Source organism: Aliiroseovarius sediminis (genome assembly GCF_022678485.1).
GTDB lineage: Bacteria > Pseudomonadota > Alphaproteobacteria > Rhodobacterales > Rhodobacteraceae > Aliiroseovarius > Aliiroseovarius sediminis.
This window is the reverse complement of record NZ_JALBYP010000021.1, coordinates 1-56414: the sequence shown is the minus strand read 5'-3', so window position 1 is coordinate 56414 and position 56414 is coordinate 1. Positions and strand designations below refer to the sequence as shown.

At 59.6% G+C, this 56414-nt stretch carries 55 protein-coding genes, 5 tRNA genes and 1 pseudogene; 31 read left to right on the top strand and 30 right to left on the bottom strand.

From position 1 onward, the window contains the following. Positions 1-77: 77 nt before the first annotated feature. The 5 genes from MN186_RS02670 to MN186_RS02650 form a co-directional block, all read right to left on the bottom strand. Entirely contained in the window at positions 78-497 is a 420-nt protein-coding gene (locus tag MN186_RS02670; protein WP_242111337.1) for a hypothetical protein, read from the bottom strand. A gap of 235 nt (positions 498-732) precedes the next feature. After that, on the bottom strand, positions 733-1290 hold the full coding sequence (locus tag MN186_RS02665; protein ID WP_242111335.1) for a sarcosine oxidase subunit gamma: 558 nt from the start codon (positions 1288-1290) through the stop codon (positions 733-735). Next, complete coding sequence (locus MN186_RS02660) at positions 1283-4300, bottom strand: sarcosine oxidase subunit alpha family protein (protein WP_242111334.1); 3018 nt, start codon at positions 4298-4300, stop codon at positions 1283-1285. The genes MN186_RS02665 and MN186_RS02660 overlap by 8 nt, the downstream gene beginning before the upstream one ends. Then, a complete protein-coding gene (locus MN186_RS02655) occupies positions 4297-4620 on the bottom strand; it encodes a sarcosine oxidase subunit delta (RefSeq protein ID WP_242111330.1) in 324 nt (107 codons plus the stop codon). Before MN186_RS02655 ends, MN186_RS02660 begins: the two co-directional genes overlap by 4 nt. 217 nt (positions 4621-4837) lie before the next feature. Next, entirely contained in the window at positions 4838-6085 is a 1248-nt protein-coding gene (locus MN186_RS02650) for a sarcosine oxidase subunit beta family protein (protein ID WP_242111328.1), read from the bottom strand. 213 nt (positions 6086-6298) lie between these two features. Between MN186_RS02650 and ccmI the strand changes: the two genes are divergently transcribed. The 3 genes from ccmI to MN186_RS02635 are packed head-to-tail and all read left to right on the top strand — an operon-like array spanning position 6299 to position 8264. Then, positions 6299-7564 (top strand): c-type cytochrome biogenesis protein CcmI, encoded by a 1266-nt coding sequence (gene ccmI, locus MN186_RS02645; protein WP_242111327.1) that lies wholly within the window; start codon positions 6299-6301, stop codon positions 7562-7564. After that, the gene (gene ruvX, locus MN186_RS02640) at positions 7561-8025 is read left to right on the top strand and encodes a Holliday junction resolvase RuvX (protein ID WP_242111325.1); all 465 of its coding nucleotides are present in this window, start codon (positions 7561-7563) and stop codon (positions 8023-8025) included. The genes ccmI and ruvX overlap by 4 nt, the downstream gene beginning before the upstream one ends. Then, positions 8025-8264 (top strand): DUF1289 domain-containing protein, encoded by a 240-nt coding sequence (locus tag MN186_RS02635; RefSeq protein ID WP_242111323.1) that lies wholly within the window; start codon positions 8025-8027, stop codon positions 8262-8264. Before ruvX ends, MN186_RS02635 begins: the two co-directional genes overlap by 1 nt. A 247-nt stretch (positions 8265-8511) precedes the next feature. On the opposite strand, the gene ispG is transcribed toward MN186_RS02635, so the two are convergent. From ispG to hemA, 4 genes and pseudogenes are all read right to left on the bottom strand, one after another. Then, entirely contained in the window at positions 8512-9636 is a 1125-nt protein-coding gene (gene ispG, locus MN186_RS02630) for a flavodoxin-dependent (E)-4-hydroxy-3-methylbut-2-enyl-diphosphate synthase (RefSeq protein WP_242111322.1), read from the bottom strand. Between the two features lie 106 nt (positions 9637-9742). After that, entirely contained in the window at positions 9743-10774 is a 1032-nt protein-coding gene (locus MN186_RS02625; RefSeq protein WP_420838898.1) for a DUF4115 domain-containing protein, read from the bottom strand. Next, positions 10775-10939: pseudogene (locus MN186_RS16605) on the bottom strand (helix-turn-helix domain-containing protein); the annotation flags it as partial. A gap of 201 nt (positions 10940-11140) precedes the next feature. Beyond that, on the bottom strand, positions 11141-12364 hold the full coding sequence (hemA, locus tag MN186_RS02620; protein WP_242111319.1) for a 5-aminolevulinate synthase: 1224 nt from the start codon (positions 12362-12364) through the stop codon (positions 11141-11143). Between the two features lie 272 nt (positions 12365-12636). On the opposite strand from hemA, the gene MN186_RS02615 reads away from it, so the two are divergent. Further along, a complete protein-coding gene (locus tag MN186_RS02615) occupies positions 12637-14013 on the top strand; it encodes a M20/M25/M40 family metallo-hydrolase (RefSeq protein ID WP_242111318.1) in 1377 nt (458 codons plus the stop codon). Between the two features lie 30 nt (positions 14014-14043). Here MN186_RS02615 and MN186_RS02610 read toward each other — a convergent pair whose 3' ends face one another. The 5 genes from MN186_RS02610 to MN186_RS02590 all read right to left on the bottom strand — a co-directional run bounded on the left by MN186_RS02610 (position 14044) and on the right by MN186_RS02590 (position 15482). Continuing rightward, positions 14044-14277, bottom strand: a complete 234-nt coding sequence (locus tag MN186_RS02610) for an RND transporter (protein ID WP_242111317.1) — start codon at positions 14275-14277, stop codon at positions 14044-14046. 86 nt (positions 14278-14363) lie between these two features. Further along, positions 14364-14440 (bottom strand) — tRNA-Asp (locus MN186_RS02605). 150 nt (positions 14441-14590) lie between these two features. Then, positions 14591-14667, bottom strand: a tRNA-Asp gene (locus MN186_RS02600). Positions 14668-14749: 82 nt separating this feature from the next. Next, entirely contained in the window at positions 14750-15346 is a 597-nt protein-coding gene (locus tag MN186_RS02595) for a histidine phosphatase family protein (protein WP_242111316.1), read from the bottom strand. 60 nt (positions 15347-15406) lie between these two features. Then, positions 15407-15482, bottom strand: a tRNA-Val gene (locus MN186_RS02590). Positions 15483-15660: 178 nt separating this feature from the next. Between MN186_RS02590 and MN186_RS02585 the strand changes: the two genes are divergently transcribed. Continuing rightward, on the top strand, positions 15661-16662 hold the full coding sequence (locus tag MN186_RS02585; RefSeq protein ID WP_242111314.1) for a GlxA family transcriptional regulator: 1002 nt from the start codon (positions 15661-15663) through the stop codon (positions 16660-16662). 60 nt (positions 16663-16722) lie between these two features. On the opposite strand, the gene MN186_RS02580 is transcribed toward MN186_RS02585, so the two are convergent. The 5 genes from MN186_RS02580 to MN186_RS02560 form a co-directional block, all read right to left on the bottom strand. After that, positions 16723-16797: transfer RNA gene (locus MN186_RS02580), tRNA-Val, on the bottom strand. Between the two features lie 82 nt (positions 16798-16879). After that, on the bottom strand, positions 16880-17110 hold the full coding sequence (locus tag MN186_RS02575) for a hypothetical protein (protein ID WP_242111313.1): 231 nt from the start codon (positions 17108-17110) through the stop codon (positions 16880-16882). Positions 17111-17370: 260 nt separating this feature from the next. After that, positions 17371-19776 carry an endopeptidase La gene (gene lon / locus MN186_RS02570; RefSeq protein WP_242111312.1) on the bottom strand — a complete coding sequence of 802 codons (2406 nt, stop codon included), beginning with the start codon at positions 19774-19776 and terminating at the stop codon, positions 17371-17373. Between the two features lie 191 nt (positions 19777-19967). Then, on the bottom strand, positions 19968-21110 hold the full coding sequence (gene tgt / locus MN186_RS02565) for a tRNA guanosine(34) transglycosylase Tgt (protein ID WP_242111310.1): 1143 nt from the start codon (positions 21108-21110) through the stop codon (positions 19968-19970). An 81-nt stretch (positions 21111-21191) separates the two neighbouring features. Further along, positions 21192-21416 carry a hypothetical protein gene (locus MN186_RS02560; RefSeq protein ID WP_242111309.1) on the bottom strand — a complete coding sequence of 75 codons (225 nt, stop codon included), beginning with the start codon at positions 21414-21416 and terminating at the stop codon, positions 21192-21194. A 320-nt stretch (positions 21417-21736) separates the two neighbouring features. On the opposite strand from MN186_RS02560, the gene MN186_RS02555 reads away from it, so the two are divergent. The 6 genes from MN186_RS02555 to MN186_RS02530 all read left to right on the top strand — a co-directional run bounded on the left by MN186_RS02555 (position 21737) and on the right by MN186_RS02530 (position 27528). Next, positions 21737-22102, top strand: a complete 366-nt coding sequence (locus MN186_RS02555; RefSeq protein ID WP_242111308.1) for an SUF system Fe-S cluster assembly protein — start codon at positions 21737-21739, stop codon at positions 22100-22102. A gap of 68 nt (positions 22103-22170) precedes the next feature. Continuing rightward, complete coding sequence (locus tag MN186_RS02550; protein WP_242111307.1) at positions 22171-22539, top strand: HesB/IscA family protein; 369 nt, start codon at positions 22171-22173, stop codon at positions 22537-22539. Positions 22540-22812: 273 nt separating this feature from the next. Beyond that, positions 22813-23562: a triose-phosphate isomerase gene (gene tpiA, locus MN186_RS02545; protein ID WP_242111306.1), complete on the top strand. Its 750-nt coding sequence runs from the start codon at positions 22813-22815 to the stop codon at positions 23560-23562. Between the two features lie 24 nt (positions 23563-23586). After that, positions 23587-24984 carry a pyridoxal phosphate-dependent decarboxylase family protein gene (locus tag MN186_RS02540; protein WP_242111305.1) on the top strand — a complete coding sequence of 466 codons (1398 nt, stop codon included), beginning with the start codon at positions 23587-23589 and terminating at the stop codon, positions 24982-24984. A gap of 144 nt (positions 24985-25128) precedes the next feature. After that, positions 25129-25770 (top strand): PAQR family membrane homeostasis protein TrhA, encoded by a 642-nt coding sequence (gene trhA / locus MN186_RS02535; protein ID WP_242111304.1) that lies wholly within the window; start codon positions 25129-25131, stop codon positions 25768-25770. A gap of 219 nt (positions 25771-25989) precedes the next feature. Beyond that, on the top strand, positions 25990-27528 hold the full coding sequence (locus MN186_RS02530; RefSeq protein ID WP_242111301.1) for a trimethylamine methyltransferase family protein: 1539 nt from the start codon (positions 25990-25992) through the stop codon (positions 27526-27528). A 15-nt stretch (positions 27529-27543) separates the two neighbouring features. On the opposite strand, the gene MN186_RS02525 is transcribed toward MN186_RS02530, so the two are convergent. The 3 genes from MN186_RS02525 to MN186_RS02515 form a co-directional block, all read right to left on the bottom strand. After that, complete coding sequence (locus tag MN186_RS02525; RefSeq protein ID WP_242111299.1) at positions 27544-29370, bottom strand: ABC-F family ATP-binding cassette domain-containing protein; 1827 nt, start codon at positions 29368-29370, stop codon at positions 27544-27546. Between the two features lie 42 nt (positions 29371-29412). Further along, positions 29413-30147, bottom strand: coding sequence for a GNAT family N-acetyltransferase (locus MN186_RS02520; protein WP_242112670.1), 735 nt, complete (start codon positions 30145-30147; stop codon positions 29413-29415). A gap of 128 nt (positions 30148-30275) precedes the next feature. Beyond that, complete coding sequence (locus MN186_RS02515; protein ID WP_242111298.1) at positions 30276-30749, bottom strand: outer membrane protein assembly factor BamE; 474 nt, start codon at positions 30747-30749, stop codon at positions 30276-30278. A 111-nt stretch (positions 30750-30860) separates the two neighbouring features. Here MN186_RS02515 and MN186_RS02510 point away from each other — a divergent pair, with 111 nt between their 5' ends. The 9 genes from MN186_RS02510 to MN186_RS02470 all read left to right on the top strand — a co-directional run bounded on the left by MN186_RS02510 (position 30861) and on the right by MN186_RS02470 (position 37855). Next, entirely contained in the window at positions 30861-31439 is a 579-nt protein-coding gene (locus MN186_RS02510) for a YceD family protein (protein WP_242111297.1), read from the top strand. A gap of 232 nt (positions 31440-31671) precedes the next feature. Beyond that, the gene (rpmF, locus tag MN186_RS02505) at positions 31672-31881 is read left to right on the top strand and encodes a 50S ribosomal protein L32 (RefSeq protein WP_242112668.1); all 210 of its coding nucleotides are present in this window, start codon (positions 31672-31674) and stop codon (positions 31879-31881) included. A gap of 56 nt (positions 31882-31937) precedes the next feature. Continuing rightward, positions 31938-33026, top strand: a complete 1089-nt coding sequence (plsX, locus tag MN186_RS02500; RefSeq protein WP_242111296.1) for a phosphate acyltransferase PlsX — start codon at positions 31938-31940, stop codon at positions 33024-33026. Further along, a complete protein-coding gene (locus MN186_RS02495) occupies positions 33023-33997 on the top strand; it encodes a beta-ketoacyl-ACP synthase III (RefSeq protein ID WP_242111295.1) in 975 nt (324 codons plus the stop codon). Before plsX ends, MN186_RS02495 begins: the two co-directional genes overlap by 4 nt. Positions 33998-34106: 109 nt before the next feature. Beyond that, entirely contained in the window at positions 34107-34409 is a 303-nt protein-coding gene (ihfA, locus tag MN186_RS02490) for an integration host factor subunit alpha (protein ID WP_242111294.1), read from the top strand. 76 nt (positions 34410-34485) lie between these two features. After that, positions 34486-35478, top strand: a complete 993-nt coding sequence (locus MN186_RS02485; RefSeq protein ID WP_242111293.1) for a MerR family transcriptional regulator — start codon at positions 34486-34488, stop codon at positions 35476-35478. A gap of 102 nt (positions 35479-35580) precedes the next feature. Continuing rightward, positions 35581-35657, top strand: a tRNA-Pro gene (locus tag MN186_RS02480). An 88-nt stretch (positions 35658-35745) separates the two neighbouring features. Further along, on the top strand, positions 35746-36819 hold the full coding sequence (locus MN186_RS02475) for a 2'-deoxycytidine 5'-triphosphate deaminase (RefSeq protein WP_242111291.1): 1074 nt from the start codon (positions 35746-35748) through the stop codon (positions 36817-36819). A gap of 124 nt (positions 36820-36943) precedes the next feature. Then, positions 36944-37855 carry a glutaminase gene (locus MN186_RS02470; RefSeq protein WP_420838885.1) on the top strand — a complete coding sequence of 304 codons (912 nt, stop codon included), beginning with the start codon at positions 36944-36946 and terminating at the stop codon, positions 37853-37855. A gap of 80 nt (positions 37856-37935) precedes the next feature. On the opposite strand, the gene MN186_RS02465 is transcribed toward MN186_RS02470, so the two are convergent. From MN186_RS02465 to MN186_RS02435, 7 genes are all read right to left on the bottom strand, one after another. Beyond that, positions 37936-38157 carry a hypothetical protein gene (locus tag MN186_RS02465; RefSeq protein ID WP_242111289.1) on the bottom strand — a complete coding sequence of 74 codons (222 nt, stop codon included), beginning with the start codon at positions 38155-38157 and terminating at the stop codon, positions 37936-37938. An 89-nt stretch (positions 38158-38246) separates the two neighbouring features. After that, a complete protein-coding gene (gene scpB, locus MN186_RS02460; protein ID WP_242111288.1) occupies positions 38247-38927 on the bottom strand; it encodes an SMC-Scp complex subunit ScpB in 681 nt (226 codons plus the stop codon). After that, positions 38917-39711, bottom strand: a complete 795-nt coding sequence (locus MN186_RS02455) for a segregation and condensation protein A (protein ID WP_242111287.1) — start codon at positions 39709-39711, stop codon at positions 38917-38919. The genes scpB and MN186_RS02455 overlap by 11 nt, the downstream gene beginning before the upstream one ends. Beyond that, positions 39698-40729: a glycoside hydrolase family 3 N-terminal domain-containing protein gene (locus tag MN186_RS02450; protein ID WP_242111286.1), complete on the bottom strand. Its 1032-nt coding sequence runs from the start codon at positions 40727-40729 to the stop codon at positions 39698-39700. Before MN186_RS02450 ends, MN186_RS02455 begins: the two co-directional genes overlap by 14 nt. Continuing rightward, a complete protein-coding gene (locus tag MN186_RS02445) occupies positions 40730-41866 on the bottom strand; it encodes an SPOR domain-containing protein (protein WP_242111285.1) in 1137 nt (378 codons plus the stop codon). A 104-nt stretch (positions 41867-41970) separates the two neighbouring features. Then, a complete protein-coding gene (gene argS / locus MN186_RS02440; RefSeq protein WP_242111283.1) occupies positions 41971-43692 on the bottom strand; it encodes an arginine--tRNA ligase in 1722 nt (573 codons plus the stop codon). A gap of 140 nt (positions 43693-43832) precedes the next feature. Beyond that, on the bottom strand, positions 43833-44975 hold the full coding sequence (locus tag MN186_RS02435; RefSeq protein ID WP_242111281.1) for a deoxyguanosinetriphosphate triphosphohydrolase: 1143 nt from the start codon (positions 44973-44975) through the stop codon (positions 43833-43835). A gap of 129 nt (positions 44976-45104) precedes the next feature. Here MN186_RS02435 and MN186_RS02430 point away from each other — a divergent pair, with 129 nt between their 5' ends. The 8 genes from MN186_RS02430 to MN186_RS02395 all read left to right on the top strand — a co-directional run bounded on the left by MN186_RS02430 (position 45105) and on the right by MN186_RS02395 (position 52432). Then, complete coding sequence (locus tag MN186_RS02430) at positions 45105-45434, top strand: HesB/IscA family protein (RefSeq protein WP_242111280.1); 330 nt, start codon at positions 45105-45107, stop codon at positions 45432-45434. A 41-nt stretch (positions 45435-45475) separates the two neighbouring features. Beyond that, positions 45476-46669, top strand: coding sequence for a BaiN/RdsA family NAD(P)/FAD-dependent oxidoreductase (locus tag MN186_RS02425; RefSeq protein ID WP_242111279.1), 1194 nt, complete (start codon positions 45476-45478; stop codon positions 46667-46669). Between the two features lie 63 nt (positions 46670-46732). After that, positions 46733-47512, top strand: coding sequence for an exodeoxyribonuclease III (gene xth, locus MN186_RS02420; protein WP_242111276.1), 780 nt, complete (start codon positions 46733-46735; stop codon positions 47510-47512). Positions 47513-47521: 9 nt separating this feature from the next. Next, the gene (locus MN186_RS02415; protein WP_242111275.1) at positions 47522-48460 is read left to right on the top strand and encodes a nucleoside hydrolase; all 939 of its coding nucleotides are present in this window, start codon (positions 47522-47524) and stop codon (positions 48458-48460) included. Next, positions 48457-48903 carry a GNAT family N-acetyltransferase gene (locus tag MN186_RS02410; protein WP_242111273.1) on the top strand — a complete coding sequence of 149 codons (447 nt, stop codon included), beginning with the start codon at positions 48457-48459 and terminating at the stop codon, positions 48901-48903. Before MN186_RS02415 ends, MN186_RS02410 begins: the two co-directional genes overlap by 4 nt. Before the next feature lie 30 nt (positions 48904-48933). Next, on the top strand, positions 48934-50343 hold the full coding sequence (locus MN186_RS02405; RefSeq protein ID WP_242111272.1) for a protein adenylyltransferase SelO: 1410 nt from the start codon (positions 48934-48936) through the stop codon (positions 50341-50343). Between the two features lie 39 nt (positions 50344-50382). Continuing rightward, positions 50383-51090 (top strand): endonuclease/exonuclease/phosphatase family protein, encoded by a 708-nt coding sequence (locus MN186_RS02400; RefSeq protein ID WP_242111269.1) that lies wholly within the window; start codon positions 50383-50385, stop codon positions 51088-51090. 85 nt (positions 51091-51175) lie between these two features. Then, a complete protein-coding gene (locus tag MN186_RS02395; protein ID WP_242111265.1) occupies positions 51176-52432 on the top strand; it encodes a cation:proton antiporter in 1257 nt (418 codons plus the stop codon). A gap of 10 nt (positions 52433-52442) precedes the next feature. On the opposite strand, the gene MN186_RS02390 is transcribed toward MN186_RS02395, so the two are convergent. Beyond that, entirely contained in the window at positions 52443-53096 is a 654-nt protein-coding gene (locus MN186_RS02390; protein WP_242111264.1) for a TetR/AcrR family transcriptional regulator, read from the bottom strand. A 254-nt stretch (positions 53097-53350) separates the two neighbouring features. On the opposite strand from MN186_RS02390, the gene MN186_RS02385 reads away from it, so the two are divergent. From MN186_RS02385 to eno, 3 genes are all read left to right on the top strand, one after another. Then, the gene (locus tag MN186_RS02385; RefSeq protein WP_242111262.1) at positions 53351-53773 is read left to right on the top strand and encodes a Fur family transcriptional regulator; all 423 of its coding nucleotides are present in this window, start codon (positions 53351-53353) and stop codon (positions 53771-53773) included. 104 nt (positions 53774-53877) lie between these two features. Beyond that, positions 53878-54759, top strand: coding sequence for a DMT family transporter (locus MN186_RS02380; RefSeq protein WP_242111261.1), 882 nt, complete (start codon positions 53878-53880; stop codon positions 54757-54759). 81 nt (positions 54760-54840) lie between these two features. Next, a complete protein-coding gene (gene eno / locus MN186_RS02375; protein ID WP_242111259.1) occupies positions 54841-56115 on the top strand; it encodes a phosphopyruvate hydratase in 1275 nt (424 codons plus the stop codon). Positions 56116-56414 lie beyond the last annotated feature (299 nt).

Genomic DNA, 56414 nt, shown 5'->3' with positions numbered 1-56414 from the left:
TCAGTTCCCTTCTAGATGGGGTAGCAAACGGGGGAAGGTCAAGGGGCAAGGCGGAAATCCACCCAGCCCCGGAACAGTTATTTCACCTTGCATTTGCCTTTTGCGCGGAACGTATTGGCAAAGCCCACAGGCTTCATCGAGATATTGGCCGACTTCTTTTGCTTCAAATAGGTCAGGCGATAGCTAAATCGCGCGTTCCGGCTGGCCGACGACTGCACGGTATCCACCGGAACGTCCTTTACGGTCCAAGTGAAGCTGATCCGTTTGTCGTTGTTCGTTTCGATCTTGGCCGGGATAGGTTTGCCAACGATATCCTGAATCAGACCGTCAATCACCGAAACGTCGTCGCCTTTTTTCACCACCACAATACGCTGGGGAATGGCCCAGCTTTCGCTTGCCCCACCTTTGGTGACGGTGCAATCGTAGGTTTGCGCAAGAGCGGGTGACGCGACACCAACGACGGCTGCGCAGGCGACGGCTGATACAAGTTTAATCATAATTTCTTTACCTTTACACGAGAGTCCTGCCCGGTCGTATATGTGTGGTTCGGCGCCCAAACAACTCCCTAAGGTTGTGTCTGCCGCAACGTCAATCACGAGTTTTAACTGCGCGTCACCAACACCGTCTAGATATCGGGAAAGGCGCGAAACGAAAAAGATGGCAGTAATATCCTGCCATCCCCTTCTGGAACCAACCATGGCTGCATTCTGATTATCACGGGCGATGATCGACCTAGACGCCCACCTCGCCCCCGTCCCTGGCAGCATCGGCTAACAGATCGAACGCATATTGCGCGACCGAACGGAAGCAGACCAGCACCGCGGTCTGATCATCTTCCAGATAAAATGCGGCGGGGATTTGGGCGACCCGCGTGCGGCGCAGCATTCCGGGCTGCATGACAGCGGTGTCGGCGGGCGACAGCTTGGCGATCACCTCGCGACACGCTGCACCTTTCACACGAAACACCGCGCGCGCATCCGAGACATTGACGATCAGCGAATGCTCATCCGCCAGCGATTTCGATGCCGCTTCGACAACTTTTGGCGCCGCGGCGTGATCGACGATCAACAGAAGCTCGTCAGGTGACATCCAGCCCGCGCGTCCCTTGGCACCTTCCGTTATCTTGCCCTGCCCCGGCATTTCGGCCCCCGTCGCGGCCTTCACCGCCTTGGCAATCGCGTCAGACGACAGATCCCCACGCAGGGTGATCATGCCGACCAGCCCGGCTTCTTCTACGGTGCAATAGCCCTTGTACAACGCGCCTTGCAGTGCGGAAACGGCATTAGACATTCTGCTTCTCCCCGTCCTTATCAAAGAAAACCGGATCACAGATCCGCGCCTTGATCTCGGTGTTAGAGCCATCCACGGTCGGGAAGCTTAGCACATCACCCATCCGATCAGGCCCGTGTTTCACCAGCCCCATCGCAATACCTTTCTTCAGCGTCGGCGAATAATAGGTCGAGGTGACGCGCCCGATCATATTGCGGTGCCCATACTGGTTTTCACCATCTTCGACCGCATAGGCACCATCGGGCAGAACAGATCCGTCCAGCGTTTCCAGACCGACCAGTTTCCAGCGATCCGGGTCCGACATGTGGCTGCGTTGCTGGGCGCGTTTACCAAGGAAGTCCTCTTTCTTCTTGGAAATCGCCCAGTTCAGCCCCAGATCCTGCGGGATCACGGTGCCGTCGGTTTCGTCTCCGATCATGATAAAGCCCTTTTCGGCCCGCATGATGTGCAGGCATTCGGTGCCGTAAGGCATAACGCCAAATTCTTCACCGGCCTCCAGCAACTTGTCCCAGAAGGCGCGGCCTTGGCTGGCAGGGACGGCAATTTCATAAGACAGCTCGCCCGAGAACGAGATACGATAAACGCGCGCATCAAACTCGCCAATCTTGCCGTCTTTCCACTGCATGAAGGCCAGCGCGTCCTTGGACACATCCATGCCTCCCAGCTTCTCAAGCAATTTGCGCGCATTGGGACCGACCACGGCGACCTGCGCCAACTGCTCGGTCACGTTGGCGACATAGACTTTCCAATCCCACCATTCGGTTTGCAGCCACTCCTCCATCCACGCATAGATGTGGTCGGCCCCGCCCGAGGTGGTGTGGCAGAGCCACGTATCCTCATCAATCCGGGCGACAACGCCGTCATCCGACAAAAACCCATTTTCCGAGCACATCAGACCATAACGGCATTTGCCGACCGCCAAGTTCGACATCATGTTGGTATACATCATGTCCATGAACTTGCCCGCATCCGGCCCCTTGACGATCAGCTTGCCCAGCGTCGAGGCATCCAACAGACCCAGTTTCTCGCGGGTGTTCAGCACCTCGCGATGCACAGCTTGTTCATTGGTTTCACCCGGTTTGGCATAGCAATAGGGACGGCGCCAATGACCGACAGGTTCCATGTAAGCGCCCGCATCTTCATGCCATTTGTGCATCGGTGTGCGGCGGATCGGCTGGAACAACTCGTGGCGCGCTTCGCCCACAATCGCGCCGAAGCTGATCGGGGTATAGGGCGGGCGGAAGGTGGTGGTGCCGGTTGCCGGAATGGGTTGACCCAATGCATCAGAAAGGATCGCCAAGCCATTGATATTGGACAGCTTCCCTTGGTCCGTCGCCATGCCCAATGTGGTATAACGCTTGGTGTGCTCGACGCTTTCGTATCCTTCGCGCGCGGCCAGTTGCACGTCCGAAACCTTCACGTCGTTCTGGTAATCCAGCCACATTTTCATGCGTTTCTGATGACCAGCACCCTGCGGCATGATCCAGACAGGAGCCATTGGCTGTGTCGCCTCGGGGTCTGCCTTGGGGCCAGCCTTGCGCACGGCCTTGCCGCCTGCCGCTTTCGCAGCTTGCTGGCCCGCCGCATAAGCGTCCGACAGCACATCCGCCAAACTCATCGCGCCCGAAGCGGCACCGGCGGTGACCACAAAGGATTGGCCATCATGGCCTGTGGGGGCGCGGTCAGGGTCGGGGCGGAAATGGCTCTGTTTGTCGTCCCAGATCAGTTTGCCGCCGCAATGCGACCACAGGTGCACGACGGGGGACCAGCCGCCCGACATGGCGACCGCGTCGCAAGCGATATCTTCGACCGCCGAGCCCTCGCCCGCCTGCGAGCAGATCGAAACGCCCGTCACGCGTTTGCCGCCGTTAACCTTGGCAATGGCTTTGCCGACCTCAACCCGAATGCCAGCAGCGCGGGCTGCTTCTGCCAGCGGGCCATTGGAATGGTCGCGCGCGTCCAGAATGACCGGCACGTCCAGCCCGGCCTCTTTCAACACAAGTGCCGTGCGGTAGGCGTCGTCATTGTTGGTCACAACCACTGTGCGGTCGCCAACGGACACGCCCCAGTTCACCGCATAGTCGCGCACAGCCGAAGCCAGCATGACGCCGGGAATGTCATTGCCCGCAAAGGACAAGGGGCGTTCGATCGCACCGGTCGCGGTGACGATCTGCTTGGCCCGGATGCGCCACAGACGATGGCGCGGGCGGTCGTCGCCCGGCGTGTGATCAGCCACACGTTCATAGCCCAGCGCATAGCCGTGGTCATAGACGCCCGCGCCCATCATGCGGGTGCGCAGTGTGACGTTGTCCATGCCTTCAAGCTCGGCCAGCGTTGCAGTGATCCAATCATCGGGCGTCTGCCCGTCGATCTCGCCGCCATCCACCGGCGCACGTCCGCCCCAATGGTGCGTTTGTTCCATCACCAGCACTTTCGCGCCTGACCGCCCAGCGGCCAGAGCGGCGGCCAGACCGGCAACACCGCCACCGATCACCAGCACATCAGTGTGGTGATAGAAATGTTCATAGCGATCCACGTCCGCCTCGGTCGGGACTTTGCCCAGACCGGCGGACTTTCGAATGATGGGTTCAAACACGTGCTTCCACGCGGGCGCGGGCGCCATGAATGTCTTGTAGTAAAACCCCGCCGGCAGGAAGCGCGCGGCGTAGTTGTTGACCACGCCCACATCGAACTCAAGGCTCGGCCAGTGGTTTTGCGAGGTGCAGGTGAGGCCGTCAAACAGCTCGGTCGTGGTAACGCGCTGGTTGGGTTCAAAGCGCCCGCCCTGCCCCATATTTACAAGCGCATTGGGCTCTTCCGCGCCGGATGCGACGATGCCGCGCGGGCGGTGATATTTGAACGACCGGCCGACCAGCATCTGGTCTTCGCCCAGAAGCGCCGCGGCCAGTGTGTCGCCGTCATACCCCTTCATACGTTTACCGTTGAAGGTGAAATTCTTCGGTTTGGTGCGGTCGATCAAACGGCCGCCTTTTGCCAGACGGGTGCTCATTCATAGCCCTCCCATTCGGGATGTTTCTTTTTGACCGCGTTGATGATCGCCTTGGGCGGCTCATAGGTCTGGGCGGAATAGGTGCCGTAGACCTCAAGCGTCATGGTGTTGCGCGCCGCGTGGAACCACTTGCCGCAACCCGAGACATGCCGCCAGCGTTCAAAGTGAACGCCTTTGGGGTTCGCGCGGTGGAACAGATAGGTCTCGAAATCATCATCGGACGAGCCGGGCCCGAAACGCTTCAGATGCGCCTCGCCCCCGCCATGCAGGTCCGTTTCATCGGCCATCACGCCGCAATAGGGGCATTCAAGGATCAGCATGGCTGTACCTCATAGTTGCATCGCGTTTCAATTAAGGTAGGATTGATGCCATGTTGGATTTCTTCATCGCAATTGCGCCAATCGCTGGCATAGCGCTTCTCGCCTTTGTTCTCATCAGACTTGGGCGAAACCCAAAACCCCATGGAGATAACCCACCTGAAAGGTACATGTAGGTTTCTCAGGACAAGTAATTGTATTAGTTTCATAAATCCAAACATCAGTGAGCCACCCCCGCTGCCACGCTTTCATCAATGAAGCGTCCTTCGGTGAAGCGGTTCAGGCCAAATGCGCCAGCAAGCGCGCCGGGTTCGCCTTTGGCGACGGTCTCAGCCATGGCCCAGCCTGATCCGGGAATCGATTTGAAGCCGCCGGTGCCCCAGCCGCAGTTGATGAAGCAGTTGCCCAAGGGCGTCTTGCCGATGATGGGGGATCGGTCGCCTGTCACGTCCACGATGCCGCCCCATTGGCGCAGCATTTTCAGGCGCGAGATGATCGGGAAGGTTTCGACCAAGGCGCGCACCGTTTCCTCAATGTGATGGAACGATCCGCGCTGGGTGTAGTTGTTGTAGCCGTCGGTGCCGCCGCCAATGACCAGCTCGCCCTTGTCGGACTGGGACATATAGCCATGCACGGTGTTGGCCATCACGACCACGTCAATGCAGGGTTTGATCGGCTCTGACACCAGCGCTTGCAGCGCGACGCTTTCCATCGGCAGCCGGAAGCCCGCCATATCGGCCAGATGGCTTGCGTTGCCAGCCACAACCATCGCCAGCTTGTCGCAATCAATTTGGCCCTGCGTGGTATCAACGCCCGTGACCTTGTCCCCCGACTGGCGCACCCCGGTCACTTCGCATTTCTGGATGATGTCCATGCCCATGTCCGAACATGCCCGCGCGTAACCCCACGCGACCGCATCGTGACGCGCGGTGCCGGCGCGGTCCTGCCACAGCGCGCCCAGAACGGGATAGCGTGGGCCGTCGATGTTCATGATCGGCACAAGCTCTTTTACGCGCTGAGGGCTGATGAACTCGGTCTTGACCCCTTGCAGGGCGTTGGCGTGAGCCGTTCGTATGAAACCGCGCACTTCACTTTCGGTCTGGGCCAGCATCATGACGCCGCGCGGACTGAACATGACGTTGTAGTTCAGATCCTGTGACATCGTCTCGTAAAGCGAGCGCGCTTTTTCATAGATCGCAGCAGACGGGTCTTGCAGATAGTTCGACCGAATGATCGTGGTGTTGCGGCCCGTATTGCCGCCACCCAACCAGCCCTTTTCAATGATCGCCACATTGGTGATCCCGAAATTCTTGCCCAGATAAAACGCTGTGGCCAGCCCGTGGCCGCCCGCGCCCACGATGACCACATCGTATTTCTTCTTGGGTTTAGGGGACGCCCACGCGCGCTCCCACCCCTGATGATAACGCGCAGCTTCACGCGCGATGGCAAATGCAGAATAACGTCGCATGCGATTCCCTTCAGATGGGTCCCCGGTTTCGGTCGGTTTTATATCCTAGCGACAATTATCGGCGGCAATCCAGCGTCATGTGGAATGAAAAAGACGACATGAGGCACATTTTGCGCCGTCCCGCGCGATCGTGATTGTCGCACCCGCCCTTTAAGGGTTTTGCCCAACCGCTTTGCGCATTACATGGGGGTGACTGAAGCACGCGGAGGGAACATGGTTTTCTGGCTGATCATCGGGGCGCTGACGCTCGCAACCATTCTGGTTCTGGCACGAAGAATGCTGCTCCCGTCTAGCGTCGCGCAGGCGACGAAAGACGATACTGCGCGGCTGACCTCGGACATGAAGGTTTATCGTGACCAGCTAAGCGAACTTGACCGCGACGTGGCGCGTGGCACGCTGGCGGCGCAAGAAGCTGATCGCGCCCGGGTCGAAATCTCACGCCGCCTGCTGGAAGCCGACAAAGCCGCCCAAGCCAAGGATCGCCCGACAGACGCGCCGCAAAACATCAGTCGTCTGGTCATGGGGCTGTCGGCAGCTGTGCTGGCTTGCGGGGCGTTCGGTCTATATTGGGTGCTGGGCTCTCCCGGGTTTCAGGACTTGGGCCGCGACAAACGCGTCGCGATGAGCCAGGAAATGCGCGACAATCGCCCCAGCCAGGCCAAGGTCGAGGCCGACATGCCCCCTTGGCCCGGCCCACCCGCTGAGGCGCCTGACGATTATCTTGACCTGATCCAAGGACTGCGCGATGCGGTCACAAAAAACCCCGACGACGTGCGTGGACTGGACCTGTTGGCCCAGCACGAAGCGGCCCTTGGAAACATGGTCGCAGCCCGCGAAGCAATGGGGCACCTGCTGGAAGTCAAAGGTGACGCTGCCACGGCGGATGACTACGTCCGGCAAGCCGACCTGCTGGTCAATGCCGCCGGTGGCTTCATCTCGCCCGAAGCCGAAGAGATGCTGGAAAAGGCATTACAACGTGACCCTCGCCACCAGTTGGCACGCTACTATACCGGCCTGATGTTTGCCCAAAACGGCCGCCCCGACATGGCGTTCCGCCTGTGGCGCGGGCTGCTTGAGGAAGGCCCGGAAACGGCAATCTGGTGGACCTCGGTGCGGTCACAAATCAGCAGCCTGGCAGCCTATGCCGGTGTCGAATACACCCCACCCGAGCCTGCGACGCGACCCGCTACCCCCAGCCTGTCCGGGCCGAGCGCCGAAGACATCGAAGCCGCTCAGGACCTGAACGACGAGGACCGCGGCGCCATGATCCAGGGCATGATCGAACAGCTGTCTGACCGGCTGGCCACTGAAGGCGGCACGCCAGACGAATGGGCCCGTCTGATCAACGTCTTGGGCGTCGTTGGCGATAACAACCGCGCCGCCGCCATCTGGGACGAGGCGCAGACCGTCTTTGCCTCCAAACCCGATGCACTGGCAACCGTGCGTATCGCCGCCGAACAGGCTGGGCTCGCTCCGTGATCGTCGATACGGTCGAAGAATTTGTTGGCCACCTGCCCCCTGTGACCGCACTGGGCGGGCTGGATCTTGGCACGAAAACCATCGGCGTTGCGGTGTCAGACAACCTGCGGCAGGTTTCAACCCCGCTTGAAACCATCCGGCGCAAGAAGTTCACGACAGACGCCGCGCGACTGCTGGACATTATCAACGAACGCAATCTTGGCGGGCTCATCCTTGGCCTGCCCCGCAACATGGACGGAACCGAAGGCCCGCGCTGCCAATCGACCCGCGCCTTCGCCCGCAACCTGGAAAAACTGACCGATATCCCGATCACCTTCTGGGATGAACGCCTGTCTACCGTCGCGGCAGAACGCGCGTTGCTCGAGGCGGATACGTCCCGAAAGCGTCGCGCCGAGGTGATTGACCATGTTGCCGCCGGGTATATCCTTCAAGGTGTATTAGACCGAATGAGGCACCTGTAATGGCCGATGACATCTGGAACCGTGACGAAATCGATAGCCCCTGCATCAACATCTGCGTCGTCCACCCCGAGGCGCGCATCTGCACCGGGTGTTATCGTTCGATCGACGAGATCACAGCCTGGTCGCGCCTTTCGCCCGAGGTGCGCCGCACGATCATGAATGACCTTCCGGCCCGAAAAACTATGCTAACGAAGCGCCGTGGCGGGCGCAAAGCACGCATTGCGAAGGGCGACGCCTGAGGAACGGCGGCGCGTAAAACCACTGCAACACTGATTTGCAACGGCAGAAGAGGGGCGTTGCCCCTCGCACCTGCGGTGCTCACCCCAGGATATTTCAAGCCAGAAGAAGCACGAAGACCTCGACGGGCGTCTCAGCATAATATGTTCTGGACGGCATAGCCGGTGGCAAACTGTTTCTTTCCTGTATTTCTTCTGGCTTGAAATATCCTGGGGGTGAGAGCCAACGGCTCGAGGGGGCAAAGCCCCCTTACTCTGCGGCTTCGTTTACTTGGGCTTCAATCTCGGCAGCGCGTTCTTCGACAAGCTTAACGATGTGGTCGATCATCTTCTCGTTGTCCAGCTTGTGGTCTTGCTTACCTGCGACATAAACCATGCCCGACCCCGCCCCGCCCCCGGTGAAGCCGATATCGGTCATCAATGCCTCGCCCGGGCCGTTGACCACGCAACCAATGATCGACAGGCTCATTGGCGTGTGGACATGCGCCAGGCGTTCTTCCAGCGTTGCGACTGTTTGAATCACGTCGAACCCCTGACGCGCGCAGGAAGGGCAGGAGATGATGTTGACCCCCCGATGACGCAAGCCAAGGCTTTTCAGGATTTCAAATCCCACCTTAACCTCTTCGACCGGGTCAGCGGACAGGCTGACGCGGATTGTGTCGCCGATACCGGCCCAAAGCAGGTTGCCAAGGCCAATCGCGCTTTTGATGGTGCCAGACACAAGACCACCGGCTTCAGTGATGCCGAGGTGAATCGGCGCGTCCGTTGCCTCGGCAATGCCGTGATAGGCGGCAGCGGATAGGAACACGTCGGATGCTTTCACACTGATCTTGTAGTCGCGAAAATCGTTGTCTTCTAGAATGCGGATGTGATCAAGGCCACTTTCCACCATCGCGTCCGGGCAGGGTTCGCCATATTTTTCGAGCAGGTGGCGTTCCAGTGACCCGGCGTTCACGCCGATGCGAATCGAACAGCCATGATCCTTGGCGGCCTTGATCACTTCACGCACGCGGCCCTTGTCCCCGATGTTTCCGGGGTTGATGCGCAGGCAGGCTGCGCCTGCCTCTGCGGCCTCGATGGCTCGTTTATAGTGAAAGTGGATATCGGCCACGATGGGCACCGGGCTCTCAGCGGTGATCTGTTTCAACGCCTTTGTCGATCCAACGTCAGGGCAGGAAATGCGAACGATGTCCGCGCCAGCCTCGGCGGCCGCAATGACTTGTGCCACCGTCGCCTTAACGTCCGAACTGTCGGTGTTGGTCATGGTTTGCACCGCGATCGGCGCGCCCCCGCCAACCGGCACATTGCCCACCATCACTTGCCGCGACGTACGGCGTTCGATATCGCGCCAGGGACGGATCGGGTTGTGGGACATGGGATCGCTCTTCTTGCCGGTGTGTTCAGGGTTAGGGATAGCGCGGGCCGTGGATGACGACAAGCACAAGGGGGTGCCGATTATCAAGCCTCAAGCAAAGGTGAGGTTACTGCGACAGGTTCAGATCGGCCACATAGGTCGCCAGATCCGCATCCTCCTCCAGATCGGCTAATGCGAAGCTCTGGGTCAATGCCTCTTGCGACAGGGCCACGTCTTTCACCACCGAAGGGCCATCGCCGGACGGTCCATAGGCCGTGCCGTTTACCGCGAAATAGACCGAGCCTGCATTGCCCGTGCGCATTATCGGGGCATGTTCGGTTTTGGGCAGAACATAGTGTTCACCCGCATCCAAAATTTTCTCGAATATAACGGTGCCGTCGGCGGATTTGATGCGAATCCACGAGGGGCGGACGGCGAACACCGCAACCTCGGCCGCTTCGGCACCCAAGACCTGAACCGCGGGCGGCGCTTCATCCAGCCGCCCATCGGCCCCCGACGCAGGCAGATTTTGCGCAATCTGTTGCGTGTCGCGCGACGCGATCCCGCTTGCGCCCATTCGTGCCCCGGGCGCGGCTGCCAATTGCGAGGGTGCAAGACCCAGCTCAGGGGCCGTTGCGTGGGCCAAAACGCCAACGCTGGAAGGATCAAGGGTCGAGATCGGCGCGTCACGGTGGGTCAGAACCGGCACTTCAAGCGCCTGTGGGCGATACAGGCGATCCAACGCCTCGGCAGATGGCGGTTGGCTTAGCCCCGCGCCGGCCTGTGCCAGAACGTCGCCTTCTGTGCTTGCCCCAACATCGGGCAGTTCAGCCAGCACGCCGGGGGTTTGTTCGACAGGGGCAAAATCGACGCGTTGGATTTCTTTCAGCACCGACCAACTGCCAAACCCCAAAAGCCCGATCAGCGCGGCCAGAACCGCGACCGACCCGACAGCACCGGGTTCGATCCCGGCAAAGATACTTTCGGTTTGCGGCACCCAATTGGCGTTGGGGTTGCCTAGCGGATCACCCACGTGATCGCCGCGCTTGGGAAGCTTGGCGGACTTGTCCGGCAGGGTTGAGACGCTGGGCGCCAGCCCATGTGCTGTGGTAAAGCCGCTTTCCGAGCAGAATGTCGCGAAAGCCAAGTCGGGATCCATACCCAGATACCGTGCGTAGGACCGCACATAGCCTGCGATAAACCCTTGGGTTTCAAAGGCCGAAACATCGGCATTTTCAATTGCGGCGATATAAGTAGCTTTGATCTTCAACTCGCGCTGAACATCCAGCAGCGATTTGCCAAGCGTCGCACGCTCTCCGCGCATCACGTCACCGAGCCGAAGATCGAACGAGTCAAAGCCGGTCGGCTTCTCTTCTTCCTCGACCCGCGACGTGTTCCAACGCCCGATCATTCAACTGCTCCTCGTGCTTCACATGCCCCTGCTGAAGCCAACGATTCGTGGTCGCCGCCTTCCCTTGTGGCAACGCTATCACGAATCCACAAAATGTGCAGTGTTTCTGTCGCTTCAGGCAGACAGCTCGGCACGATTTAGCTCACAATGAGACCACAGTTGGTCCAGTGCGTTAATCAGTGCGTCCATCTCTTTTGGCCCATGCACGGGTGATGGGGTAAAGCGCAGCCGCTCGGTGCCCCGCGGCACAGTCGGGAAGTTGATCGGCTGGACGTAAATTCCGAAGTTTTCCAACAACATATCCGACAGCCGCTTGGTGTGCACCGGGTCTCCGACAATCAGCGGCACGATATGCGAACCGTGGTCAATGATCGGCAGGCCCAGCCCCTTCAGGCGGGTCTTGAGGATCTTTGCCTGAGTCTGATGCGCGTCGCGCAATTCCTGATCCGTTTTCAGATGCTTGACCGAGGCCGCAGCCCCCGCCGCAACCGCCGGCGGTACCGAGGTCGTGAAGATGAAGCCCGGCGCGTAAGATCGCACAGCATCACACATTTTTGCCGACGCGGCGATATAGCCCCCCATCACGCCATAGGCCTTGGCCAGCGTGCCGTTGATAATGTCGATCCGGTGGGCAAGATTATCCCGTTCGGTGACGCCTGCCCCACGCGGCCCATACATGCCGACCGCGTGCACCTCGTCGACATAGGTCAGGGCACCGAATTCGTCTGCCAGGTTACATAGGGCTTCAATCGGGCCAAAATCACCGTCCATGGAATAGACGCTTTCAAAGGCGATCAGTTTGGGAGCCGCAGGATCGTCAGCCTCCAGCAATTCGCGCAGATGGGCCACGTCATTGTGCCGGAAAATACGTTTCGCGCCCCCGTTGCGCCGCACCCCTTCGATCATCGAGGCATGGTTCAAGGCATCGGAATAGATGATCAGCCCCGGAAACAGCTTGGGCAACGTAGACAGCGTGGCGTCATTGGCTATGTAGGCCGAGGTGAAGATCAGCGCGTCTTCCTTCTGGTGCAGGTCGGCAATCTCGGCTTCCAGCTCTTTGTGGTAAACAGTCGTGCCGGAAATATTGCGCGTACCGCCTGACCCCGCGCCCGTCGCCTCGATTGCATCATGCATGGCGTCGCGCACGGCCGGGTGTTGCCCCATGCCCAGATAATCATTGCCGCACCATACAGTCACCGGGGTTTCGGTCCCGTCAGGCTTTTTCCACATCGCGTGGGGAAAATGGCCCTGTCGGCGTTCAATCTCGATGAATGTGCGATAGCGACCTTCGTCGTGCAGGCGCTGAAGCGCTGCGTCGAGTTCTTGATTGTAGTCCAAGGTTCCCTCCCGGACGGTCTGATCCTGTTGGTATGCTCTACATACAGACTATCAACTCAGAAACATATTGAAAGCTTGATATGTCTTCCTGAACGTCAATACTTGTCTTGTTAATGGATTACATCGGCTTTTTACATTGATCCATCACAAACGAAACCCCTTTTAGGGCCTCCGCGACACTACGCCCCTTTGACCGCCCCTGCGCGCAGGCTGGACAGTTGCGCACCGACTGATAGGGTCGCGCCGATAACCTTAAGATTGGAGCATACCCCATGACACTTAACCCTGTTCTGGATCGTATTGACGCCGACCTGCCCGACGCGATTGACCGCTTGCTGGACCTTCTGCGCATCCCGTCAATCTCGACCGATCCGGCTTATGCTGTGGAATGTCAGAAGGCGGCGGATTGGTTGGTAGAGGACCTGAAAGCCATTGGATTTCAAGCGGATAAGCGCCAGACGCCGGGGCACCCTATGGTGGTGGCACACGCAGACGGTCCGGCCGACACACCGCATCTGATGTTTTACGGCCATTACGATGTGCAGCCTGTCGATCCGCTGGACCTGTGGGATACACCGCCCTTTGAACCCGCACTTGAAGAGACATCCGCCGGCAAAGTGATCCGGGGCCGCGGGGCGTCTGACGACAAGGGGCAGTTGATGACCTTTATCGAAGCCTGCCGCGCATGGATCGCGGTGCATGGCAGCCTGCCCGCCCGTATTTCGCTGTTTTTCGAGGGCGAAGAGGAATCAGGTTCGCCGTCCTTGATCCCCTTCATGAAAGAAAATAGCGACGAACTGACGACCGATATCGCGCTGATCTGCGACACCGGGCTGTTCGAATCGAAAACCCCTGCGATCATTACCCAACTGCGCGGCATGAGTTGCGAGGATTTCACCATCACCGGACCGGGCCGTGACCTGCATTCGGGCATGTATGGCGGCATCGCGATGAACCCGATCCGCGTGCTGACCCGCGCACTGGCCGATCTGCATGATGACACAGGGCGCATTACCCTGCCCGGCTTTTATGACGGGGTTGAAGAGCTGTCAGAGGAAATGCGCGCCCAGTGGCAGGGGCTGAATTTCGACCACGCCGCCTTTTTGGACGATGTTGGTCTGAAACACCCCGCCGGCGAACAGGATCGGATGCCGATCGAGATGTTATGGTCACGCCCGACCTGCGATGTGAACGGCATTTGGGGCGGCTATACGGGTGACGGGTTCAAGACCGTGCTGCCCAGCAAAGCGTCGGCCAAGGTCAGCTTCCGGCTGGTCGGCCAACAAGACCCTGACGCGATCCGCAAGACCTTCCGCGCCTATCTGGAAGACCGCCTGCCAGACGGATTCACCATCGAATACCGCACCGAGAAGGGCTCGCCCGCCGCGCAGATCTCGACCGAGAATCCGATGTTCGAACAGGCGCGCGAAGCGTTAAGCGAAGAATGGGGCGTTCCGGCGGCCTTCGCGGGCTGCGGCGGGTCCATCCCCATCGCGGGTTATTTCAAGGATATTTTGGGTGTCGATGCGATGCTGATCGGCTTTGGCAAGGATGATGACAACATCCACAGCCCAAACGAAAAATATGACTTGGAAAGCTTCCACAAAGGCATTCGCAGCTGGGCGCGTATTCTCGCGACCTTGACCTGATCGGCCCGGCTCTACGCCGCGCCACCGCGATCAGCCCTCGTCACTGGGCTGATCGCCCCGCCGCATCCTGACAACCTTAACGCCCAGGATCAACCAAGGCGTCCCGTGCATCAGCCAATCAAACATGTCGATGGGCCGAACCAGCGTGCCGTTGAACAGCATGACCAGCTTTTCCCACACATGCGGCGGTGCGAATGGTGCCAACCCGAGAGTCAGGCAGAAAATCAGAACCGTCAAAAACGGGATGTCATCAATGACCGACATATCCGGATTGCCCCTTTCGTTCGTGTATTTAACGGCCGTTTCGCTGCAAACTAGCGAAGGGGGCATTCGGTGATAATGTGGTGAAGTGGCGCGGTTGACGGGGCTCGAACCCGCGACCCCCGGCGTGACAGGCCGGTACTCTAACCATCTGAGCTACAACCGCGCGTAGCGGCGTGGATACAGCGGGTGGAATGGGGCGTCAATGAACAAATCCACGATGAAAGCGGCACGTTTGAGCCCGATTGAAGGGGCGCGATCTGTCTGTCTGAAACGAAAACACCCCGCCGAAGGCGGGGCGTCTTTCGGGCAGCGGTGGCGCGGTTGACGGGGCTCGAACCCGCGACCCCCGGCGTGACAGGCCGGTACTCTAACCATCTGAGCTACAACCGCTCGCTGCCAAGCCTTGCGGCTTGTTCGGGCGTTCTAGGACGCAGGCCGGGAGGCGTCAAGCGGCCTTTACGGTTTTTGAAGATTATTTTTCGATCATCCGATGGCCACGCCCCGGCGACAGATGAAATATGACGCCCTGCCCGCCCGGAAGCTTCAGCATATCCTGCGCACCCACCCCCAGCCAGCGCGCCCGAAGCACCATTGATAGAATACCATGAGTGAAAACCACGCTGGGCCGGGTCAGGTCTGTCAAAAACCGATCAACCCGGCGCTCAACGTCTGCATAGGACTCACCATCCGGAGATTTGAAATGCCAGCCGACCGGCGCTTGCGCGTCCGTCAATCCCAGTTCGGGCCAGCCCGCATGAATTCCTTGCTTTGTCAGCCCCTCCCAAGCACCGAACGCAATCTCGCGCAGGCGCGCATCTTCGGTGATCGGCCAGCCCAATGGGGCCAACGCCAGATCTGCCGTCCGTCGCGCCCGCCCCTGAGGCGAGGACGTGGCGACCACATCGTTCCTGTCACCAACTTCGCGCAGCAATACCTTCCCTATGTCGCGCGCCTGTCGACAGCCTTTGATGGTCAAAGGTGAATCCAGACTTCCCTGATAACGCCCCGCCAGGTTCCATTCTGTCTGACCATGACGAACGACGAAGATTTCGGGAAATTCATTATGCATTCGACACCTTACCAAATCACCGTCGTGTCAAACAAGCGCGCTGAAAACCGGATCGGAAAATGGTGGGTCGTGAGAGGCTCGAACTCCCGACATCTTCGGTGTAAACGAAGCGCTCTACCAACTGAGCTAACGACCCGCCTGACCGCTAATAGCCCCGCCAAACCTGGGATTGCAAGAGTGGTTTTCGCAAAGCCGTAAAAAATCTGGGACTGACATTGGTCGGGGCATAATACCGACCTATTCTGCGTAAATCATTGCCGCGCACAGAACCTCGTGTATATTTTCGTCAATCTGAACATTAAGGAAGTCAAAGAATGTCAGCGCCTGTCGTTCCCAAGGGCGTGGCTCATGTCGCAATCGACGCCCCGGACACACCCGAGCCCATCGTTTTTGTGCTGCTGCCCAACCTGTCCATGCTGGCCTTCACATCGGCGATCGAGCCACTTCGCATCGCAAATCAATTGACCGGTCAAAGTCTTTATTCCTGGATCACCATGTCCGAAGACGGGGGCAATGTGCGCTGTTCGAACGGGATCGAGATCGGGATCGACCGGCCGCTGGGCGACACACCTGCCGACAGTCGTATTTTCATCTGTTCGGGCGTACAGCCGGAACTCGCAACCACTGCCAAGGTTGCAGATTGGACGCGCAAACAGTGGCGCATGGGGCGCACGGTGGGGGCCTTGTGCACCGGAACATACACGCTGGCGCGCGCCGGCATCCTGGCAGGTCACAAATTTACCCTGCATTGGGAAAACATCGCCCCGTTTCGCGAACATTTCCCCGATCTGGACCCGGTCGAACAGCTTTACACTATGGACAACCGCGTGATGACTTGCGGCGGCGGGTCTGCGGCAACCGATCTGTTTTTCAAGCTGATTTACGACACCCACGGCCCTGTGCTGGCGCAAGCGGTCCTGAATATGTGCCTGCATACAGTGCAGCGGTCGGAAACCGACCGCCAGCAAAGCTCGACCTCCGCCTCGATCGGGGTGCGCAACGACAAACTGGTGCGCGTCATCAACTATTTCGAAGCGCATCTGGATGATTACATTAACCTTGATATCGTCACTGAAAAGCTTGGTATCTCGCGCCGCCAGATGGAGCGGCTGTTTCGCCATTACCTTGACACAACGCCGAAGAAATACCTGCAAAACCTGCGCCTACAACGCGCCCGTATCCTGTTGGCGGAAACCAATATGGCGGTGGTTGATGTGGCAGTGGCCTGTGGTTTCGAATCGGCGGCCTACTTCTCTAAACGCTTTCGCGAAACCTTTGGCATGTCACCGCACAAATTCTCGACCGGTCACGGATAGAAACTCGGGCTGACATCAATTTTCAGGGGTCAGTTTTGATACAAAATCGGCGGGAAAAAATGGTGGGTGATAAGAGATTTGAACTCCTGACATCTTCGATGTGAACGAAGCGCTCTACCACTGAGCTAATCACCCAACGGGGCAGGTTTTAGCGTCACTCGTCCTTGGGTGCAAGGGCATCTTTCACGGCAGTCGCCGCATAGCTGCGTCAGATCTTTTAGACGACCAAATCGGCGTCTGGTCGTTCGTGGCGGCGATTGACCGTGACCACGTCCAACGGCGACAGACGCAGCTTTTTACCACACGTCAGCGCGTGGCTTGGTTCATGCAGCATGGCGTCATAAACTTCGCGCGTCTGTTTGGGAGGGGAGGCAATGCGCGACCGCATTTCTTTGCGTTTGACCACCGGTTCTTCACGGGCGCCACATGACGTGGTGTTTTTAGCCAAACACGCGGCAGATGGGCCGCCCCTGCGTCGCCTTCTACGCAGCATTCGCAGGACAAGGCTTCATGGGGGTCCGACTGTGACTAAGTTCTGATGGTTAAATCGCGTCGCCTTAAAGAAACACGCGAGCCTTACCGTAGCCACATGGTTGCACAAGCCGCCCCCAGATCGCACAGCAAGAAGGCGCGAGCTTTCTGCCCGCGCCTTCGCGTTATCGTAATAATCTGCAGACAGCGGCGGACACCGCCAACCAACGACCCAACTTAGTGTGCAACCGGCGCCGCGCTTGCGCGGTCCTTGGCCAAGGCAGCCGCCGCCGCCTCTTCCGCAGCTTCGTCCCATTCAACCGCTTCCGGCTCGCGGACCAAAGCGTGTTTCAGAACCTCGGACACGTGGCTGACGGGGATGATGGTCAAACCCTCTTTCACGTTATCCGGGATTTCGCGCAGGTCTTTTTCATTTTCCTGCGGGATCAACACGGTCTTGATGCCGCCGCGCAGCGCGGCCAACAGCTTTTCTTTCAAGCCGCCAATGGCCAGCGCATTGCCGCGCAGCGTGACTTCGCCGGTCATGGCGATGTCCTTGCGCACCGGAATGCCGGTCAGAACAGACACAATCGATGTGACCATTGCCAACCCGGCTGACGGGCCGTCTTTCGGCGTCGCCCCTTCGGGCACGTGCACGTGAATATCCCATTTTTCAAACTTGGGTGGCTTCACGCCGATGTCGGGCGCGATCGAACGGACATATGAACTGGCCGCATCGATCGATTCTTTCATCACGTCGCCCAGCTTGCCGGTCGTCTTCATTCGACCCTTACCGGGAAGGCGCAGCGCCTCGATTGACAACAGGTCGCCGCCGACGCTGGTCCAGGCCAAGCCGGTCACGACACCGACCTGATCTTCCTGTTCCGCCAAGCCATAGCGATGCTTGCGCACGCCCAGATAGTCGTCCAGCAGGTCAGGCGTGACCTTGATGTTTTCGACCTCTTTCTTGACCAGTTTGGTCACGGCTTTGCGGGCCAGTTTTGCCAGTTCACGCTTCAGGTTCCGCACACCAGCCTCGCGGGTGTAATAGCGGACGATATCGGTCAGCGTTTCCTCGGGCACCGAGAATTCGTCCTTCTTCAGCCCGTGATCCTTGATCACTTCCGGCAGAAGGTGGCGGGTCGCGATCTCGCGCTTCTCGTCCTCGGTGTAACCGGCCAGTGTGATGATCTCCATCCGGTCCAGAAGCGGGCCGGGCATGTTGTAGGAGTTCGCCGTGGTCAGGAACATCACGTTCGAGAGGTCATATTCGACCTCAAGATAGTGGTCGACGAAGGTCGAGTTCTGTTCCGGGTCCAGCACCTCAAGCATAGCCGACGCGGGATCGCCACGGAAATCCTGCCCCATCTTGTCAATCTCATCGAGCAAGATCAGCGGGTTCGTGGTTTTCGCCTTTTTCAGCGCCTGGATGATCTTCCCGGGCATCGAGCCGATATAGGTCCGGCGGTGGCCGCGGATTTCCGATTCGTCACGCACACCACCCAACGAGATGCGAATAAACTCGCGCCCCGTGGCCTTGGCAACCGATTTCCCAAGCGAGGTTTTACCCACGCCCGGGGGGCCGACAAGGCACATGATCGGGCCTTTCAGCTTTTTCGAACGCTGCTGCACCGCCAGATATTCGACGATGCGTTCCTTGACCTTTTCCAGCCCATAGTGGTCGGCATCAAGCACCTTCTGCGCGTTGTTCAGGTCTTTCTTTACACGGCTTTTCTTGCCCCACGGCAAGCCCAGCATCCAGTCAAGATAGTTACGCACAACGGTGGCCTCGGCCGACATGGGCGACATGTTCTTGAGCTTTTTCAGCTCGGCATCCGCCTTTTCGCGGGCCTCATCCGACAGCTTGGTGGCTTCGATCTTTTCTTCCAGTTCGGCCAGCTCATTCTGGCCTTCTTCGCCGTCGCCCAGCTCTTTCTGAATGGCCTTCATCTGCTCATTCAGATAATATTCACGCTGGGTGCGCTCCATCTGGCTTTTGACGCGGGTCTTGATCTTCTTTTCGACTCGCAGCACAGACATTTCGCCCTGCATCAGGCCAAACACCTTTTCAAGCCGCTCGGACACCGTGAAGGTTTCCAGAAGCTCTTGTTTCTGATCGACTTCCACGCCCAAGTGACCAGCCACAAGGTCGGCAAGCTTGTCGGGTGCGCGGGTTTCGGACACCGCGGCCAGGGCTTCTTCGGGGATGTTTTTCTTGATCTTTGCGTAACGTTCGAACTCGTCGCCGACTGAACGCAGAAGCGCCTCAACCTCGTTCGGGTCGCCGGGGCGTTCTTCGATAACTTCTGCGAAGGCTTCGAAATAGTCTTCGTTATCGACATAGTCGCTGATGCGCACGCGCGACTGGCCTTCGACCAGCACTTTCACAGTACCGTCGGGCAATTTCAGAAGTTGCAGCACGTTGGCCAGCACGCCAACGCTGTAAATCCCTTCCACATCGGGATCATCCATCGACGGATCAATCTGGCTGGCCAGAAGGATCTGCTTGTCATCTGCCATTACCTCTTCCAGCGCACGGACGGATTTCTCGCGTCCAACAAACAGCGGCACGATCATGTGGGGAAAGACCACGATGTCACGCAGCGGCAAGACCGGGAAGGATTGGCTCAATTGCTCACTCATAGGATTTCCTTATTCTTGGCAAAGCGCCCTGCCCCTGTAGTTCGGCAGCTGGGGCGCCTCCTCTTCAAGGTGTCAGATGGGGCTCGCGTCGCTTAACGTCAACCCGCTTTGACCCGACAGTTTGCCCCGGTCGCGCGGGGACAACAAGAGGAAAGCAGGCCGGCATTCGGCACGGGCGCATTTCGATACGGTCAAAGCGGTTCGATATCCCCTTGCGCCCGGCCAGCGTGGAAACCGGCTTCCCATTCCGCAAAGCTGTGGGTCGCAATCGCATGACGCATGCCCTGCATGATTTCCTGAAAATAATGCAGGTTATGCCACGTCAACAACATGCCCGATATCATTTCCTGCGCCCGAAAAACATGGTGCAGATATGCGCGCGAATAGTTCCGGCAGGCTGGACAGGTGCAATTTTCATCCAGCGGGCGCGGGTCGTCTTGGTGACGTGCGTTCTTGATGTTCAAAACACCGTGACGGGTGAACACCTGCCCGGTACGCCCTGACCGCGAAGGCAACACGCAGTCCATCATGTCTATGCCGCGTTTGACCGCGCCAACGATATCATCGGGCTTGCCGACACCCATCAGATAGCGCGGCTTGTCCTCAGGCAGAAAACCGGGTGCGAAATCAAGGCAATCGAACATCGCTGCTTGCCCTTCACCCACCGCCAACCCGCCAACGGCATAGCCATCAAATCCGATCTCTTTCAGAGCTTCAGCGCTTTCTTCGCGAAAGTCACGTTCCAGCCCACCCTGCATGATGCCGAACAGGGCATGGCCGGGGCGATCCCCGAATGCCTCTTTCGACCTTGCCGCCCAGCGCATCGACAGGCGCATACTGTCTGCGATGCGATCACGGTCAGCAGGCAGCGCGGGGCATTCGTCGAAACACATCACGATATCGGACCCCAGAAGCTTCTGGATTTCCATCGAGCGTTCCGGTGTCAGCTCGTGTTTTGACCCGTCGATATGCGATTTGAAGGTCACGCCCTGCTCGGTTAATTTTCGCAGGCCAGCAAGGCTCATCACCTGAAACCCGCCCGAGTCGGTCAGGATCGGCTTGTCCCAGTTCATAAACTTGTGAAGCCCGCCCAGCCGGTCGATCCGTTCCGCCGTCGGGCGCAGCATCAGATGATAGGTATTGCCCAGCAGAATGTCGGCACCTGTGGCTGCCACGCTTTCGGGCATCATGGCCTTCACGGTGGCTGCGGTGCCCACGGGCATAAAGGCCGGGGTGCGGATTTGGCCGCGCGGCGTGTCGATGACACCGGTGCGGGCCTTTCCGTCCGTTGCGTTCAGGGAAAAAGTGATGCGTGTGGGGCGTTGGTCTTGCATGGCGCTGATGTGGCCCATATAGACCCGATTGCCAAGGGCTTTCTGCGGTTTAGCATCGCCCGGCAGACAGGTTCAGCGCGGTCAGATGTCTTGTTCTGCGTTAACCTTGACGCCTCCCAGATTAGCCGCATTAACCCGCGCAGACAGCCGTTCCAACTTGCGGCTGGTCAGCATAAGTTCGGTCAGCGTCGTGTTATCGACCCGGTTCGCTAACGCATACGCAACATCCTGCGCTATACGCGCCGCCTGGTCCAAATGCTCGACCGCCGTCATCGTTTCACTGTCACCCTTTTCCGTCGAAAACACCGTTCTGGCTCCTCGTTAAGCCCTCCCACTGCTGAGAAAAGCAATCTGAAGATAAACTTCAAGGTGAACCGGTCGATTTTGTGGCGAATTGTAGGCAATTGAAAATTAGATTTTTGGCAATTGAAAGATATTGAGAGATAATGTCGCCGCCTGCCTGAATTTATCGCCATTCAGGAAACGGGCACATTCACACTAGCCCGAAGAAACCTGCCTTGGCGCCCGTCTTGTTGCAGCCGGAAGAGCCGGATTCTTCGGCGCGACCTCTGGACCTCGCCTGTCTCAATCCCTATATGTTCGCTCAGGTTTAGGACAATGGCGCTATGACAATGAACACAACCGACAAACTTGAAGGCGAACCGCTGATCAAGCCCTCCTCCGTCAATCACCCGCTGTATGACAACGTGGTAGAGGCATGTCGCACGGTCTATGACCCGGAAATTCCGGTCAATATTTATGACCTCGGGCTGGTTTATACGATTGAGATCAACAACAAGAACGAGGTTGATCTTATTATGACGCTGACTGCACCCGGCTGCCCGGTTGCTGGCGAAATGCCAGGCTGGCTGGTCGAGGCGATCGAACCGGTCGCAGGGATCAAGCATGTGAACGTCGAGATGACATGGGATCCACCCTGGGGGATGGAGATGATGTCAGACGAAGCGCGCCTTGAACTGGGGTTCATGTAACCCCAGATGCACCCTAACCCCATCGGCGTCGGCCCTATGGCCGTCCCTTAGGGATGAAGGAGGATCAAATGTTTGGCATTCCCGGCAAATCACCGATTACCATGACGAAAACAGCCGAGGCCCAGATCGCCAAATTGATGGCATCCGGTGGTCACAAGGGCCTGCGCATCGGGGTCAAGAAAGGCGGCTGCGCAGGCATGGAATACACCATGGATTACGTGGACGAAGTTGACCCCAATGATGAGGTGGTCGAACAAAACGATGCTTGCGTCATTATCGCCCCTATGGCCCAGATGTTCCTGTTCGGGACCGAAATCGACTATGAAGTCGCACTGCTTGAGGCCGGGTTTAAATTCCGCAACCCCAATGTCAGCGAAGCCTGTGGCTGTGGCGAATCGATCAAGTTCGACGACGCGCTGACCACAGAGCAGTCGTAGGCCTGATGGCGGTCACCGACGCGGTTATTGTCATTGTCAAAAGCTGTTTGACGGGCTCGCGCCCCTGACGTATCGCGACAGGATAGGCCTATTGGACCTTGCCAAGGCCGCATTGGGCGAGCCCGACTGGGTGTTGCGAGCGTTGGATGTGCAAGCCTGAACGTTCCTAGAAATTTGTTCCAAAGACCATACGTTTTTTGACGCACCCATCACCGGGGCTTGACGCCCTGCGCCCTGCATCCGACAACTCAATTATCAATAAGGAGAGATCGGATGACGCGGCGCAAATTGGCAGCAGGCAATTGGAAGATGAACGGAACCAGCGCAAGCTTGAAGGAGCTTAAATCGCTGGCAGAGGCGCATCCAAACCCCAATTGTGACATTTTGATTTGTCCTCCCGCCACCCTGATCGACCGTGCCGCCAAAACCGCCCCCGAACAGATCGCCATTGGCGGGCAGGACTGCCACCCGAACGCAACGGGCGCACATACCGGCGACATCTCGGCGCAAATGCTGGCTGATGCGGGGGCCAGCCATGTCATTCTGGGGCACTCTGAGCGGCGCGAAGATTACGAGGAAAGCGACGCTGATGTGCGCGAAAAGGTTGTTGCGGCCCTGGGCGCGGGGCTGAAAGTGATCGTGTGCGTGGGCGAAAGCCTTGCCGAACGCGACGCCCGCAACACGCTGGATATCATCGGTGGGCAGATGGCGGGCTCGATTCCCGATGTGGTGACGGGCGAAAACCTTGTCGTGGCTTATGAACCGATCTGGGCGATTGGCACCGGGAAGGTGCCGACGCTGGATCAGATCGGCGAGGTGCATGATTTTATCCGTTTGCGTCTTGTACGTCGGTTCGGCGAAGGGGTCGGCCTGTCGACGCGAATCCTTTACGGTGGCTCGGTGAAGCCGTCGAATGCGGCCGATATCTTTGACGTATCCAACGTGGATGGCGCATTGGTGGGCGGGGCCAGCCTGTCGGCAGCCGATTTCTCGCCCATCGTCACGGCCTTAGACAACGCCTGACCGCCAAGCCGAACGGAGCCTGCAATGAATCACGATCAACTGGCCGAGTGGCAGAAGCGCGCCGCTGACTGGGCGCGCGATTATCACGCAGGACTGCGCGACCGCCCGGTGCGCCCCGATATCACACCGGGCGATTTTCTGGCCAAGATCGACGCGCCCGTGCCCGAGCAACCCGAACAGATCGAGGCGATCTTCGACGACTTCACGCGGCTGGTGCCCGACGCCATGACCCACTGGCAGCACCCGCGTTTCTTTGCGTATTTCCCAGCCAATGCCGCGCCCGCCTCGATGCTGGCCGAGCAATTGGCCAATGCGATGTCCGCGCAAGCGATGCTTTGGCAAACAGCTCCGGCGGCAAACGAGATGGAAGAACTTGTCATCCGTTGGCTGCGCGACGCGATGGGGCTGCCGGATGATCTGACCGGCACGATTCACGACACGGCCACCACCGCGACCTTCTGCGCTGTCACCACGATGCGAGAGCTTGCTTTGGGACATGAAGGTATCACCAAGGGCTTGTCTGGCGCACCCACTCTGCGGATTTATGCCAGCGCACAGACGCATTCCAGCATCGACAAGGCGGTGCGTCTGTCAGGCATCGGGCAAGATAATCTTGTGAAAGTGCCGACCATCCCCGACCATCCGACATGGTCGATGGATGCCGACGCGCTGGACGCACTGATCCGGGCAGATATTGCAGCGGGCATGAAACCGGCAGGCGTGGTCCTGTGCGTCGGTGGCACCTCGATCGGGGCGTGCGATGACATTGCGGCCTGCATTGATGTGGCGCACCAACACGGTCTGACTGTCCATGTCGACGCCGCTTGGGCGGGGTCTGCCATGATCTGCGACGAATTCCGAACGCTTTGGGCCGGGATCGAGGCCGCCGACAGCATCGTGTTCAACCCCCACAAATGGCTGGGCGCTCAGTTTGACTGTGCCGTTCAATTCCTGCGTGACCCCGCGCCCCAGATCGGCGCCATGGGGTTGCGCCCGGATTACCTCAAGACCCAAGGCGCGGATGACGTGGTGAATTACAACGAATGGACCCTGCCCCTTGGCCGCCGGTTCCGGGCGTTAAAACTGTGGTTCCTGCTGCGATCCGAGGGGCTGACGGGTCTGCGCGCCCGCATCCGCAACCATGTCGCCTGGGCGAACGAGGCTGCGGACGCCATCGCCGCCCTGCCCGGTTTTCAGATCACAACGCCGCCCATACTTGCGCTTTTCACCTTCCGCTTTCAGGACGATGCGCGCACCGCCACGCTGTTGGACCGGGTCAACCGCGACGGGCGGATCTATCTGACCCAGACCGACCACGCGGGGCAGTTTATCATCCGCGTCTCGGTTGGGCAGTTTTCATGCACCCGCGAAGACGTGATGATGATCCCCCAAGTTCTTCAAGAGCTGGCACAAGACACGTAACTGCAGGAAATCTTTACATTTCCGTGTTTTCATGTATTATGGTTGTGGGTCGTGTCTTATGTGGCGGACATTAAATTTACCGCATATCGGCATGCCGGCGCCCACTTTGGTTCTTATCTATTTGATAGACGAAAGGGGAATCCAATGGAGTTCGGGAAGGACTTTACATATCACGAATACGTCGCCGACGGCGTCGTTCACGGTCTGGGGGTAATCGCGGCAGTTATCGGATCGGTTACGTTGATCTATTGGTCGATGGGGGTTGAACCGATGGGCCGACTGCCGCCCATGCTGGCCTATGGGGCGGGCTTGATTGCCAGTTTCACGCTGTCTGCAGCCTATAACATGACGCTGCACAGATCGGCACGCCAAGTGCTGCGCCGATTTGACCACGCGGCCATTTATCTGATGATCGCGGGCACCTATACGCCCATCGCGCTGATCGGGATCGGGGGCACCAATGGCTTGGCGCTGGCTGCGGCGGCCTGGACGCTGGCAATCATCGGCGTGGCGCTGAAGCTGTTTTTCTTCGGGCGGTTTGACCGGCTGGGATTCATGCTGACGCTTATGCAAGGTTGGATGGCCGTTCTGATGATCGGCCCACTGATCGCGACGTTCAGCCCTGCGATCCTGGTATTGCTGGTGGGTGGCGGGCTTCTGTTTACGCTGGGCACTATCTTCCATCTGCGCGATCATCTGCCTTTCAACCGCGCGATCTGGCATGTGCATGTGTTGCTGGGCGCTGCTGCGCATTATGCCGCTGTGGTGATGGTTGTAGGCACTTAACGGCCATTTTAGCCGGCCTTGATGCCGCAAACAGAACAGACCTGTCGTATCCCGACGCTCTATGCTGATGGGCAGGAGGACGGAAATGAACAGGTTGGACTGGCTTGTTTCGATTGTTGTGCGCACCATCGGCGCCGAACGCGGCCGTGCCGCACGCGGCCGACCCTGAGGGCAATTTTGCCTTCACCCAAGCGCCACAACAACCTCAGGATTAAAACAATGACACATATGCCTGCCCGCCGTTCCGGTGGCCGCGCTGCCCGCACGGCCCTGCGCGCCGCCCCCCTTGCCCGTGAACTCCGCCCCGTTCGGGCGGGAATGCAGGGCGGCACGTTTCAGCCCCTCACTCCCGACGGCATCGCGCGTATCCACCATGCCGCACTGGACGCGCTGGAACAGATCGGGTTGGCCGACGCCCCGCCGTCGGGCGTCGAGCATATGACCCGCGCGGGCGCCATTCTGGGTGACGACGGGCGCCTGCGCTTCCCGCGTGCGTTGGTCGAGGATATGTTAGCGATGGCCGCCAAATCCATCACCCTGCACGGGCGTAACCCAATGCACGATCTGACCCTGTCGGGCAATCGCGTGCATTACGGCACGGCAGGCGCGGCGGTGCATGTGGTTGATGTTGAAGGACGCAATTACCGCGAAAGCACCGTGCAGGACTTGTTTGACGCGGCGCGAATTGTTGATCAGCTCGACAACATTCATTTCCTGCAACGCCCTATGGTGTGCCGCGATATTGCTGACAATCGCGAATTGGATCTGAACACGATCTATGCCTGCTGTTCTGGCACCACCAAGCATGTTGGCACTTCGTTCACCGAGCCCGGCTTCGTTGATGATTGCATGGGCCTGATTCACCTGATCGCCGGGGGGGAAGACGCATGGCGCGCACGGCCCTTCATCTCGAACTCGAACTGTTTTGTTGTGCCGCCGATGAAGTTCGCCACCGAAAGCTGTCAGGTGATGGAGAAGGTGATCGACGCCGGTATGCCTGTGCTTTTGCTGTCTGCCGGTCAAGCCGGTGCCACGGCCCCTGCCCCGATTGCCGGTGCGATTGTACAGGCGGTCGCGGAATGTCTGGCGGGCGTCGTTTATGTCAACGCGATCAAACCGGGCCATCCGGCGGTTTTCGGCACATGGCCTTTCGTATCCGACCTGCGCACAGGCGCCATGTCAGGCGGGTCCGGCGAGCAGGCACTTTTGACCGCGGGTTGCGCGCAGATGCACGCCTTCTATGGCCTGCCCGGAGGGGCGGCGGCAGGCATTGCCGACGCCAAACTGCCCGACATGCAGGCGGGGTGGGAGCAGATGTGCTCGAACGTACTGGCGGGTCTGTCGGGGCTGAACATGGTGTATGAGGCCGCAGGGATGCACGCGTCGCTTCTGGGATTCTGCCTTGAAAGCCTGATCCTTGGCGACGACCTGATCGGCCAAGCCCTGCGCTGCGTGCGCGGGATCGACGTGTCCGAAGACAGCGTGAACCTGGACGTCATGCGCGCGGTTTGTCTGGACGGTCCGGGGCATTACCTTGGGTCAGATCAGACACTTTCGCTGATGCAAACAGAATATATCTATCCCGCGCTCGGCGACCGGACATCGCCCAAGGCATGGGAAGAGATCGGCAAACCGGATCTTTTGAAGAACGCCATCGCGCGCAAAGAGCAAATTCTGTCGGGGTCATCCAGCGCCCTGTTTGATCCCCAAATTGATGCGCAGATTCGGGCCGCGTTCAACATCCACCTGCCACAATAAATACCGCCGTGCGCGTCACCCGCGCGCGGTTTCCGCCTTTTCTTCCAGCATCAGCCATTCGTCTTCGGCGGCCGCCAGTGCCTGCTGCCGTTTGGCCAGACCTTCGGACGCCTTTTTGAACTTCACTGGTTCCTTGGTGAATAGATCAGGGTCCATCAGGAATTCTTCCAGCTTGGCGATTTCGGCCGACAAACGATCCATTTCAGTGGGCAGAGCGTCAAGGCGGTGCTGTTCGGTGAACGACAGGCCCGGCGCATCGTCCTTCATGCTCTGCTTGACCTTCTCGGGCTTAGCCTTTGTCTTAGATGGTTTTTTCGCCGTATCGTCGTTTCGATCATCCCGCTGCGCCTGATAGTCCGACCAACCGCCGGGATAAATCGTGGCCCGCCCGTCGCCCTCCATCGCGATGGTGCGTTCGGCGACGCGGTCAAGGAAGTCGCGGTCGTGGCTGACCACCAGAACGGTCCCGTCATAGGCGGTGATCAGCTCTTGCAGCAAGTCCAGCGTTTCCACATCCAGATCGTTGGTCGGCTCGTCCATCACCAGAAGGTTGGATTGCCTTGCCATGATCTTCGCCAGTATCAGCCGCGCCTTTTCCCCACCTGACAACGACCGCACGGGCGCGCGGGCCTGTGCATCGGAAAACAGAAACTCTTTCAGATAGCCGACGACATGTTTCGGCGTCCCGCGTACCATGACCTGATCGGCCTTGCCGGACACGCGCATCTCGGGGTCGCCCGTCAGGTTTTCCCACAAGCTGTCATCTTCCACCAACCCCGTCCGGTTCTGGTCAAACACCGCGATTTCCAAGCCGGTGCCGTGTTGGACGCTGCCGGCGTCAGGTGTTTCCTGCCCGATCAGCATGTTCAGCAGTGTGGTCTTGCCCGCACCGTTCGGTCCAACGAAGGCGATGGTTTCGCCCCGCATCACGCGCAGGTCAAAATCGCCAAGGATCATCCGGTCGCCGTAGGATTTCGAAATTCCGCGCGCCTCGATCACCTTGCGGCCAGATTTCGGACCGGCCTCTAGCGCCATCTCGGCGGCACCTTGGCGGTTGATCTGGGCTGCGCGTTCGGCCCTCAGATCGCCCAGCGCGCGCAGGCGGCCCTGGTTGCGTTTGCGCCGGGCGCTGATGCCTTCGACTGCCCAGCGACCTTCCGCCTTGATCTTGCGGTTCAGCTTGTGGCGGCTTTGGTCCTCTTCTTCCCAGACCTTATCCCGCCATGCCTCGAAATGCTCAAACCCCTTTTCCTGCCGCCGCACCTGCCCGCGATCGACCCACAGCGTGGCCCGCGTCAGGGCGCGCAGAAAGGCGCGGTCGTGGCTGATCAGAATGAAGCCTGCGCGGGTTTGCGATAATTCATCCTCAAGCCATTCGATGGCCTGAATGTCCAAGTGGTTGGTTGGCTCGTCCAGCAGCATCAAGTCGGGAGCTTCAGCCAGCAGTTTCGCCAGTGCGGCGCGCCGACGCTCTCCGCCCGATGCGGTGCCGACCGGTGCATCAAGCCGCAGTTTCAACCCCTCGGCCACACGTTCGACCAGGTATTCCTCGCCTTGCTCAAGCCCCGAGACGGCAAAATCGCCGAGCGTGGCAAACCGGGACAAATCGGGGTGTTGCTCCATATAACCAACCGCGACACCGGGCGACAGAACGCGTGTGCCGTTGTCGGGTTCGACCAACCCTGCCATGACCTTCATCAGCGTCGATTTGCCGGATCCATTGCGCCCCACAAGGGCCACCCGGTCGCCCGGCTGCACAACAAGGTCAAGCCCATCAAACACAGGATCGCCACCAAAGGTCAGCGAGATATCGGATAGTTGAAGAAGGGGTATACGTGCCATGGCGCCGAGTTAGGCAATCCGCCTGACAAGGTCAACCACGGCTTACCCCACCACCGCCCGCAAAAGCCGCGCGCGGGCGGGAGGAACGGCCTTCACCTCGACCGCAGTGAAGACGTGCAAAGTATTAAGGTCGTCATCCACCACGGCGTGATCGGACACCCAGCCCCCCATCGCCAGATAAGACCGCAACAAGGACGGCATGGCGGTCAAAGCGCGCTTGGCATCGGGCGTTGACCGGCCCCGCTGGGCAAAGCGAAACACCTTGGGCGCCTTGACCCGTGGTCGCCAGCGGCGCGGCGCAAGATGACGATCGCGCAGCATCGCGAAACTGTCATGATAGGGTGCGACATCGGTCCCCGGGAAGGATGCGCAGCCGAAGATCATCCCGACCCCGGCCTGATCGACATGACGTGTCATCGCGCCCCACGCCAGACGCAGGATATCGGCGTGGTCGGGCACATCTGGCGCGATGCAAAAGCGCCCCATCTCGATCATCGGTTCATCATATTGGGCAAGCGCAGACAGATCATAGAACCGGGCGGCATAGCTGTCACCGATACAGACGCCGCTTGACAACAGCATCAGCCGAAAGCACCCGACCAACACGCCGGTGTCGCGGTTTTCGATCAAGACGTGGCGGCAAATAAAATCAATCGCGTCTTGATCCGGTCCCGTCCCTGCGCGGAAACACCGCCCCCGGAGGGCCTGGACAGCGCGCACATCGGATGGCCCCGCGTCGACGCGCGCAATCAGGCGACCTTTGGCGACAGGCTGCATCATATCGAAACTATGTGCGCCAACTGCCCCCGCCGGCAAGGTCGCGCAGCCACCAGCGCCCCGTTCGGCAGAAAAAACACGACACCTATCCAGCCCCGCACCTTTGCGCCTTGCCCCGTTGCAGGGGATCAATCGCTGCTGATCTGATCAGCCACGTCGATCCGTCCGAACGAGCCAAACAACTGACGCAAGAACCCGACGCCCTGAATGTTGGTGTCGGTCACGCGACGCTCCAGCACAACGAAACGGCCATCTTCCAGCCCGAAACGCTCGATATTCTGGACGACGTTCTTGTCGTTGAAGGAAATGGCCAGCACCTCGCGGTCGACTTCCTTGGGCGAGTTATAGAGATAGTGCTTGAAGCGCGAGCGGACGTAATAATAACCGCTGCCCGACAACAGACCCGATGTGCCCGGCTTGCCGATGGATGACGACACGGTTTCGCGTGTGTCTTTACCGACCTCGACCAAGTCCACATCCTCTTTCGGGGGCATGTAGCCGTGGTTGCGATACGTCGCGGAACAGCCCGCGACCAGCGCCACCATCAGCACCGCCCCGATCAGCTTGCCCGTTTTTCTGCCTGCTTGGCGCAGATAAGACATACCGCCCCCCTTGCGTTCGCCACTCTGTCTTGGGTATCGGCTTATCCTAGGAACGCACATGGTTCAAGAAACGATGATGGGCTAAAGTTATCAGACCAGCGGAGACAGATCATGACTGACATATCCAATTCACGCGGCCACCTGCCGTTCACCCATCCCCTCCGTCCCGCCAAGCTGCCCACAGGGCGACCCACGGCGTTTGACCTGACGCCGGACCAGTCAACCTGCGACGCCATTGCGGCCGATCTGGGCCTTTTGGGGCTGCGCAAGCTGCGCTTGTCGGGCGAACTGCGGCCGCTGGGCCAGCACGATTGGGAAATGACGGCCGTGCTGGGGGCAACGGTTGTCCAGACCTGCGTCGTCACGCTGGATCCTGTCACCACCCGCATCGACGAAACGGTTGAACGCCGCTGGCTGGCGCATATGCCCGACCCCGAGCCCGCCGAAGAGGTAGAGATGCCCGAGGACGACAACGCCGAGCAGTTGACCGAAACGATCGATCTGGGCCAAGTGATGGTTGAATCGCTGGCACTTGCCCTGCCCTTGTATCCGCGGGTCGAGGGTGCAAAGGTCGACACTGCCAATTTCGCGGAACCGGGCATAACGCCGATGACGGACGAGGATGTAAAGCCCTTCGCAGGCCTTTCTGACCTGCGCGACAAGCTGGCGAAGGGGGACAAGAAAAGCTAAATTGCATGGTGGCTTGCAAAAATCGGCAAGAATGCCGGAAATCCGCGCATTTCACCCCTTGCATGAAATCAAAATCTCAGTATTTTCGCGCCTTCTTCCACAAGATGGGTTGGACAGCGCACCGCAAACCGCGTATGAGGCGCCGAGACTCAGGAATGTCTTGAGAACACCGGGCGATATCGCCCCAGAAATACACCGGGCTTTAAGCCCCCGAATTCCAAAGGTTGAGACGATGGCTGTCCAACAGAACAAAGTATCGAAGTCGCGCCGCAACAACCGCCGTGCGCATGACGCCCTGGTTGCCGTGAACCCGAACGAATGTTCGAACTGCGGCGAGCTGAAGCGCCCTCACCATGTCTGCCCGTCATGTGGTCATTATGACGACCGCGAAGTGGTCGCCATGACCGACGACGCGGATTTTGACGACGAAGACGCGGCGTAAGCCTCTTGCCCGGCGCGGGGGGTCGTGTCAGAAAATCCCCGAGCATGGGATGAAGAATGACAATGGACGCCTCCAAACGCACAATCGTATCGGTCGACGCCATGGGCGGGGATCTTGGACCGGCAGCCGTTGTTGCCGGTCTTGCGCTGTCCGCTGATAAGAACCCCGAGATCGGGTTCATTCTGCACGGCAACAAAGCTGAACTTGACCCACTGGTGGCCCGCACGAAGGGTTTGTCTGAGGTGTGCGAAGTTCGTCACGCGGACGAGGTCGTCACAATGGACGACAAGCCCAGCCAGGTGATGCGCAACGGTCAGAATACCTCGATGTGGTCGGCGATCGAGGCCGTGCGCGACGGCGACGCCGATGTGGCGGTCAGCTGCGGCAATACCGGTGCGCTGATGCTGCTGTCGATGGTCCGCCTGCGCAAACTGCCTGGCATAAACCGTCCGGCAATTGCTTGCCTCTGGCCGTCGCACAACCCGTCCGGGTTCAACGTGATGCTGGATGTGGGTGCCGATGTGCGCGCCGATGAAAACGACCTGCTGCAATATGCCATGATGGGCGCGTCCTATGCGCGCAACGGGCTGGGCATCAATCGCCCCCGCGTCGGGTTGCTGAATGTCGGAACCGAAGAACACAAGGGTCGGAGCGAGCTGAAAGCGGCGCACGAGCTAATTTCCCACGCCGCGGACGGGGCGCAAATAGACTTTGTCGGGTTCATCGAAGGGGTCGATCTGCCGTCAGATCGTGTCGATGTGATCGTGACGGACGGGTTTACCGGAAATGTCGCGCTGAAGACCGGCGAAGGCACGGCCAACTTGATTTCGGGGCTGCTGCGCGAGGTATTCTCGGCCAGCCTGATATCCAAACTTGCAGCCCTTCTTGCCATGACGCCGTTAAAGCAGATGCGCGCGCGCGTCGATCCCAGTCGCAACAATGGCGGCGTTTTTTTGGGGCTGAATGGAACTGTCGTCAAAAGCCACGGATCGGCGGACGCGACAGGCATTTCCGCTGCGGTCAAGCTTGCCTTTCAATTGGGCAAAAGCGGTTTTAGCCAGAAGCTCGCCGCGCGGGTTGCATCCGGTGACGCATCACGCCAAGATGTCGCAACGGAAAGCCGGCAAGGTGAGCAGCAAGAATGATAAGACGCGCCGTGATCAAGGGCGTTGGGCACTATCTGCCTGAACGCGTGGTCCCGAACTCCTACTTCGAAGACATTGTCGATACCTCCGACGAATGGATTCGCACGCGATCGGGGATCGAGCGTCGCCATTTTGCTGCGGACGGCGAAACGACCTCACAGATGGCCACAAGCGCCGCGCGTGCAGCATTGGAGAACGCCGGGCTGGCGGTGGACGATATCGACGCGATCATCGTCGCAACTTCGACCCCCGACCTGACCTTCCCATCTGTTGCGACGATGGTGCAAAGCGAACTGGGCATGACGCAGGGCTTCGGCTTTGACGTGCAAGCGGTCTGCGCGGGCTTTGTATTTGCACTGGCCAACGCCAACGCGCTGATCCTGTCAGAACAGGTCGACCGGGTGCTGGTTATCGGGTCCGAGACGTTCTCGCGCATTCTGGACATGAGCGACCGAGCCACCTGCGTATTGTTCGGCGATGGTGCCGGTGCGGTGATTCTGGAAGCACAAATCGGCAGTGGAACTGTCGCGGATCGCGGTATCCTTTCGGCTGATCTGAACTCGGACGGGCGGATGCGCGACATGCTGTATGTCGATGGCGGCGTTTCGACGACACAGACCGCGGGCCGTTTGCGGATGCAGGGCAATCCCCTGTTTCGTCAGGCTGTGGGCAAGCTGACCGAAACCGCCGAAAAAGCGTTGCAAAAGGTTGGACTCGGCGACGACGACGTGGACTGGATCGTACCCCATCAGGCCAATATCCGCATCATTCAGGGCACCGCCAAGAAGATGGGTGTGCCGATGGATCGGGTCGTCTTGACCTTGCAGGATCATGGCAACACCTCGGCCGCGTCGATCCCGCTGGCACTGTCGGTGGGCTGCGCCGACGGCAAGATCAAACGGGGCGATCTGATCGTGACCGAGGCAATCGGCGGCGGCCTTGCCTGGGGCGCGGTCGTTTTGCGGTGGTAAACCGCTTGGCCACCTGCAAAGCATCGCCACAGGCCGGCAGAACAAGCCATTGATATTGACTCGGAAATTCAAACCACCCATGCTTCCCACAAACAAACAGGGGGACAACATGAGTGAAAAGACCTTGACCCGCATGGACCTGAGCGAAGCGGTGTTTCGCGAAGTCGGGCTGTCGCGTAACGAAAGCGCGCAGCTGGTCGAAACCGTTTTGGATCATATCTCGGACGCTCTGGTGGACGGGCAAAACGTTAAGATCTCGTCTTTCGGCACGTTTTCAGTGCGCGACAAGGCCGCCCGCGTCGGGCGAAACCCGAAAACGGGCGAAGAAGCGCCCATCCCGCCGCGTCGGGTGCTGACCTTTCGCCCGTCCCACCTTATGAAAGACCGCGTCGACGACGGGAACAAACAATAAGTTTTTGACGTGATCACCACATCGGGCGCGAATTTGCCCACTTTGATAACAAGTAGCAGCACAGACGGGTCTGGACATGGAAAAGAAGTCTCCTGACGCCTTCCGCACCATAAGCGAGGTGGCCGACTGGCTCGGCGTTCCGACTCATGTTCTGCGGTTCTGGGAAAGCCGTTTCAGTCAGGTCAAACCGGTGAAACGCGCAGGCGGGCGCCGGTATTACCGCCCCAATGATATGGAACTTCTTGGCGGCATCCGAAAGCTCTTGCACGAAGATGGGATGACCATTCGCGGGGTGCAGAAGCTTCTGCGTGAAGAAGGCATAAAGCACGTCGCCGCCATGTCACCGCCGCTGGACAGCACTGCGATGCGCGATGTGACGCCGTCAAACGTGGTGCCTTTGGCCAGCAAGCCCGGGCCGAAGGACAGCACAGACGCATCCCCCAGTAAAACGCAGGATACGGCGCCAGATGGCGCACCAGCGGACGAACCCACGCAGAAAATGCAACCGGACGAACCGTCACAAGACGACGCCTTAGGCCAAACCTCCCCCGTCGTCGCCCACCCGGACCCACCGCAGTCAGAGCCGACCATTGCGCCGACACCAGACGCGGACCCGGAACGGGCTGAGCCCACGCCGCACTTTACCCGCGCCGACACCAACGCGCCTGACGCCTCGTATACTCCACCGCACGACGGGTCAAACGACACACCCCCCGCCGATGCGACAGACCCCGCACCCAGCTTCGGCTCAAACCGGGTAGCCAACTCTGGACAATCGACGGAACCAGCAGACGGGCTGGAGAACAGCGAATCGACCGCGCCCGCCGAAGCCGATCTGTTCGGCGAGCCTGCGGCGAAGACATCTATCCCGCCCGCTTCGCCCGATATCTCTCACGTTCCGGCCGACCCTGGTGACGACGAACCAGCGCCTCGCCCCGCCTTCGCAACTGCGCTGCGGCAAGCACGCAAGGCCGGGACCGGCGCCCATATCCCGACCCTGCAGGCGCTGGCTGATCGCTTGGAAACGCTCGGACAACAGATGGCCGAACGACCTGGACAGACGCGTTAGGCCGTATCGGGATAGCTGGATTATACAACTTGGCTCAATGATACATTTTCCTGCTGTTTCCGGCTTGCCCTGCCTGCGAAAATCACTATGTAAGGCCGCAGTCGGGCTATGGCGCAGTCTGGTAGCGCGTCCGTCTGGGGGACGGAAGGTCGCAGGTTCGAGTCCTGCTAGCCCGACCAAATTCAAAACCGCCCGCCCGTTGATCGGGCGGGTGTTTTTGTATCCGCCCTGCGGCATAGCACGCGGGGCGCTTGAAAGGGGATCGACATGAACACCGGCGTATTGGCAGACCGCCAGATCCGACAGTTGATTACCGAAAGCGGCATCACCGCGTCGTCACCCATTTTGAACGAACAAATACAACCCGCATCTCTTGATCTGCGGTTGGGCGGCACGGCGTATCGCGTGCGCGCCTCATTTCTGCCCGGCAAAAGCTCGACCGTGACCGAACGGCTTGAGGCGCTGACCATGCACGAAGTGTCCCTGACCGGCGGCGCCGTGCTGGAAAAAGGCTGCGTCTATGTCGTGCCGTTGATGGAACAATTGCACCTGCCCGCGGGCATGACTGCCGCGGCAAGCGCCAAAAGCTCGATCGGGCGGGTCGACTTGATGACCCGCGTCATTACCGACCACGGCGTGGAATTCGACCGCGTGCCCGAAGGCTATGACGGCCCGCTTTATGCCGAACTGTGCCCGCAAAGCTTTTCGGTCGTGGTGCAGCCGGGGCAGTTGTTGAACCAGATCATCTTTCGGCAGGGCCGCACAATCCTGACCGATGACGAACTGCGCGCGGTGCACGCTCGCACCCCCATCGTATCAGGTGATCCGGTGATTTCCGACGGGCTTGGCTTTTCGGTCGATCTGAAACCGACCTCGGGTGATCTGGTCGGTTATCGCGCCAAGCGCCATTCAGGTGTGGTCGATCTGTCAAAGCTTGCCCACTACGACCCCGCGGAATACTGGGAAGAAGTGCACACCACTGACGGACGCATTATCCTTGATCCCGGTGCGTTCTATATCTTGGCCAGTCGCGAGGCGATTGTCATCCCCCCCGATTGCGCCGCCGAAATGGCCCCGTATCTGGCGATGGTCGGTGAATTTCGCGTGCATTATGCAGGCTTCTTCGACCCCGGCTTCGGTTATGACGCGGCAGGAGGCTCCGGCTCGCGCGGTGTCTTGGAAGTCCGCTGCCACGAGGCACCGTTTGTGCTGGAACATGGGCAGGTCGTGGGGCGTTTGGTCTATGAACGGATGAGCGAAGTGCCACAAGCTTTGTATGGGTCTGATATCAAGTCAAATTATCAGGGGCAGGGATTGAAGCTGTCGAAGCACTTTCGGTGAGGGTAAGGGCAACTATGCGGACAAGCGCTAACAGCATCACTCTGACGGTCAGCCAAATCTGTAGTGAACTTTGTAGAATCCCTTATTTTCTCGTAAGACGCATTGGGTAACAGTTTCACTTTGGGTGATCAGATTGGAAGATATTCTCAAATCCATTACGGCGTCGATTTTTCAACAGGATGATTGGGGCGAAACGGCGCAGTATATTCCCGAACTTGCCAGCGTAGATCCGAAACAATTTGCAATCAGCGTCTGCTTGCCTGACGGAAAATTAATCAACGCCGGCGCTGCATCCAAGCCGTTCTCCGTTCAGAGCATCACGAAAGTGTTTTCACTTATCGCAGCACTTGGACGAACTGGGGACCAGCTTTGGAGCAGGGTTGGACGAGAACCTTCCGGCACCTCTTTTGATTCAGTTGTTTTGCTCGAGAAAGAAAAAGGCCGCCCCCGAAACCCCTTTGTAAACGCGGGCGCGATTGTGACCACGGACGCCCTTTTGTCAGGGCGAGAACCCAAGATGGCGCTTACGGAAATTCTTGAGCTTATCAAATATATGTCACAGTCCGATGATATTTACATAAATGAAGATGTTGCGACATCTGAACAGGAAACTGGCGCACGAAACAAAGCACTCGCCTATTATCTAAAGTCACATGGAAATCTTGAGAACGAACCAGAGCTGACGCTGGGCACTTACTTTCATCAATGCGCTATCGAGATGACAACCGATCAGCTGGCAATGGCCGGTGCATCTTTGGCAGGCTTAAAAGGTGCCCCCGCGGTCCTGTCTTTGCAGCGCGCCAGAAGGGTAAATGCCCTGATGATGACCTGTGGACACTACGATGGATCTGGCGACTTTGCATTTCGGGTCGGATTACCGGGAAAAAGCGGGGTGGGCGGCGGTCTCTTGGTGATCGCGCCGAATGTAGCGTCGGTTGCAATATGGTCGCCCGGACTCAACCGCTATGGAAACTCACACGCCGGCACACGCGCAGCAACGATGCTATCAAATGCCACCAAATGGTCGGTGTTTTAAATAAGCATTCCTGGGTCAAACCAGACATTCAACGCATGCGCACGACTGTCGCGTTGGTCGTTGACCAACCAATCACATTCTCAGAACAACCGCCGCGTCAGTCGCCCGGCCTTACGAGCGCGCTTGGCCATATTCCTACCCTGATCGGCCTGTGTTTGTGAACGACTGCGCTCGTCCTCGGTCATGTCGCCGTCGGACCTACCGCGACGCGATGCAAGGTCGATCCCCGTGTTCACGCCCTTGTTGATCACGCGGCGCATCACTTGTCGGATGATCATGTTGATGATCTGGTTGCCGTTCATCTTCTCGCTTCCCTGCTCTATTCGCCAGTATCATACCAGATAATTCTGGCAGTTTCATGTCGGTTCTGACCACTCGGCGGGTGCGCGCGTTAGTCCTCGAACAATTCCGACTGGCCTTCGGGGCTTTCATCCTCATCGTCCGTTTCCGGTCCGGGCATCGCACCGGGCGGTGGGCGACTCTCCAGAAGGCCGGCCGAGCGCAATTCTTTCAGCCCCGGCAGGTCGCGCGCACTTTCCAGACCGAAATGATCCATGAAAATCTGCGTGACCACGAATGTCACCGGGCGACCGGGCGTCATGCGGCGGCGACCAAAGCGGATCCATTCCATTTCAATCAACTGATCAATCGTGCCACGGCTGACAGACACGCCGCGAATCTCTTCGATCTCGGCGCGGGTGACGGGTTGGTGATAGGCTATGATTGCAAGCGTTTCGATGGCCGCGCGCGACAGCTTACGCGTCTCGACCGTTTCCTTCTGCATCAGGTAGCCAAGGTCCGGCGCGGTGCGGATTGCCCACGCATCGCCCACCTTGACGACGGACACGCCCCGCCCCTCGTATCGTTTGCGAAGATAAACCAACGCCTCGGCGGCGTCCGAGCCGTGGGGCATCCGCGCCTCAAGCTCTTTCACCGTGATTGGTTCGGCGGATGCAAACAGGATGGCCTCGACCATGCGTTCCTGTTCGCCCATGGGTGGGGCGTCAAACAGGCTGTCATTGCTGGTGATGGCGGCGTCCGTCACATCGTCCTGCGTTGCGTCATCCGTCATGTGTTTTCCTGCGGATTTGAATGGGGGCAAACATCTCGCCCTGTCGAAGTTCAAGGGCGCCGCGCTTGGCCAACTCCAAGGTCGCGGCAAAATTCGCGGCGGTGGCGGACCGGCGGCGGACCGGATCGGTTTCCCAACCTTCGGGCAGATACGAGGTCAGGTCGGTCCAGTCCCCCGCATAACCGATCAGCCCGCGCATCCGATCCAGCGCCTGTTCCATCGTCATGACCGCGTCCCGGTCCATCACGAAGGGGCGGAATTCATCCTTGGTACGGATGCGCGCATACCCCTGCATCAGGTCCAGAAGGGTTGCGGTATAGGTCACGCGGCGCACGCGGGTCACGTCCTCGGGGATACCACGAGCGAAGAAGTCGCGGCCCAGCTGGTCACGCGCCATCAGTTTGGCGGCCACATCCCGCATAGCCTGCAAGCGTTCCAACTGGAACGCCAGATGCGCGGCCAATTCTTCGCCCGAGGGGCCATCCTCAGACGGATCAGGCGGCAGCAGAAGACGGGATTTCAAGAACGCCAGCCATGCGGCCATCACCAGATAATCGGCCGCCAGTTCGATGCGCAGATGGCGCGCCTTTTCGACAAAGCCCAGATATTGTTCGGCCAGTTCCAGGACCGAGACTTTCCGCAGATCCACCTTCTGCGTGCGGCTGAGCGTCAGAAGCAGGTCAAGCGGGCCCTCGAACCCCTCGACATCCACGATCAGCGCCTCGGCCGCCAAGCGTTCCGAGACCGACATCGCGTCGCTTTCAAATTCGTCAGTCTCGCTCATCCGTCGCCTGTTCAGACCCCTGACCCGTCATCAGGCTTTGAAATTCGGCGTCAAGCGCCGGAATGTCAATGGGATCAGGCCGTCGGCGCCAAGTCAGCGCGGCATTTGCGCGGTCCAGCGCAGGGCCGGTCAAGGGGCCGGTGGCCTCGGCAATCTCGTCCATTTCGGCCAGTGCGCCATTGCAATGCAAGATCATGTCACAGCCTGCCTGCACGGACCGGCGGGCGCGCAGCGACAACGGTCCCGACAGCGCCTGCATCGACAGATCATCGGTCATCAAGAGGCCGTCGAACCCGATACGCTCGCGGATCACCTGGATCAGCGCGGTGCTTTGAGTGGCAGGATTATCGGCGTCGATATCATCATAAACGACATGGGCGGTCATGCCGATGGGCAGCCCAGACAAAGGTTCAAACGCCATGAAATCAGTGCGTGCCAGTTCCTTGGCTTTGGTGGCCACGCGCGGCAATTCCTGATGGCTGTCCAATGTCGCCCGTCCCTGCCCTGGCATGTGTTTAACCACAGGAAGCACGCCGCCATCCAGCAACGCCTGTGCCACATTTCCGGCGCGTTCAGCCACCCGCACCACGTCTTCACCATAGCAGCGATTACGCAGGATCGGGTGGGTGTCGGCATTGGCGATATCGGCCAACGGGGCGCAGTTGCCGTCGATCCCAAGAGCCAAAAGTTCGTCCGCGATCAAGCGATAGCGCAGGTAAAGCGTGCGCAGCGCGTCGCGCTTGTTCAGCATGACCTGTTCCAGCACCGGCAACCATTCGCGCCAATGCGGCCCCGTCATCCGCGCCACGCGTCCGCCCTCCTGATCAATAAAGATCGGAACATCCCGGCTAACCGCCCCGCGTAATTCAGCAGTCAGCGCGCGGATCTGATCGGGGTTTTCGACGTTGCGGGCAAACAGGATGAAGCCCCATGGCTGGGTGCGTTCAAAGAAATCACGCTCGGCCGGGGTCAGGCGCGGCCCCTCGCATCCGAAGATATACGCGCCCTGCCCCGTCATTTATCGGTTCACGACCGGAATACAGGCCGCTTTCGACGCCATCAGAACCGAACAGAACCGGCGCGCATCCGCCAGATCGTCAAACCCCAGCGCGCGCAGGCGATAGAAGGTCTTGCCGCCGGATTGGGCTTTCTGGACGACGCGGGATTTGCCTTCGAAATAATCCTCGAACCGGGTGGCAAGCTTGGTCCATTCGGCGCGCGCCACGTCGGCGCTGTCAAACGCGCCAAGCTGCACCAGCCTTGTGCCAGCGGCGATCTTGTCGGGCGCAACATCGGTCACACTTGCCGCCACGCTGGTCGGCGGCGATACAACAGACACCCGCGTGTCAAGGTTCGCCGGGCGCCCCGACGGACGCGGTGACGTGCGCACACCGGGCACCGAAGCGGGAATAATCTTGGCTTGCACCACATCTTCCGCAGTCGCGCTTACGTCTTGGGGCTTGGCTTCGGCCGCGTCAGCCGTATCGCCCTGCACATCCGCCGCGATTTGCTGCGCAATCGCCAAGGCAGCGGCAACCGGGTCAACCTGATCAGGCTTTGCACGCTCGGGCTCGGGCACCACCGCAGACGCCGCATGCAGCGGCAAGGCCACAGCAGACGAGATCGCTTCATCAGCGGCAACCTCAGTCAGCATGTCTTCTTCTTCCAGCTCTTCCGGCGCAGGCGCCAGAACCAGACGATCAGCAGGCGCTGCTGCCTGTCCTTCCGACTGCACGCTGTTGACGGCAAACCCTTGATGGGCTGCCGACTGGCCGCCAGGATTTTCGGGCTGAATGCGCATCGGGCCTTCGATAGCGCGCACCACCGGAATACCGGTTACGTCGCGCACCGCCAGCTTGTATCCCCAGACGCCCAGTCCAACGATCAGCGCCAGCGACAAAGCAGCCCCGGCATAGTTCAGGGCCGTGCCAACACCACCAGCCCCGCCCTGGCCTGATGCGGGTTGCGCATCATCGCCTGTCAGATCGGCCATCGGCGCGATATGCGACGTGGGTTGCAAACCACCATGCATACCAGCCTGAGAGGCCGTTCCCATCACCGGGGGTTCCACCCTGTGCTTGGGCGCATACCCTTGATCATATTGATTGTTATACGTCGCCTGCGGGGTTGCGTGACCCCAGTTTGCTTCTGCCATTCTGCCTCACCTCCGGACAGGGACGCGCCGGCCATTGATGGCTCTTCCTGCGTCACGTTCCGGTTACTGCGTCAACCTCTTGCCTGCCAAAGCTGCACTTGTGATCAGCGCATTTCCTCGGCAGGAGTGACGCCCAAGATACCCAAGCCAGACGAAATGACAACGGCTACCGCACGCGGCAGGACGATTTTCGCTGCTGATGATGCGTTATTGCCATCTTGCAGGAAACGCAGCTCAGGCTTGTCATTGCCACGGTTCCACAGCGCGTGGAAATCCGACGCTAGTTCATACAGATAGAAGGCGATCCGATGCGGTTCGTGCGTGCGGGCGGCGATCTCGACCAGGCGTGGCCACTCGGCCAGCTTTTTCGCCACTGCAATCTCGGCCTCGTCCTCGATCAGCGGCGTATCCGTCAAGGCGATCCCCTGATCCGCCGCCTTGCGCAGAACCGACCGTACCCGCGCATGAGCGTATTGCACATAGAATACGGGATTGTCGCGGCTCTGCTCCAACACTTTGTCGAAATCGAAATCCAGCGGGGCGTCGTTCTTGCGGGTCAGCATGACGAAGCGGGTCACGTCCGACCCAACCTGTTCGACCACATCGCGCAAAGTCACGAAGGTGCCTGCCCGTTTCGACATCTTGAATGGCTCACCATTCTTGTAAAGCTTCACAAGCTGGGTCAGCTTCACGTCCAACGGAACACGACCATCGGACAACGCCGACACCGCCGCTTTCATCCGCTTCACATAGCCACCATGATCGGCGCCGAACACGTCGATCAACGCGTCAAAGCCGCGTTCGATCTTGTCGAAATGATAGGCAATATCGGGCGCAAAATAAGTCCAGCTGCCGTCAGACTTCTTGACCGGGCGATCCACGTCATCGCCATGCTCGGTGGATTTGAACAACGTCTGCTCGCGCGGCTCCCAATCTTCAGGCTTTTTACCCTTGGGCGGCTCAAGCACACCTTCGTAGATCAGCCCTTTGTCTTCCAATGCCTTCAGCGCGTCTTCGATCCGGCCCGTGCCGTACAGCGATTTTTCCGAGAAGAAGACATCCATCTTCACACCCAGCATTGCCAGATCCTCGCGGATCAGATCCAGCATCTTCTCGGTGGCAAACTCGCGGATTTCAGCCAACCAGTATTGTTCGCCCTTGCCAACAAAAGCGTCGCCAACCTTGTCTTTCAGCGCCTCACCGACGGGAATAAGGTAATCGCCGGGATAGGTGCCATCCTCGAACGCCACCTCCTGCCCATGCGCCTCCAGATATCGCAGGTAAACCGAGCGCGCCAACACATCGACCTGCGCGCCACCGTCGTTGATGTAGTATTCCCGCGTCACTTCGTGACCGGCGTAATCCAGAAGGCTGGCCAACGCATCGCCGAACACCGCGCCGCGCGTGTGGCCGACATGCAAAGGGCCGGTCGGGTTGGCCGAAACATATTCCACATTGACCTTCTGCCCCGCCCCCATGGACGACCTGCCAAATCCGTGATCGTCCAGAATGCCCTCGACCAGAGCTGTCCAGACCGATACCTCAAGCCGCAGGTTCAAAAAACCCGGTCCGGCCACCTCGGCGACGTCGATCCGATGGTCGGCGGCCAGCTTATCCGCCAACGCCTCGGCAATGTCGCGCGGTTTCATCTTCGCGGGTTTCGCCAGAACCATCGCCGCATTTGTCGCCATATCGCCATGAGCCGCATCGCGCGGCGGCTCGACCGTCACGTTGTCAAAGCTCAGACCGTCGGGCAGCAACCCATCCGACGTCATCGCCTCAAGCGTATTGATCACAAGGCTGCGAATATCGGCAAACAGGTTCATAGGCGTGGTCCTTTTCTCTCCGCCGCACTCCTAGCACCCACGCCCCAAAGGTCAAGCAACCCAAGCAGCGAAACAGCCCGTTTCTTCTGGCCATAAATATCCCGGGGGTGAGGGACACCGTCCCGAGGGGGCAGCGCCCCCTAGCCCCCCAACCCCAGCCGCTTGTGCTCCTGCAAGGCGAAACGGTCCGTCATCCCCGCAATATAATCCGCCACCAACCGCGCCAATCGACGGTCGCTGGTGGCCGCTTCGATCTCGGCCCGCCATTCGCCGGGCAGGTCGGACGGGACAGCGCGATAGTGGGCAAACAGATCTTCGACAACCCGTGTCACACGCTCGCGCATCGCCACAACCGACGGCGCACGATACATGCGTGTGAACAGGAATTCTCGAATAACCTTCAGGTCTGCCCACAATGCGGGCGAGAAGCGGATGGCCGCGTGATCCAGCGCGCGAATATCCTCGACCGTTTGGGGTGCTGCATCCGCCAACAGCAACTCCGAAGTGCTCAGCACATCCTCCACCATCACTCCGAACACGCGGCGCAACGCTTCGTGCTGACGGCGCCCGGCATCAAGGCCGGGATACAGCTTGTCCACCTCAGCAATCGCCGGGCCGACGATGGGCAACTCGGCAATTTCGCGCATATCAAACAAACCCGCCCGCAACCCGTCATGCAGGTCGTGATTGTTATAGGCAATGTCGTCAGCCAGCGCCGCGGCCTGCGCCTCGGCACCTGCATGGGTGTGCAGTTCAAGATCGTGACGCGCGTTGTACTCCGCCAGCGCGGGCGGCAGATCGCCCGTCACGGGTCCGTTATGTTTCGCAATCCCTTCAAGGGTTTCCCAGGTCAGGTTCAAGCCGTCCCATTCGGCATAGTGACGCTCCAGCGAGGTCACGATCTTCAGCGCCTGCGCGTTATGGTCAAAGCCGCCAAACGGCTTCATCATCGCATCCAGCGCATCTTCACCCGTGTGACCGAAAGGCGTGTGGCCCAGATCATGGGCCAGCGCCACCGCTTCGGTCAGGTGACTGTTCAGCCCCAGCGCGCCAGCGATGGTGCGTGCAACCTGCGCCACCTCGATCGAGTGGGTCAGCCGTGTGCGAAAATAATCGCCCTCGTGCTCCACGAATACCTGCGTCTTGTGCTTAAGCCTGCGAAAGGCGGATGAGTGGATGATCCGGTCGCGATCCCGCTGGAACGGTTCGCGAAAGGCGCTTTCGCCTTCGTCATAAAGCCGCCCCCGGGTCTCGCCGGGATGGGTTGCATAAATGGCGAGCATTCTGGCCCTTTCTGCCTATCACCGCAGATGCGCCCGGTTGTCCCCACCAAAGCACAGCCGCCGGGCGTCTTGTCGCGCCCCCATGGCATCCCTATATTCTGTTTGGCGTGAACATGAAATGGAATTCCAATGACCCTTACCTTGCCCCCCACCGTCACAGACCGCGCTTTCGCACGTTTGGCCGAAATCGGCGCGGGCGCTCAAGGCAAAGCCCTGCGGGTGGCCGTCGATGGCGGCGGCTGTTCGGGGTTTCAATACGACATCTCACTGGACGACCCGACTGATGGCGACCTCGTGCTGAAAGGTGCCGGCGAACAGGTGGTGGTGGACGAAGTCTCGTTGCCCTTTCTGGCCAATGCGACCATTGATTTCAGTGAGGAATTGATCGGTGCGCGGTTCATCATCGACAACCCGAACGCCTCGGCCTCCTGCGGGTGCGGCACATCGTTTTCGATGTAATCCCCCTTTTCTTGCCCAATCCAACCCGCTAGGTGCAGCCCATGCTTACGGACTGGGACACCATCATCATTGGCGCAGGCGCCGCGGGCCTGTTCTGCGCACCCTTCGCGGCGGCGAGCGGTAAGCGCGTGCTGGTGATCGACCACGCGGCCAAGCCGGGTGAAAAAATCCGCATCTCCGGCGGCGGACGCTGCAATTTCACCAATATGCACACAGAACCGGCGAATTTCACTGGCCAGAACCCGCATTTCCACAAATCCGCGCTCGCGCGTTTCACGCAGTGGGATTTCATCCAACTGATCGACCGCGCCGGGATTGCGTGGCATGAAAAGACGCTGGGCCAGTTGTTTTGCGACGGCAAATCGGCGCAGATTATCGACCTGCTGGTTCGTAACCTGAGGGACACCGGCGCCGAGCTGCGCCTATCCACAACCGTTGAAGGCGTCGACCAGACAGATGACGGATTCGTGCTGGAAACCAAAGCGAGCGCCCTGACCTGCCGCAACCTCGTCCTAGCCACCGGCGGCAAGTCGATCCCCAAGATGGGCGCGACGGGCTTTGCCTATGACATCGCGCGCCAGTTCGGCCACGAGATCATCGAACCGCGCCCCGCCCTTGTCCCCCTGACCTTCCCCGAAGGCCGCTTCGCCGCGCTATCCGGCGTGTCCTTGCCTGTCCGCGTCTGGACCGACCGCGCGAGTTTCGACGAGGCGATGCTGTTCACCCATCGCGGTCTATCCGGCCCTGCGATCCTGCAAATCTCGTCCTTCTGGCGCGAAGGCGAACCGATCCATGTCGACCTGACCGCCGGGGTCGATCTGTTCGCCGCGTTGCGCGACCAAAGACAGACCGAGGGGCGGCGGCAGATATCGACCGAACTGGCGCGTCACCTGCCAGCACGGTTGGTTGAGTATCTGACAACCGAATGGGCGGACCGGTTCGACCTGACCGCCCGTCTGGCCGACCAGTCCGACACCGCGCTGCGCGCCCTGACCGATCAACTGGAAAACTGGACCCTTACGCCTTCAGGGTCCGAGGGCTATCGCACTGCCGAAGTCACGCTGGGCGGCATCGCCACCAACGGGATCGACAGCAAGTCCATGATGTCGAAATCTGTGCCCGGCCTCTACTTCATCGGCGAATGCGTGGATGTGACGGGTTGGCTTGGCGGGTTCAATTTCCAATGGGCGTGGTCCAGCGCCCATGCCGCCGGGCAGCATATCGCCGAAGCCTGAAACCCATCGCTTGCACCCCCGCCCGTTTGCGCCCACATTGACCGCCAAGAACAGGAGGGCCCCATGAAAATCGCCAGTTTCAATATCAACGGCATCAAGGCGCGCCTGCCCGCGCTGATGGACTGGCTGGACGAGGCGCAGCCGGACGTCGCGATCTTGCAGGAAATCAAGTCGATTGACGAAAACTTCCCCCTCGAAGAATTTGAAGACAAAGGATATAACGTCGAAACCCACGGGCAGAAAAGCTTCAACGGCGTCGCCCTTCTGTCCAAGCTACCGCTAGAGGATGTGACGCGCGGCCTGCCCGGCGATGACGCCGACGAACAGGCCCGCTATATTGAGGCTACCGTGGTCGGCGATCATGCCGTGCGCATCTGCGGGCTTTACCTGCCCAACGGTAACCCGGTGCCGGGGCCGAAATACGATTATAAACTGGCGTGGATGGACCGCTTGCGCGCCCGCGCCGAGGAGCTTCTGGCCTCTGAAGAAGCATTCCTGATGGCGGGCGACTACAACATCATCCCGCAGCCTGAAGACGCTGCGCATCCCGAGAACTGGATCGACGATGCGCTGTTCCGTCCCGAAAGCCGCGAGGCGTGGCGCAAGATCTTGAACCTTGGCCTGACCGAGGCCTTTCGCGCCCGCAATCAGGCCCCCGAGCACTACACTTTCTGGGACTTCCAGCGCGGTGCGTGGCAACGCAATGACGGCATTCGGATTGACCATTTCCTGCTGTCGCCGGAATGCGCCGATCTTCTGACTGACTGTCAGATCGACAAGGATGTGCGCGGACGCGAAAAGCCCTCCGACCACGTTCCGATCTGGGTCGAGTTGGCTGCATAAGGAATTGAAATGAAGCGGAAAATTATTATCGATACCGACCCCGGTCAGGATGACGCGGTTGCCATTCTTCTGGCCCTTGCCAGCCCCGAGGATATCGAGGTTCTGGGCATCACCGCCGTGGCAGGAAATGTGCCGCTGGAGCTGACAGCCAAGAACGCGCGGATCGTGTGCGAGCTGGCCGGAAAGCCCGACACCAAGGTGTTCGCGGGCTGTGACCGCCCTCTGCGCCGCGATCTGGTGACGGCGGAATATGTGCATGGCAAAACGGGGCTGAACGGCCCGGTTTTGCCCGACCCCAAAATGACGCTGCAAGACCAACACGCAGTGGATTTCATCATCGACACCCTGCGCGCGCATGATCCCGGCACCGTGACCCTGTGCCCGCTTGGCCCCCTGACCAACATCGCCACCGCTTTTGAACGCGCGCCTGACATCGTCGACCGCGTACAGGAAATCGTCTTGATGGGCGGTGCCTATTTCGAGGTCGGCAATGTCACCCCGGCGGCAGAGTTCAACATATATGTTGACCCGCAAGCGGCTGATATCGTTTTTAGATCAGGTGTTCCGCTTGTCGTTATGCCGCTCGATGTCACCCACAAGGCGCTGGTGACGAAAGCCCGCAACGACGCCTTCCGCGCCCTGCCCGGGGACATCGGCCACGCCGTCGCCGAGATGACGGATTTCTTCGAACGGTTCGACAAGGAAAAATACGGCTCGGACGGTGCGCCTCTGCATGATCCGACCGTGATCGCCTATCTGATCCAGCCCGACCTGTTTCGCGGGCGACACGTGAATGTGCAGATCGAGACGCAATCAGAACTGACCATGGGCATGACCGTTGCCGATTGGTGGGGCGTGACCGACCATGCGCCCAACGCCCTGTTCGTCGGTGATCTGGACAGCGACGCCTTTTTCACCCTTCTGACCGAAAGGATCGCCCGGTTATGAGCAGCCTGCGCCTTGCCACCCCTGACGATATTGACCGGCTGATGCCCCTTGTTGCGGGCTTTCATGCGGAAAACGGGATCGAACAGGACGACGCCACGCGGCGTGGTGCCCTTCTGCCGCTGCTGGAAGGTTCGCCCCACGGTGCGATCTGGATGATAGGCCCGCGCACCGCACCGGTGGGTTATATTGCCGTCAGCTTCGGCTGGTCGATCGAGTTTGGCGGGCTGGACGCTTTTCTGGACGAGATTTTCGTGCGCGAACGCATCCGTGGCCGCGGCATGGGCAGCGAGGCGCTGGCCTCGCTTGCGCGCGCATTGTCCGATCAAGGCGTGGGCGCCATGCATCTTGAGGTCAACACCGACAATGATCGCGCACGGCGTCTGTATGAACGGATCGGCTTTCGATCCCGCAACCGTTATCACCTGATGACGCGGGTGATGTAGCGCGCGGAAAACTCTGATAAGGTGTCGGCCATGCGCGATATTTTCGATAACTCCTATGCCCGCCTGCCCGACAGGTTCTATACCAAACTACCGCCCGTTCCTGTGACTGGGCCGCAGGTCTTGCGCGTCAATGACGCCCTTGCGCGCAAGCTTGGACTGGACCCTGCCTCCCTGAGCGCCGAGGTGTTGACCGGCAACGCACTTTTGCCCGGCACCGACCCGCTGGCGCAGGTCTATGCAGGTCACCAGTTTGGCGGATGGGTGCCTCGTCTGGGCGATGGACGTGCGATTTTGCTGGGCGAGGTGACGGGCGATGTCGGACGGCGGGACATTCAGCTCAAGGGCTCCGGTATCACGCCTTACAGCCGCAACGGCGACGGGCGGGCGTGGGTCGGCCCGGTAATGCGCGAATATATCGTGTCCGAGGCCATGCACGCCCTTGGCATCCCCACCACCCGCGCGCTTGGTGCCGCCCTGACCGGTGAGGGGGTGCAGCGCGAACGCCGCTATCCCGGCGCTGTCCTGATGCGCGTCGCCGCCAGCCATATCCGCGTTGGCACCTTCCAGTATTTCGCCGCCCGCGGCGACCGCCCTGCCCTGCGTCTGCTTCTGGACCACGCGATCGCGCGCCATTACCCGGACGCCGACGGCCCGCTGTCCTTCTTGGCAAAGGTCGTCGAGGCGCAGGCCCGGCTGGTGGCGAAATGGATGAGCGTGGGCTTCATCCACGGCGTGATGAACACAGACAACATGGCCGTGTCCGGCGAAACCATCGACTATGGCCCCTGTGCGTTCATGGATACCTATCACCCGCGCATGGTGTTTTCGTCGATTGATCAACAGGGGCGCTATGCGTTTCAGGAACAGCCCAACGTGGCCGTCTGGAATCTGGCACAACTGGCAACATCGCTTTTGCCGCTGATGGATGGCGACCCCGAACATGCCGCAGACGAGGCGACGCGCGTGCTGGAAGGGTTTGCCGATCATTTCAGCCCGGAATGGATGCGTCTGTTCCGTGCCAAAGTCGGTCTGACCACACAGGAAGATGGGGACGAGGCGCTGATCACGGGGCTGTTGTCGCGGATGGCAAGCTCTCAGGCCGATTTCACCGCGACCTTCACGGCGCTGACCGGGGGCGATCCGGGCGACCACATCACCGATGAGGGCGCTTGGGACAGCTGGGCGCCTGATTGGCAGGCGCGTCTTGCCCGCGAACCGGGCGACCCGAAGGCCACGATGCGGGCCGCCAATCCCGTCCTGATCCCGCGAAATCATCGGGTCGAACAGGCCATTCAGGCGGGGATTGGCGGGGACTATGCACCTTTTCACCGGCTGGTCGATGCCCTGGCGCGCCCCTTCGACCCAAGGCCCGAGGACGCCAATCTTGCCACCCCGCCGCGCGTTGACGAACGCGTGCTACGCACGTTCTGCGGGACATAAGCCACCCTGTTGCTGGAAATCCTGCCACGCGTTGATTAAATGAAGAAGATGGACGTCGACAACCTGAACCTGAAGCTTGCCACCTATAACATGCGCAAGGCCATTGGCCTTGATCGTCGGCGTGACCCGCACCGCATTCTGGACGTGATCAACCGCCTGAATGCCGATGTGGTCGTGTTGCAAGAGGCCGACCGCCGCCTTGGTGCGCGCCCATCGGCCCTGCCGCGCCGGATGTTGGAGGACGAAACCGATTTCGTGCCTGTGCCCTTTGCCAGCAACGGTGTCTCGCTGGGCAGCCATGGTAATGCGATCCTTGTGCGCAAGGGGCTGACCTTTCATCGCGCTGAACAGTTGGAATTGCCGGGGCTTGAGCCGCGCGGCGCAGTTTCAGTCGAGATCGCGAACCGCTTGAAACTGGTTGGCACCCATCTGGGCCTTCTGCGCCCCTATCGTCACCAGCAGATGCGCGAACTTGCACGACAACTTGCCATCACCCCCCTGCCCACGATGATCATGGGCGATTTCAACGAATGGTCGCCCAAGCGTGGTTTCGAGCCTTTGGAGCATAATTTCAACATCATCTCACCCGGTCGATCCTTCCATGCCTCGCGCCCGATTGCCGGTTTGGATCGTCTGGCGCTAAGCGACGGGGTCGAGCTGCGCGATGCGGGCGTCGACCAGTCGCCGCTGGCAAAAGTAGCGTCTGATCACCTGCCGGTCTGGGCGCAGGTTCGGGTCAAGGACTGAGCACAGCCCTTAAATCGCGCCAGACCTGACGGTTTGTCATGCGACGTCTACATGGTAAAAGGGGCAAACCTTACAAGGCGCGCTCATGAGCATTCTGCAAATTACATCGCTTCTGATCGTCCTTGCGGGCGCATTTGGCGCAATCAACTACCTGTTTCTCAAGCTCCCTTCGCCCATCGGTATTTTGCTTGTATCGCTGATGGCGTCACTGGCCCTGATGGCGTTGGATTTTGTTATTCCTGCGATGGGAGTTGCCGATCAGGTGCGCACCACAGTTGCGAACCTCGATTTCTCTGACACGTTGCTGGAAGGCATGTTGGGCCTGCTTCTGTTCGCCGGCGCGCTACATGTGAAAATTCGGGATCTCAGGGCGCAATGGGCAGTCGTTTTCCTGATGGCGACGATGGGGGTGGCGCTGTCCACCTTGGTGGTTGGGGTGGGCTTTAGCTGGCTGACCGGCGCGCCCTTGTTGATCGCGCTGGTGTTCGGGTCTCTGATCTCGCCCACCGATCCGGTCGCGGTTCTGGGCGTTCTGCGCGAAGCTGATCTTGAGAAATCACTTGAAACGCAGATTGCCGGTGAAAGCCTGTTTAATGACGGCGTGGGCTATGTGGTGTTTCTGGTGCTGGTCGGGCTGGCCTTCCCTTCGGGGCAAGGCGATCACGCCAGCGACCCCAGCCTTGAAGCTGCCTTTACGCTGTTTTTCCAAGAGGCCATCGGCGGCGCCGTTCTGGGTGTTGCGCTGGGGTGGCTGACCTTTCGTGTGATGCGCCGCATTGACGACTATTCGCTTGAGGTGCTGCTAACGCTCGGATTGGCCTTCGGTGGATACGAACTGGCCGTGGCGTTGCATGTGTCCGGCCCCATCATGGCAGTTTGCGCGGGGCTTTTGATCGGCGACGTGGGTACCAAACATGGGATGAGCGAAGAGACGCGGCGATATGTCGATGCGTTCTGGAAGCTGGTGGATGAAATCCTGAACGCGGTTCTGTTCCTGATGATCGGGTTCGAGGTCTTCGCCGTCGCCTTCACCACCGACGCGGTCACGGCGGGTGTTCTATCCATCATTCTTGCGCTAGTGGCACGGTTGACCGCGGTGGCTGTGCCGGTGTTCCTGCTAAAACCCTTCCGCAGTTTCTCAAACGGTGTGGTGCCGATCATGACATGGGGCGGGCTGAAAGGCGGGATCTCGGTCGCGTTGGCGCTGAGCTTGCCGGAAAACGAATGGAAGCCACTGATCTTGACGGCGACTTATATCATCGTGGTCTTTTCAATCATCGTGCAAGGATTGACCGTGGCCCCCTTGGCGTCACGCTTGGGGCGCGAGCCCGAATTGATGTAAGGCGCTGCGCTTAATCGTTCTGCGCAGGCGCCGCGCGCAGGATCAGCTCGGCCGCAGGACGGAAGTTGGGGGCGAAGGCGTGGATTGCGAAGGCATCTTTCAGATCATCCGGCAGGCCCGCCGGGTCACGCCCAGCGGTCAGGTCAAACTGTGCCGTGCCCTGCATTACGTTCATCAGGACACGTGACACAAGCTGAGCCCGCTCGAAGTCCAGATCCATCAGCTTCGCCAAATGGACGGTGAACCGTTCAAGGATGGCCGCCATATTGCGCTTGGCATCGAACAACGGCTCGTCTGCAACATTGGCTTCGATCACGGCGACAAGCCGGGCATAAAGGGGCAGGAACAAAGCCGATTCTTCGGCCAGTTCTGTCAGGCGATCCGCCAGTTGCGCGGGATCATTGCCTAAAGCATTATCATTTTCAAACCGCGAAACGACATCATCCAGCGCATCGACAAACAACAACAGGAACAACTCTTCCTTCGAGCGCACGTAAAGATACAGCGTGCCCTTGGCCAGCCCGGCCCTGTTGGCAAGCGCGCTCATCTTGACCCCGTCAAAGCCCAAATCCCTGATCAGGTCACGTGCTGCGGCCAGAATGGCTTCGTGCCGTTCGACCTTCTGATCCTTCGATCGCGCTCGTTTGCTTTGGTTCGGTGTCAAAGATATCCGCCATGGCTGATCGCGCAGGTCACACCTGCGACTGCCCCAACTATCGACGAAACACAGGCTGCATTGCAAGGGAAGCACGAAGTGCCGTTGGGTCAGTTCTTGTTTTCCGGGATGCTTTGGCCTTTGGGACCACCGGGCATTCGGCCTGCTGCGCCGGGCCTACCGCGCAAGGCGTCCAACTGCCCATTTCCCCCGCGCCCGTTTCACGGCATAAGGGGGCATGAAGACGGAACGACGGGGGGATCATGTCCGAGCCATCCATTCTGAAACGCTGCGAAGAACTGGGGCTGCGCATGACGGGGCAGCGCCGCGTGATTGCGCGCGTGCTGGACCAAGCGCATCGCGACCACCCGGATGTCGAGGAATTGCACGCCCGCGCCGCGCGGCTGGACAATCGCATTTCGCTGGCCACCGTCTATCGCACCGTAAAACTGTTCGAAGAAGCAGGTATCCTTGTCAAAAACGAATTCGGCGACGGGCGGGCGCGATATGAAAGTGCCGATCGCGACCATCACGACCACCTGATCGACCTGACCACCGGGCAAGTGATCGAGTTTCTGGACCCCGAGATCGAAGCCCTGCAGGAAAAGATTGCCACAAAGCTGGGCTATGAATTGAAGGGCCACAGGCTGGAACTTTACGGCGTGCGCAAGAAAAAGCCGTCATGACGGCCGCGGCGCAGAGCCGGTAAACCGATCACATCTTGCTTTGCCCGCCGAAACGAGGTTCTGTCCCTGGATCGTCACCCCACCCTCATCCATCAGAGTTCTCCATGCAAAACGTTCGCGGTATCATCCTTGTGACCCTTTCCATGGCCGCATTTGCGTTCGAGGATACGTTCATCAAGTCCATGTCGCAGGGTTTGCCCGTGTCGCAGGTTCTGGTCACGCTGGGCTTCGGTGGATCGGTGGCCTTCGCCATCCTGACCTACATCCAACGCGGCACACTGGCGCCCTTGGTGCACCGCGACATGCGCTCGCCCCTGATGCTGTGGCGCAATGGGTCCGAGGCGATCTCGGCCATGTTTTTCGTCACCGCGCTGTCGCTGGTGCCGATCTCGACCGTGGCGGCGGTGTTTCAGGCGACACCGCTGGCCATCACGGCGGGGGCTGCGCTGTTTCTGGGCGAACAGGTCGGCTGGCGACGTTGGAGCGCCATCGCCATCGGCTTCGTCGGCGTGTTGATTATTATTCGTCCGGGCGCAGAAGGCTTCCAGCTTGCCGCCCTTCTGCCGCTGGCCGCAGTGTTCGGCATCGCGCTGCGCGATCTGCTGACTCGCCAAATGGACCCGACGATTCCCTCAGCCAGCGTCGCGTTCTATGGCTTTGCCGCCGTCATTCCCGCGGGCCTTGCCATGTCCTTCATCACCGACCCGTTCGTCATGCCCGGCGGGGTCGAGTGGGCGTTCATCCTGGGCGCGGTCATCTTCGGCGTGTCGGGGTATTACGCCATCGTGCTGGCGATGCGGATTGCCGAGACCTCGATCATCATGCCGTTTCGCTATGCGCGGCTGATCTTCTCGATGATCCTTGGGATGATCGTGTTTGGCGAACGCCCGGATATGTTGACCTATCTGGGGGCCAGCATCGTGATCGGCATGGGCATTTATACCTTCCTGCGTGAACGTCGCCTTATGAACCATCCGGTGTCGTGACGGGCGGCGGGCTGTTGTCGGGCGGCACCGGACGCGGTAAAGAAGTTCAACCATAGTTTCCTTCTGCATCGGAGCGCCAACATGAGCATCATCGTCGATATTTTCGCCCGCGAGATTCTGGACAGCCGCGGCAACCCCACCGTCGAGGTGGACGTGATCCTGGACGACGGCACGCTGGGCCGCGCCGCTGTGCCCTCGGGCGCGTCCACGGGGGCACATGAGGCGGTCGAAAAGCGCGACGGCGACAAATCCCGTTACATGGGCAAGGGCGTTCTGGAAGCGGTCGAGGCCGTGAATGGTGAAATCGCAGATGCGCTGGTTGGCATTGACGCCACCGAACAGGAAGCCATTGACGCGACCATGTGCGAGCTGGACGGCACGCCCAACAAGGCCCGTCTTGGCGCCAACGCCATTCTGGGTGTGTCGCTGGCCGTGGCGAAGGCCGCGGCGGACGCATCCGCCCTGCCCCTGTATCGGTATGTGGGCGGCGCATCAGCCCGCGTTCTGCCGGTGCCGATGATGAACATCATCAATGGCGGCGAACATGCCGACAACCCGATCGACATTCAGGAATTCATGATCATGCCGGTGTCCGCCGAAAACATCCGCGAGGCCGTGCGGATGGGCGCCGAAGTGTTCCACACCCTGAAAAAAGAACTGTCCGCCGCCGGTCTGTCCACCGGCATCGGCGACGAAGGCGGCTTTGCCCCCAATATCGGATCGACCCGCGAGGCGCTGGATTTCATCATGAAGTCGATCGAGAAAGCCGGTTACAAGCCCGGCAAGGACATCTATCTGGCGCTGGATTGCGCGGCGACCGAGTATTTCAAGGACGGCAAATACGTGCTGGCCGGCGAAGGGTTGTCGCTGACACCCGCCGAAAACGTCGCCTATCTGCAGGCGCTTGTGACCGACTACCCCATCATCTCGATCGAGGATGGCTGCGCCGAGGATGATTGGGACGGCTGGAAAGACCTGACCGACGTGCTGGGCAAACAGGTGCAACTGGTGGGCGACGACCTGTTCGTGACCAACCCCGAACGGCTTGCCAAGGGGATCGAGCTGGGCTGCGCCAACTCGATGCTGGTGAAGGTTAACCAGATCGGCACCCTATCTGAAACCCTGAAAGCCGTCGACATGGCCCACCGCGCACGGATGACCAACGTGATGAGCCACCGGTCCGGCGAAACCGAGGACGCGACCATCGCCGACCTTGCGGTCGCCACCAATTGCGGCCAGATCAAAACCGGCTCCCTCGCGCGCTCGGACCGGTTGGCGAAATACAACCAACTGATCCGGATCGAGGAACTGCTGGGCGAAACGGCAGAATATGCCGGGCGGTCGATATTGAAGTAGGTCGCTGTATCGCGGAACTGGAAAAGGCCGGGGCGTTGCTACGGCCTTTTTTCACTAATTATCCCCATTGAAAATGCCGCCTTACACGCGAAATTCTCTGTAAAATCTCATTTTTGGTAGAGTAGCTAGAAATAGCTTCGATGTGGAGTGTTGGGACTCCATAGCTTAAATAGCGTTTCAGTTCGTCTGTGGTGTAACTACCAAATATGACCTGCTCCCCTTGGAGTCCGCGTTTATTGGTTAGCTCTGTTCAGGGTTTGGTCCTCTCTTGACCGTTGGTGATACTCCCACGGGGTTAG

What these genes read in the sequence shown, in the direction of transcription:
- rpmF (WP_242112668.1), top strand. Translation starts at nt 31,672, where the DNA reads ATGGCTGTCCAACAGAACAAAGTATCGAAGTCGCGCCGCAACAACCGC.
- MN186_RS02520 (WP_242112670.1), bottom strand. Translation starts at nt 30,147, where the DNA reads ATGCAGCCTGTCGCCAAAGGTCGCCTGATTGCGCGCGTCGACGCGGGG.
- eno (WP_242111259.1), top strand. Translation starts at nt 54,841, where the DNA reads ATGAGCATCATCGTCGATATTTTCGCCCGCGAGATTCTGGACAGCCGC.
- MN186_RS02555 (WP_242111308.1), top strand. Translation starts at nt 21,737, where the DNA reads ATGACAATGAACACAACCGACAAACTTGAAGGCGAACCGCTGATCAAG.
- MN186_RS02660 (WP_242111334.1), bottom strand. Translation starts at nt 4,300, where the DNA reads ATGAGCACCCGTCTGGCAAAAGGCGGCCGTTTGATCGACCGCACCAAA.
- MN186_RS02435 (WP_242111281.1), bottom strand. Translation starts at nt 44,975, where the DNA reads ATGCTCGCCATTTATGCAACCCATCCCGGCGAGACCCGGGGGCGGCTT.
- MN186_RS02400 (WP_242111269.1), top strand. Translation starts at nt 50,383, where the DNA reads ATGAAGAAGATGGACGTCGACAACCTGAACCTGAAGCTTGCCACCTAT.
- MN186_RS02610 (WP_242111317.1), bottom strand. Translation starts at nt 14,277, where the DNA reads ATGTCGGTCATTGATGACATCCCGTTTTTGACGGTTCTGATTTTCTGC.
- MN186_RS02485 (WP_242111293.1), top strand. Translation starts at nt 34,486, where the DNA reads ATGGAAAAGAAGTCTCCTGACGCCTTCCGCACCATAAGCGAGGTGGCC.
- MN186_RS02510 (WP_242111297.1), top strand. Translation starts at nt 30,861, where the DNA reads ATGACTGACATATCCAATTCACGCGGCCACCTGCCGTTCACCCATCCC.
- plsX (WP_242111296.1), top strand. Translation starts at nt 31,938, where the DNA reads ATGACAATGGACGCCTCCAAACGCACAATCGTATCGGTCGACGCCATG.
- MN186_RS02445 (WP_242111285.1), bottom strand. Translation starts at nt 41,866, where the DNA reads ATGGCAGAAGCAAACTGGGGTCACGCAACCCCGCAGGCGACGTATAAC.
- lon (WP_242111312.1), bottom strand. Translation starts at nt 19,776, where the DNA reads ATGAGTGAGCAATTGAGCCAATCCTTCCCGGTCTTGCCGCTGCGTGAC.
- MN186_RS02635 (WP_242111323.1), top strand. Translation starts at nt 8,025, where the DNA reads ATGGCCGATGACATCTGGAACCGTGACGAAATCGATAGCCCCTGCATC.
- MN186_RS02670 (WP_242111337.1), bottom strand. Translation starts at nt 497, where the DNA reads ATGATTAAACTTGTATCAGCCGTCGCCTGCGCAGCCGTCGTTGGTGTC.
- MN186_RS02625 (WP_420838898.1), bottom strand. Translation starts at nt 10,774, where the DNA reads ATGGATCCCGACTTGGCTTTCGCGACATTCTGCTCGGAAAGCGGCTTT.
- ihfA (WP_242111294.1), top strand. Translation starts at nt 34,107, where the DNA reads ATGAGTGAAAAGACCTTGACCCGCATGGACCTGAGCGAAGCGGTGTTT.
- MN186_RS02650 (WP_242111328.1), bottom strand. Translation starts at nt 6,085, where the DNA reads ATGCGACGTTATTCTGCATTTGCCATCGCGCGTGAAGCTGCGCGTTAT.
- MN186_RS02540 (WP_242111305.1), top strand. Translation starts at nt 23,587, where the DNA reads ATGAATCACGATCAACTGGCCGAGTGGCAGAAGCGCGCCGCTGACTGG.
- MN186_RS02380 (WP_242111261.1), top strand. Translation starts at nt 53,878, where the DNA reads ATGCAAAACGTTCGCGGTATCATCCTTGTGACCCTTTCCATGGCCGCA.
- MN186_RS02515 (WP_242111298.1), bottom strand. Translation starts at nt 30,749, where the DNA reads ATGTCTTATCTGCGCCAAGCAGGCAGAAAAACGGGCAAGCTGATCGGG.
- MN186_RS02395 (WP_242111265.1), top strand. Translation starts at nt 51,176, where the DNA reads ATGAGCATTCTGCAAATTACATCGCTTCTGATCGTCCTTGCGGGCGCA.
- MN186_RS02530 (WP_242111301.1), top strand. Translation starts at nt 25,990, where the DNA reads ATGACACATATGCCTGCCCGCCGTTCCGGTGGCCGCGCTGCCCGCACG.
- trhA (WP_242111304.1), top strand. Translation starts at nt 25,129, where the DNA reads ATGGAGTTCGGGAAGGACTTTACATATCACGAATACGTCGCCGACGGC.
- tpiA (WP_242111306.1), top strand. Translation starts at nt 22,813, where the DNA reads ATGACGCGGCGCAAATTGGCAGCAGGCAATTGGAAGATGAACGGAACC.
- ispG (WP_242111322.1), bottom strand. Translation starts at nt 9,636, where the DNA reads ATGTCCCACAACCCGATCCGTCCCTGGCGCGATATCGAACGCCGTACG.
- ccmI (WP_242111327.1), top strand. Translation starts at nt 6,299, where the DNA reads ATGGTTTTCTGGCTGATCATCGGGGCGCTGACGCTCGCAACCATTCTG.
- MN186_RS02550 (WP_242111307.1), top strand. Translation starts at nt 22,171, where the DNA reads ATGTTTGGCATTCCCGGCAAATCACCGATTACCATGACGAAAACAGCC.
- argS (WP_242111283.1), bottom strand. Translation starts at nt 43,692, where the DNA reads ATGAACCTGTTTGCCGATATTCGCAGCCTTGTGATCAATACGCTTGAG.
- MN186_RS02385 (WP_242111262.1), top strand. Translation starts at nt 53,351, where the DNA reads ATGTCCGAGCCATCCATTCTGAAACGCTGCGAAGAACTGGGGCTGCGC.
- MN186_RS02585 (WP_242111314.1), top strand. Translation starts at nt 15,661, where the DNA reads ATGTCAGCGCCTGTCGTTCCCAAGGGCGTGGCTCATGTCGCAATCGAC.
- xth (WP_242111276.1), top strand. Translation starts at nt 46,733, where the DNA reads ATGAAAATCGCCAGTTTCAATATCAACGGCATCAAGGCGCGCCTGCCC.
- MN186_RS02425 (WP_242111279.1), top strand. Translation starts at nt 45,476, where the DNA reads ATGCTTACGGACTGGGACACCATCATCATTGGCGCAGGCGCCGCGGGC.
- MN186_RS02415 (WP_242111275.1), top strand. Translation starts at nt 47,522, where the DNA reads ATGAAGCGGAAAATTATTATCGATACCGACCCCGGTCAGGATGACGCG.
- MN186_RS02595 (WP_242111316.1), bottom strand. Translation starts at nt 15,346, where the DNA reads ATGCATAATGAATTTCCCGAAATCTTCGTCGTTCGTCATGGTCAGACA.
- MN186_RS02655 (WP_242111330.1), bottom strand. Translation starts at nt 4,620, where the DNA reads ATGCTGATCCTTGAATGCCCCTATTGCGGCGTGATGGCCGATGAAACG.
- tgt (WP_242111310.1), bottom strand. Translation starts at nt 21,110, where the DNA reads ATGCAAGACCAACGCCCCACACGCATCACTTTTTCCCTGAACGCAACG.
- MN186_RS02525 (WP_242111299.1), bottom strand. Translation starts at nt 29,370, where the DNA reads ATGGCACGTATACCCCTTCTTCAACTATCCGATATCTCGCTGACCTTT.
- MN186_RS02475 (WP_242111291.1), top strand. Translation starts at nt 35,746, where the DNA reads ATGAACACCGGCGTATTGGCAGACCGCCAGATCCGACAGTTGATTACC.
- MN186_RS02665 (WP_242111335.1), bottom strand. Translation starts at nt 1,290, where the DNA reads ATGTCTAATGCCGTTTCCGCACTGCAAGGCGCGTTGTACAAGGGCTAT.
- MN186_RS02495 (WP_242111295.1), top strand. Translation starts at nt 33,023, where the DNA reads ATGATAAGACGCGCCGTGATCAAGGGCGTTGGGCACTATCTGCCTGAA.
- MN186_RS02410 (WP_242111273.1), top strand. Translation starts at nt 48,457, where the DNA reads ATGAGCAGCCTGCGCCTTGCCACCCCTGACGATATTGACCGGCTGATG.
- MN186_RS02430 (WP_242111280.1), top strand. Translation starts at nt 45,105, where the DNA reads ATGACCCTTACCTTGCCCCCCACCGTCACAGACCGCGCTTTCGCACGT.
- MN186_RS02405 (WP_242111272.1), top strand. Translation starts at nt 48,934, where the DNA reads ATGCGCGATATTTTCGATAACTCCTATGCCCGCCTGCCCGACAGGTTC.
- MN186_RS02455 (WP_242111287.1), bottom strand. Translation starts at nt 39,711, where the DNA reads ATGAGCGAGACTGACGAATTTGAAAGCGACGCGATGTCGGTCTCGGAA.
- MN186_RS02450 (WP_242111286.1), bottom strand. Translation starts at nt 40,729, where the DNA reads ATGACGGGGCAGGGCGCGTATATCTTCGGATGCGAGGGGCCGCGCCTG.
- MN186_RS02465 (WP_242111289.1), bottom strand. Translation starts at nt 38,157, where the DNA reads ATGAACGGCAACCAGATCATCAACATGATCATCCGACAAGTGATGCGC.
- scpB (WP_242111288.1), bottom strand. Translation starts at nt 38,927, where the DNA reads ATGACGGATGACGCAACGCAGGACGATGTGACGGACGCCGCCATCACC.
- MN186_RS02615 (WP_242111318.1), top strand. Translation starts at nt 12,637, where the DNA reads ATGACACTTAACCCTGTTCTGGATCGTATTGACGCCGACCTGCCCGAC.